Origin of the sequence: Thiocystis violascens DSM 198, assembly GCF_000227745.2 — a bacterium.
Lineage (GTDB): Bacteria > Pseudomonadota > Gammaproteobacteria > Chromatiales > Chromatiaceae > Chromatium > Chromatium violascens.
In genome coordinates this window covers 4497844-4554470 of sequence record NC_018012.1, presented here as the reverse complement: position 1 = coordinate 4554470, position 56627 = coordinate 4497844, and the positions used below count along the sequence as shown (strand labels likewise).

The window sequence follows — 56627 nt, the reverse complement described above, 5'->3', positions numbered from 1 at the left end:
GCGACGACGCCAGCACCGACCGTGCGTCCGCCTTCGCGCACGGCGAAGCGCAAGCCTTCTTCCATGGCGATCGGGGCGATCAGCTTGATGGTCATCTTGACGTTGTCGCCGGGCATGACCATTTCGATCCCCTCGGGCAGTTCGCAGGCACCGGTGACGTCGGTGGTGCGGAAGTAGAACTGCGGGCGGTAGCCGTTGAAGAAGGGGGTGTGACGCCCGCCTTCGTCCTTGCTGAGCACGTAGACTTCGGCCTCGAAGTGGGTGTGCGGGTGAATCGATTTGGGCTTGGCCAGCACCTGGCCACGCTCGACGTCCTCGCGCTTGGTGCCGCGCAGCAACACGCCGACGTTGTCGCCGGCCTGGCCCTGGTCGAGCAGCTTGCGGAACATCTCGACGCCGGTGCAGGTGGTCTTGACGGTGTCCTTGATGCCGACGATTTCGACTTCTTCGCCGACCTTGACGACGCCGCGCTCGATACGTCCGGTCACCACGGTGCCGCGCCCGGAGATGGAGAAGACGTCTTCGATGGGCATCAGGAAGGCGCCGTCGACGGCGCGCTCGGGCTCGGGAATGTAGCTGTCGATGGCGTCCATGAGCCGGTCGATCGACTGGGTGCCGATTTCGCTGTCGACGCCTTCGAGCGCGAGCTTGGCCGAGCCGGTGACGATGGGGGTGTCGTCGCCGGGGAAGTCATACTTGGCCAGCAGTTCGCGCACTTCCATCTCGACGAGTTCGAGCAGCTCGGGGTCGTCGAGCATGTCGGCTTTGTTGAGGTAGACGACGATGTAGGGCACGCCAACCTGACGCGAGAGCAGGATGTGCTCGCGGGTCTGGGGCATCGGGCCGTCGGCCGCCGAGACGACGAGGATGGCGCCGTCCATCTGCGCCGCGCCGGTGATCATGTTCTTGACGTAGTCGGCGTGGCCGGGGCAGTCGACGTGGGCGTAGTGACGCTTGTCCGTCTCGTATTCGACATGGGCGGTGGCGATGGTGATGCCGCGCGCACGCTCCTCGGGGGCGTTGTCGATCTGGTCGTAGGCGCGCGCCTCGCCGCCGAATTTCTTCGACTGGTGCGTGGTGATCGCCGCCGTCAGCGTGGTCTTGCCGTGGTCGACGTGGCCAATGGTGCCGACGTTGACGTGCGGCTTGCTACGTTGGAATTTTTCTTTGGACATGAACGGCTCCCCGCATGGTTCAAATCGACAAGACGCGCCTTTTGGCACGCAAACGGCTTTCGGAATTTGGAGCCCATGATCGGAGTCGAACCGATGACCTCACCCTTACCAAGGGTGTGCTCTACCAACTGAGCTACATGGGCAAATACTTTAGTAACGAACGACGCAATTGACGGGCAACAACGGCGTTTACCATCAAATTTTGGAGCGGGTGATGGGAATCGAACCCACACCATCAGCTTGGAAGGCTGAGGTTCTACCGTTGAACTACACCCGCGAGGCGCGCCAATCGGAATCGATCTTCGCTTTCCGCGCCGACCTCACGGACGAACGCCACAACGCACGAAGCCCGCGTATCCGCTCGCGCAAATTTTAAAGACCCTTATATCCTATATAGATTGGTGGAGGGGGGAGGATTCGAACCTCCGAAGGCTGAGCCGTCAGATTTACAGTCTGATCCCTTTGACCGCTCGGGAACCCCTCCAAATAAGCGGCTTAGTATAGAGAGAAGACCAACCCATCGTCAACTGGAAAATTGCGCGTGACTGAATTCGGAAGCCTCGCGCGCTCCAAACCCCACGTGCGCCATAGCAAGCTGATACCATTTCCGTTCACCACCTATATCCTTAATGGCTCAGCTCGGGAGAACCGTCAAGATGGACGTCACGATTTTTGGCAGCGGCTATGTCGGCCTCGTTACCGGGGCTTGTCTCGCCGAGGTCGGCAACAACGTTTTGTGCATCGATATCGACCCTAAAAAAATCGATCTGCTCAATAGCGGGGGCGTCCCGATCCACGAGCCTGGCCTTGAGGAGTTAATCAAAAACAATCGCGACGCCGGACGGATGCACTTTTCCACCGACGCCGAGGCTGGCGTGAAACATGGCCTGTTTCAGTTTATCGCCGTCGGCACACCACCCGACGAAGACGGATCCGCCGATCTTCAGTATGTCCTCTCCGTCGCTCGCGCGATCGGTCAGCACATGGGTACGTATCGCATCCTGGTCGACAAATCGACGGTGCCGGTCGGGACCGCCGACAAAGTCGCGGCGGCCGTCCGGGAGGTTCAGGCAGCCCGCGGAGTCTCCGTCGAATTCGATGTCGTCTCCAACCCGGAGTTTCTGAAGGAAGGCGCGGCCATCGAGGATTTCATGCGCCCGGACCGCATTATCGTCGGCACCGACAACCCCCGCACCGCGGAGTTGTTGCGGGCGCTCTACGCGCCCTTCAATCGCAACCATGATCGCCTGATGACCATGGATATCCGCTCGGCGGAATTCACCAAATATGCCGCGAACGCCATGCTAGCGACCAAGATCAGCTTCATGAACGAGTTATCCAACATCGCCGAGGCCGTCGGCGCGGATATCGAAAAAGTCCGCACCGGCATTGGTTCCGACCCGCGGATCGGCTATCAGTTTATCTATCCTGGATGCGGCTATGGCGGATCCTGTTTTCCGAAGGATGTGCGCGCCCTGGAACAAACCGCGCGCGGCCTGGGCTACGACCCCCAACTGCTGCATGCGGTCGAGGCGGTGAATTTTCGCCAGAAGGAACTGCTGTTCAAAAAAATCAGCGACTATTTCGGCGGCGACCTGAAAGGCCGCTCGATCGCGCTCTGGGGGCTTGCCTTCAAACCCAATACGGACGATATGCGGGAGGCATCCAGCCGGGTACTGATGGAGTCGCTCTGGGCTGCGGGGGGCAGGGCCCAGGCATTCGACCCGGTCGCCATGGAAGAGACCCGGCGTCTCTATGGCGAGCGCGCCGATCTCCTGCTCGCCCCGGACGCGGTGTCCGCACTGGATGGCGCCGATGCGCTCGCCATCGTGACCGAATGGTCGCAATTTCGCAGCCCCGATTTCGCCCTTATCAAGGACCGCCTGAAATCGCCAGCCATATTCGATGGGCGCAACATCCTCGATGGCCGACTCGCGACCGCCGCGGGTCTGACCTATGTTTCGATCGGACGCACGCCGCTGGTGCCTGACTAAATCCCGCTCGCCGCCAGTTCGGGAACCAGAGTTTTCTGGTTCCGAACAAACCTCTCGACCGCCGGGCGTCAATCCTCGTGTTTTATCGACATCTTGCGAAACGCAAGAGGCGCCACAATAAAGCGGCCACTTGTCCGTCGATTGACAAATATCAACTCAACAAAGCCCGTTAACGTCACCTTTGATGTTAAATTCGCAACGTCGACAATCACAACTACACTCGATCGCGACAGACAAAAAATTCCCTTGAGGAGGGGCAGTACCCATGCGTTGCAACAAATCCGCGATTTCCCTTGGCGTCATCTTCGCTTTAGCCCTGTCGCCGACCGCACAAGCGACCAACGGCTACATGTCGCATGGTTACGGCACCAAAAGCAAAGGTATGGCTGGAGCCGGCTCTGCCCTGCCACAGGATGCCATGATTTCCACCTCGAATGTCGCAGGCATGGTCTGGCTCGAACAACGCATGGATCTTGGTGCCGCGCTCTTTGCGCCCAGCCGCGAATACACGCAAAAAGAAACGAGCAATCTCATGAACTCCGGTCCAGCGATGCCGTTCGGCAGCCGATCGGACTTCACCGGGACCGTCGAGAGCGAGAACGATCTCTTTCTCATCCCGCATTTTGGTTACAACCACCCGCTCGACGACGTTAGCGCGGTCGGCGTCGCCCTCTATGGCAACGGTGGCATGAACACTAGCTACAATCGTCGCGATACCGCCTTCGACATGGGCACCTACGCCGCCGGCACCACGGGCGTGGATCTGTCGCAACTGGCCCTGAACCTCAATTATTCGCGCAAGCTCAACAGCAATTTTTCGGTGGGCGCCGGCCTGATCCTGGCTTATCAGATGTTCGAGGCCGAAGGACTGTCGTCGTTCGGCATGCTGGCGGCCGATGGCAACCCGGACAATCTCTCCAATCGGGGCAGCGATGGCGTGTTCGGATGGGGTCTCCAACTCGGCGCGCTCTGGCGGATCAACGACCAACTTTCGCTGGGCGCCGCGTATCAGAGTCAGGTGGATTTCGATCGGTTTGACCGTTACTCCGACCTCTTCGCCGAGGGCGGCGATCTTGACGCGCCCGCGTTCGCCAACATTGGCCTAGCTTTCAAAGCCACACCCACGCTCACCTTCGCGGCCGATGTACAGCACATCTGGTATGGCGATGTCGACGCGCTCAGCAACAACATGACCAACAGTCTTCAGTTGTGCATGCAAGGCCAAACCGACTACTGCCTGGGCGGTCGCAAAGGCGTCGGCTTCGGCTGGCGCGACATGACCGTCTACAAATTCGGTGCGCAATGGGACATGCAACCGGATTTGACCCTTCGCGCCGGCTACAGCTATGGCAAGCAGCCGATCCCCACGGAAGGCGTCCTCTTCAACGTGATCGCACCCGCCCTGATCGAGCATCATTTCACGCTGGGACTCACCAAGGCGCTGAATCAGCGCAGCGAGATCAGCGTCGCGGCCATGTATGCACCGCAGAAGGATCTCGATTGCGGTTGCTCGCTACCCTTCTCCGGCGGCCCGGAGTCCATCAATATCGCGATGGATCAATGGGAGCTTGAGGTCAGCTTCGGTCTGAAATTCTAAACCGCGCTCCGGCGCGGCCTGCGTTGTTTGTAAAAACGTAGGCCGCGCACGCAGTCTAACCAGACGTATGCAGACGGCTCATCGCTCGCTGAAATCTGGCCTGGATCAAATCATCCAACACCTGATCGACCTCGCCCAGCGCCGCCAGGATGCGCTCGCGATCATCCTGCGAGGGTCGACCCAACACATAACCCGTGACGAGCGTGCGGTCGCCCGGATGCGCGATGCCAATCCGCAGGCGCCAGAAATCGCGCGTCCCCAGCACGGCAATGGTGTCGCGCAGGCCATTATGGCCGGCATGCCCGCCGCCCTGCTTCAGACGCACTGCGCCAACCGGCAGATCGAGTTCATCGTGCGCCACGAGAATCTGTTCGGGGGAAAGATCGAAATAGCGCGCCACCGCGGCGATCGACTGGCCGCTACGATTCATATAGGTCGCGGGCTTGAGCAGGCGCAGGTCGCGCCCACCGAGAGAGATGCGGCAAAGCTCGCCGAAAAATTTTGGCTCGACACGAAAGGATTCGCGACTGGCATTGGCGATGGCATCGACGAACCAGAACCCGACGTTGTGGCGCGTCGCCTCGTATTGCGCCCCGGGGTTTCCCAAACCGACGATCAGACGGATACCCGCATCGCTCATTGAACCGTGTCCGGAGTGGTGTGTCATGTGTGGTGCGGTTTGACTTGATCGACAGGATTAAACCGCCGTCCAGAGCGCAATGCGTAATTTTCTTTTCGTGTCTGGTTTTGATGGGTTTGTTCGGACTTCGTGGAGACGCGGTTTAAAGTTATTTTAAAATTAACCATTTAAACCGCGCCTTTCCGATCATCTGGCGTCGCGCAACGCTTGGGAAGGCCACAAAAGGCCACAAAGCGACGTTTATCGCTCTGGGCGCGGTTTAAGCCGTCGCATCCTCGCCTTCGGCCTCGTCGCCGCCGCCACGGGCGCCATGGATGACCACCACGGGCTCGTCCGGATCAGGCTGATGGGCCAGCACAACGCCGCTTGGCATCTGAAGCTCGGACAGGTGGACGATGTCGCCGATTTCCATCTCCAGCAGATCGATGGCGATAAATTCAGGCAGATCCTTTGGCAGACAGATCACCTCCACCTCGGTGATCTTGTGGGACGCCTGACCGCCGATCTTGACGCCCTTGCTCTTTTCCTCGTTGAGGAAATGGATCGGCACCATCATCCGCAGCTTCTCGTCCTGGGAGACGCGCATGAAATCAACGTGCAGAATAAAGGGCTTCGCGGGATGGCGTTGCATGTCCTTCAGGACGACCTTCGAGGCCACATCCCCGATCTTGAGATCGAGCACATGCGAATAAAATGCCTCGTGCTCCAGATGCTTGAGCAGTTCGTTGTGCGAGACCGAAATCATTTCCGGCTCCAGATGGGCGCCATAGACGATGGCGGGCACCAGCCCCGTGCGACGCAGGCGGCGGCTCGCACCCTTTCCTGACAGTGCGCGAGGTTGCGCGATGACGTCAAAATTCACGCTCATTGGCGTTCTCCAGTTTCGTTGAATGAAAGACGCCGGGATCCCGCGACCAGGATTCCGGCGTTCTACCCGCCAGACGCGGGTATGTGCCGCGGTTTAATCGATGAACAGCGAACTGACCGATTCTTCGTTCGAGACCCGCCGCATCGTTTCGGCCAGCAGTTCGCCGATACTCAGCTGACGGATCTTGCCGCAGGCCTTCGCCTCCGGGCGCAGCGGAATCGTGTTGGTCACCACCAACTCGTCGAGTTGCGAGGCCGCGATATTTTCAATGGCGGGACCTGACAGTACCGGATGGGTGCAATAAGCCGTGACCATGCGCGCGCCGCTGTCCTTGAGCGCCTCGGCGGCCCGGCACAGCGTGCCGGCGGTGTCGACTAGGTCATCGATCAGGACGCAGGAACGCCCGCGCACGTCGCCGATGATATTCATCACCTTGGCCTCGTTGGCGCGCGGACGACGCTTGTCGATGATGGCCAGATCCGCGTCGTCGAGCCGCTTGGCGAGTGCACGGGCACGCACCACGCCGCCCACGTCGGGCGAGACCACCATCAGATCGTCGTATTTCTGACGCCAGGCATCCCCCAGCAGGATCGGCGAGGCGTAAACGTTGTCGACCGGGATATCGAAAAACCCCTGGATTTGATCGGCGTGCAGATCGACGGTCAACACCCGATCGGCGCCGGATTGACCGATCATCTTCGCGACCAGCCGGGCGGTGATGGGGACGCGCGCGGAGCGCGGACGCCGATCCTGCCGGGCATAGCCGAAATAGGGAATCACCGCGGTGATGCGCTTCGCCGAGGCCCAGCGCAGGGCATCGATCATCACCAGGAGTTCCATCAGATTGTCGTTGGTCGGGGCGCAGGTCGGCTGGACCACGAAAACATCGCGGCCACGCACATTTTCCTGGAGTTCCGCCATGACCTCGCCGTCGCTGAACTGGCCGACCACGGCCTTGCCGAGCGGCAGACTCAAATGGCCGGCGATCTCGACCGACAGTTCTGGGTTGGCGTTTCCGGAGAAGACCATCAATTGGCTGGCAGGCACGGGCGTTTTCCTGTCTGCGCGCTCGCGAGGGAGTCGGAAGTTGGCTGGGGCGCCAGGATTCGAACCTGGGGATGCCGGGATCAAAACCCGGTGCCTTACCGCTTGGCTACGCCCCAAAAAGCGACTGTCGTTTCAATGAATGCGATGTCGAACATCAGGTGTCTTTGCGTGAACGAGACTGGACTTTAACCTGATTCTCGATCCGCCCGAACGAACAATGGCGAGCGATTCAGCCCTTGAGCCACGAATCCACTCATCCCGGCGGGGGATTGCCGGCAGGCAGCGACTGCGCGTTCCCGATCGTCAAACGAGGCAAAGACGCAACCCCCAGTGCCTGTCAAACGACTATCGCCCCAAGCCGACAGCCATTCGAGCGCGGCGGCAACGGGCGGGTATTCGCGACGCACGACCGGCAGGCAATCGTTGACGATATTCCCGCTTAGGAAGTCGGCTAGTTTGATTGGATCGGAATTCCGTGTCAATTGCGGATGCGAAAAAACCGACCGGGTCGAGACGAAGCACGCGGGCGCCAGAACCAGAAACCATGTTTGCGGCAACTCGACCGGCACCAGACGCTCGCCCACGCCCTCGGCCCAGGCTGCCCGTCCGCGCACGAACACCGGGACATCGGCACCGAGCGGCAATGCGATCTCGGACAGCGCATCCTCGTCAAGCCCGGTGTTCCAAAGTCGATTCAGCGCCACCAGCGTGGTCGCGGCATCGGAACTGCCGCCGCCAAGCCCGCCTCCCATCGGCAGGTTTTTTTCGCAGCGAATGTCGGCGCCGAGCGTGCAGCCGGTCGCCCGCTGAAGAGCAAGCGCCGCGCGGACGGTCAGATCGTCGTGTTCCGCGACTCCCGCGACGTCATTCAGCCGTCTGATCCGGCCATCCTCGCGGAGATCGAACCAGAGACGGTCGCAGCGGTCGATGAACTGAAAAACCGTTTGCAATTCATGGTAACCGTCCTCGCGCCGACCGACGACGCGCAGCATCAGGTTCAGCTTGGCGGGAGCCAGCCAGGCAGCTCCAGCGTCCCGGTCCGCCGCGGTGATCGGTGTCGCGATTGGGGGTGTCATCGAAGGCGTTGTCATTGCGCGGGATCCTGAGGGTCATGCCTCGCATCGGCCGCGTTGCCATCGATTCCCGTCTCCGAGACACGATGGCGGCCGACCACTTGCCGAAGATATTCATGTTCGGGATGCGCCCGCAGGGCCGCCTCCCAGACCGACCATGCCTCCGCCTGCTGTCCCATCGCCCACAGCACCTCGCCCAGATGGGCGGCGATCTCCCCATCGTCCATGCTGTCGAGGGCACGCCGCAGATAGTCGAGCGCCACCTCGTATTGACCCAGGCGATAGTGGACCCAGCCCATGCTATCGAGGATCGCCGGCTCCTCGGGTTTGAGCGCGTAGGCTTTCTCGATATAGCCAAGCGCCTCCTGATAACGGTCGGTGCGGTCGGCCAGCGTATAACCAAGTGCGTTCAAGGTATCGGCATGCTCGGGATCGGAGGCCAGGATGCGGAGAAAATCCTGTTCGCCCAGTTGCAGCTGCCCGTGCTCAACGGCGTAAAGCCCCCTCGCATAGAGCAGATCCCGATCATCGCGATGAATCTCCAGAGCCGCGCCGAAGACGCTCATCGCCTCGTCGACCCGCCCGACTTCATCGAGGATTTCGGCTTCGACCAGATAGAGCGCGATGGCGTCATCGGGCGAGTCGCCCCGCAAGCGATTGAGGATCTCGCGCGCCTGCGCGACCTCGCCAGCCTTGGCGCGCAGAAACGCCATGCGAACCTGCGCATCGGCGAGATTGGCACCCTTGACCTTGTCGTACCACTCGATCGCGGCTCGCGCGTCTTCCGCACGCTCGGCGGTCTGCCCCAGGTAAAACGCCGCATCGTCCTGGCGCTCTCCCGTCTCGAAAAGCCGTGTGAAATAGATCCGCGCACCGCTCAGGTCATCGAGCTGGAGCGACAGGATACCCACGGCAAACAGCACATCCGGTGCCTTTGGTCGATTGCTCAGAAGTTGCTCGAAGACATCGCGCGCGGTCGCGAACTCATGCTCCTCGACCAGAAACTGACCGAAGAGCATGTGCAGCCCGTGATCGTCGGGGCTGCGCTCGACAAACTCCTCAAGCAGCCGCCGCGCCTCGTCGCGCTTCCCCTGCGACAGCAGAAGCCTCACCAGAAACAGACGCGGCTGATTCCAGTCCGGGCGCAGTTCCAGCGCCCGGCGCGCCGCCCGGTCGGCGACATCGAACCGAGAGACGTTCGCTGCGACCATCGCGAGCGACTGCTGCGCATCCGCGCTCTCGGGAAACCGACCGGCCAGCGCCTCCATGAGGGCCAACCGCGTGTCGGGGCTCGGCGCGCGCGCAATAATGTCCGCGGCCTGCTCGAACACGGATTCGTCCGCCCCTTCCGTCAGCTCGACCAGTCGCACCAGATGGATCAGGGCACCTTCCCGGTCCCCTGCCTTGATGCGCAGAAAGGCCGCCACCTGATGCACCTCGGGCGTCTCGGGCGCAAGCTCCAGCCAGAGACGCACGCCCCGCCCGGCCGCCTCGTCGTCATCGGCGCTGATCGCGGCCCGCACCGCCAGTTCGGCCATGCGCGGGGCTTTCGTGAGTTGAGCGGCCCTCAGATAATACAAAAAAGCCGTCGCCATGTCGCCGCGCCGCCCCGCGATCTCGCCGACCAGAATCGCATAGACTTGTTCGGCGTCGAGACCTGGCATCTCCGCGCGGGGCTCGACAACCTGCGGCGCATTCTCGGTGACGGGAGGGGGCACGGTCGCCGGCTCGGACGCAGGCGGCGCGGGATCGGTCAGCGCCAAGACCGGAGCGGAACAAGACAGTACGGCGACGGCGGCCAAAACCGCGCGCGAAAGACCTGGAAACAAAAATGACATGCGTGTGAACTCGCTCAATAAAGCCGGATCATTTTTTCGTCGACAAAATTTGGTAGCATGACGATGTTGTGCATCCCTGGAATGCGCCATTGACGATGCTGCGATGGATTTTCGTCGGCAACCTGCCCGCGATACCAGGCATTGCGCGGACTAGTACCGTCGCGAATGTCTGTCCGATCAGCCAACCCCGGCCAACACAATCGCTGAATTATTACTAACATGAAGCTGCTTGTTCTCGGACTCAACCACAAGAATGCTCCGATCGACATCCGCGAGCGACTGGCCTTTGGTCCGGACATCATCGCGGGCGCGCTCCGCGACCTGACCGGCTGCCAGGGCGTCTGCGAGGGCGTCGTTTTATCGACCTGCAACCGCACCGAACTCTACTGCGCGGCGCACGACGGCGCCGAGGAAGAGATCCGCCGCTGGCTCAGCGGGTTTCACGGCGTCGAGCACGAGCGCGTCAATCCCTATCTCTATGCCCATACCGACCGCGACGCCGTGGTCCACCTGCTGCGCGTGTCCAGCGGACTCGATTCGCTGGTGCTCGGCGAGCCGCAGATCCTCGGCCAGGTCAAGACCGCCTATCAGACCGCCACGGATTGTACCGCGACCGGCAAACTCCTGGGCCGGCTGTTTCAGCATGCCTTCTCGGTCGCCAAGACGGTGCGCACCGAGACGGCGATCGGCTCAAGCCCAGTCTCGGTCGCCTTCGCGGCGGTCAATCTGGCGCGTCAGATCTTCAGCGACCTGTCGCAACAGACCGCGCTGCTGATCGGCGCCGGGGAGACCATCGAACTGGCGGCGCGCCATCTGCATCACAATGGCGTGGGCCGGATCATCGTCGCCAACCGCACCGTCGAGCGCGCCCATGACCTCGCGGCCCAGTTCGACGGTTTCGCCATCTCGCTGACCGAGATCGCCAACCATCTGCCCGAGGCCGACATCGTCATTGCCTCCACCGCCAGCCCGCTGCCGGTGCTCGGCAAGGGTACCGTGGAGCGGGCGCTGAAGAAGCGCAAACACCGTCCGATCTTCATGGTGGACATCGCGGTGCCACGCGACATCGAGCCCGAGGTGGGCGAACTCGCCGATGTCTATCTCTATACGATCGACGACCTACAGGGCGTCATCGACGAGGGTCTGCGCTCGCGTCAGGCCGCCGCCGAGCAGGCCGAGGAGATCATCGCCTTTCACTCCACCGAGTTCATGGCCTGGCTGCGTTCGCTCGATGCCGCGGGTCTGATCCAGGACTACCGCCACCGGGCCGAGGAACTGCGCGACGAGGTGCTGGCGCGCGCCCAACGCCAGCTCGATGCCGGCAAGTCCCCAACCGAGGTCTTGAGCTTTCTCGCCCATACGCTCACCAACAAACTGCTGCATGCGCCCAGCTCGCGGTTGCGGCAGGCGGCGCGCGAGGGCGAGGCCGACATTCTCGAAGCCGCCAACGAGTTGTTCCAGCTCGATCAGACCCGTCCCCAAACCGCTCCATGAATCCATCCATCCGGGGCAAGCTGGAGCGCATCGCCGAGCGCTACAGTGAAGTGATGGCCTTGCTGGCCGAGGCGGACACGCAGACCGATCAAAATCGCTTTCGGGATCTCGGTCGGGAATATGCGCAGCTCGAACCGCTGATGGGCTGTTATGGCCGCTATCTGGAGGCCGAACGCGACCGCACGGCGGCCGAGGAGATGCTCGCCGATCCCGAAATGGCCGCGCTGGCCAAGGACGAGATCGCCCAGACCGAGACCCGTCTCGCGGCGCTGGAGCCCGAACTCCACCACCTGCTGATCCCGCCCGATCCCAACGACCAGTGCAACAGCTTTCTGGAAATCCGGGCCGGCACCGGCGGCGCCGAGGCGGCCCTGTTTGCCGCCGATCTGCTGCGCATGTATGTGCGTTATGCCGAGACTCTGGGCTGGCGCACCGAGCAGGTCTCCGAAAGCCCCGGCGAACTGGGCGGCTACAAAGAGGTCGTAGTCCGCGTCAGCGGCAACGGCGTCTTCTCGCGCCTGAAGTTCGAGCCGGGCGCGCATCGCGTCCAGCGCGTCCCGGAGACCGAATCGCAGGGGCGTGTCCACACCTCCGCCTGCACGGTGGCGGTGCTTCCCGAGGTCGAGTCGATCGACGCCATCGACATCAACCCCAACGATCTGCGCACCGACACCTATCGCGCCTCCGGGGCTGGCGGTCAGCATATCAACAAGACCGACTCCGCCATTCGCATCACCCATATTCCTTCCGGGATCGTGGTGGAATGTCAGGAGGAACGCTCGCAGCACAAGAACCGGGCGCGCGCCATGTCGCTGCTCCACGCCAAGTTGCTGGCGAGCGCGCGCGAAAGTCAGGCGTCTGAACAATCCGAATCGCGCAAGTTGCAGGTTGGCAGCGGTGATCGCTCCGAGCGCATCCGCACCTACAACTTCCCCCAGAATCGTGTCACCGACCATCGCATCAATCTGACCCTCTACAAGCTGGACGAGATCATGGCCGGTCAGCTCGACCAGGTCATCGGCCCGCTGCTGGAGGAATACCGGACGGAGCAACTGGCTGCGATGATGACCAATTAAACCGCGTCCGCAAGAGTTTGCATCGGTTTGAGTGGGCCGCCAATTCGGCATCCATCCGAGGCGTCGGCGTCGACGCGGTTCAAATGATTGACATGATTCAAAGGTTGAGCATCGGCGAAACACTGCGCGCCGCGGCGGCGGCCCTCTCCGCGCTCCCCGACAGTTCGCCCCGGCTCGAAGCCGAACTGCTGCTGACCCAGGCCGGCGGCTGGTCGCGCAGCCATCTACTGGCCTGGCCCGAGCGCGAACTCGACCCCGCGACCGCCGCCGATTTCCACGCCCTGCTCGCCCGCCGTCTGAACGGCGAACCCATCGCCTATCTGCGTGGCCAGCAATCCTTCTGGACCCTGGAACTCAAGGTCTCGCCCGATACCCTCATCCCCCGTCCCGAAACCGAGCGGTTGGTGGAAACGGCGCTGGAACGGCTCGCGTCGACCGCTCCGCTGCGCATCGCGGATCTCGGCACCGGCAGCGGCGCCATCGCGGCGGCCCTGGCGAGCGAGCGGCCCGACTGGCGGCTGATCGCCACCGACCGCTCCGCGCCGGCCCTGCGGATCGCCCGCGACAACTTTCGCGCGCTCGGTCTCGGCGGCATCGACACCCTGCGAGCGGATTGGCTCTCGGCCTTCGCCGCCGACAGTCTGGATGCCATTCTCGGCAACCCTCCCTATATCCCGGACGCCGATCCGCATCTCGCCCGCGGCGATCTGCGGTTCGAGCCGCCGTCGGCGCTCGCCTCGGGGCGCGACGGACTCGCCGCCATCCGCGCCATCGCCGCGGATGCTCGCCGCTGTCTGCGCCCGGACGGACTGCTGGCCGTCGAACACGGCTTCGATCAGGCGCGGGACGTTCGACGGCTGTTGCGCGCCGGGGGACTGGACCGGATCGAGACCCGCCAGGATCTGGCCGGCCAGGATCGCGTGACTCTGGGTTATCGCCCAGGCGAGGCATAAGACCGTTGGTCGATCAAGAACGAACAGGCTTGACAGGGTTAAGGTCACCGATTAATCTAAATACGAACGGTTCTTATTAAATTAAGATCCAGACCGTACCCGATTCCCAACGCCTGCCCCGAGGACAACGACGATGCCATCCGCCGCCGCGCCAGACCGACATCACGCCGCCCAACTCCCGAGCCGGCTTCCGCTGCCTTCGATCCCCCGCATCGCCAGTCAGGCCCTGCTCGAAGGCGGCAACCTCGTCATGATCGAACACGCCGGCGTCAGCTATTTTCTGCGCATGACGCGCAACAACAAGCTGATTCTGACCAAATAACACACACCATCCGCATTCCGACCGAAACGCGCAGCCCCAACCGTCTCGGGGCCACCCCCGCCAGCACGGACCCGCGTCCGAACCGCCAGCCAGGTGTTTGCCGACAACCCCGTCATCCAGGGAGATACAGGTTATGCAACACCTTCTCGCACAACTGTCCGCCGACGATCTCGCCCACCTCGAACCCCGCGTCCTGGAGAGCCGGCTCGGCGATCTGATCCGGCGTTACGTACACCAGCGTTCCACCGACCTGGCCGACACGGTCATCCGCCATATCGAGGCGCTCTATCTCCATCCCGACCTTTGCAAGGATCCTGATCGGCAGTGCGCGTATCGGCGTTTCGCCTGCCATTGGCGCTGCCTGGCCGCCCAAACTCGCACCGGCGCCCGGCGGGACACGCCCTTCACGGCCTGAGACAACCGGCACTGTCACAACGCCCGCGCCGCGCCGCGCGCGGAACCGACCGACACCGATCAAGCACCAGGAGTATTGAATGACTGCCGTCACCCAACTCATGAGCGCCTCGCACCGCGCCACCTTCGCCCTGTCGAATCCGCTCGCCCCGGAGCATGCGACCCATGCGCTGCGTCTGACTGGACACTGGCCCGAACTGCTCTGGGATCTGGCCTGTCTCGACCGGGTGTGGATCGAGACCGCGACACCCGAAATTTCGCTGGCGCAGATGGCGCCACTCCTTGGGATTCGCGTGCATCAGGACATCGGTCTGGCCACGGGCCGGCGACTCGCGTTGCATCTGTTCCTGGAGCAATGGCATGCACTGCGGATCTTGCCGGAAGACGGCGGCACGGAGCCTCGTCGGCTCTGCTTCGAGAATCGTCAGGGAACCGCCCTGCTAACCCTCTCGCTCGACCCACGGGCCAACGGCTTCGCGCTCCGCACCCTGGCGCGCACCCACCGGGCGGAACGGGAGCGGGCGATTCCGCTGCCCCGACGTCCGGACTTCTGGACATCCCAGGCCCATCCGCTGTTCGTCCAGGCCCTGGCCGAGCGTTGGCCAGACGACGCGGGGACGTCGGCGTTCACCGATATCGCGGAGATCTGTGGCTGGTTGCGACTGATCCCCGCGCGGCTGCGCGATCAGGGCCGGATCACCCTGGTCGATCCCGAGCTGATTCCCTGCTTTCTGGAGACCCTCACCGAGCAGGCCCTTCCCGTGCGGGTGCTGGCGGGCACGGCGGGTGTCGCGCACCGTTTCGACGGAGCCTTCCACATCCATCAGCGATTGGAAGGTAACTGGCTCCAGCTTTTGGGCGATCAGGCGCGGCTGCGTCTCGACCTCGGCGCGATCGACAGCGCCTGGGTCTTCCAGCCCGCGGGCACGGGCGCATCCGCGCCCCGCCGCCAGCTTCGACTGTACGATGAATCCGGACGCGCACTGGCGCTGATCGACGATCTGCCGCGTGTCGGCGGAACCGAAAACCCGATCTGGCGTACCCTGATCAACGCCCTGTTCGATTGAGCCGCTCCCGGCACGGGAGACGCCGCTGCGAGAGGCCAGACCATCGCTGAGCACGATGGCGTAGGGGTCGAAGTGACGCTTGGCGGAGCGCTCGCCCTCACGCTCGCCTAGCGCAAGTCGAAATGCGATGCAAACAAGATACGTTGCTATTTACATTTCGCTTTGCGTCCGCTTAAACTGACTGCATTGCCGACAGTCACGACACGGGAGCGCCTTGTCTCATGCCACGTTTATCCGCACACCTCGCACCCTTTGAGATCTGCCACCGGATTCCGGGACGGATGCGTCTGCGCATTCCGGCCCTGCAGGAGAACGCCGCGCTCGGCGCCAGAATGGCGGGGGCGCTGCGCGCACTGGACGGGGTGCAGGCGATGCGGATCAATCCGGCCTGCGCCAGCCTGGTGCTCTATCATCGGCCAGCGCACCGGCTCACGCCGGACATCCTCGCCCAAGCGTTACAGCCCTTGCTGCCGTCGACCGTCAGCCCGCCGGGGTTGCATCCAGGGTTGCGCCCCGCCAAGCCGCCAACGCGCTCGGCGCAGCGCTCTCTTCAACGTCCCTCCCCCCCGTCGGCACCGCCCGCACCCACGCCGTGCATCCTCTGTCGGATGAAGCTGAACGCCACCCGCTGGATCCTGGCCGATGTCTGGCGCTGCTGGCGGCAGCATTTCACGCAACGCATGCGGGCGGTTCTGGTCACCGCCTTCATGCCGCTGCGTTCTTGAACAGGATCCGATTCCGCGCTTCACTGCATGCTTGGCTGAAGCGAACGCGGATTCGGCCCCCTTTACTTTCGCCAAGACACACGGCACATTTTCGACAAGCATTGTCCGCCGCGCGAGATTTCCAGCATGCACACCGAGACGCTCCAGCACTGGCAGCATAGCCATACCTTCGGCCAGGACGAGCAACGGGCGGGAGAACGCCGAACCCTGATCGTCATCGCCATCACGGCCGTGATGATGGTCGTCGAGATCGCCACCGGGATCATGTTCGGTTCCATGGCCCTGCTCGCCGATGGACTGCACATGGCCTCCCATACGGCGGCCCTCGGCATCAGCGCTTTCGCCTATATCTATGCACGCCGGCATGCGCGGGATGCGAGCTTCAGCTTCGGCACCGGCAAGATCAATGCGCTGGGCGGTTTCACGGGGGCGGTGCTGCTGGCCGTCTTTGCGCTGATCATGGCCTGGGAGAGTCTGGCGCGGATGACCGATCCGGTCGCGATCGCCTTCGATCAGGCCATTGCCGTGGCGGTTCTCGGCTTGCTCGTCAATGGGGCTTCAGTTCTGATTCTGGGCTCGGAGCATGAGGGACATCACCATCGACACGACGTCGACCATGACCATGACCATGACCATGACGCGCATGACCATCGGCACGCGCTCTCGCATGACCATCATGGCGACCACAATCTGCGCGCCGCCTACCTGCATGTGCTGGCCGACGCGCTCACCTCGCTGCTGGCGATTTTCGCGCTGCTGGCGGGCAAATTCCTCGGCCTGATCTGGATGGATCCTTTGATGGGCGTGATCGGCGCGCTACTGGTCGCCCGCTGGTCCTGGGGTCTGCTGCGGACCACCAGCGCGGTTCTGGTCGATCGGCAAGGCCCCGAAACGATCCGACACGCGATCCGTACCAGTATCGAGGACAGCGGCGAGGATCGGGTGTCGGATCTGCATCTCTGGTCGATCGGACCGGATCTCCATGCCGTCGCGATCGCGCTCGTGACCCATGACGCCGCCCTCTCGCCGGACGACGTCAAGCGAAAACTGCCGTCCGGACTGGGGCTGGCCCATGTGACGGTCGAAATCCATCGCTGTCCTCATTAACCGCTTCGCTCCCGAGCAGGAAAAACGCCATCGATTCGGCTTGATTATTTCCAGCGCCCGATTAGCATTAAGGGGCCATGGACATCCCAGACGCCGAACGCATCAAACACCGCGAGATCGCGTTTCAGGAAATCCATCCGAATCCCCACCAGGCGCTGACCGCGGCGCGCTTCCTGGCGGACATGGATGGCATCCTGAGCATCGACCCCGTCTCCCCCACTCTGCTCAGGATTCGCTACGACGTTCTCATCACGACATTGCAGGAAATCGAAGAGACGCTGAGCGAACTTGGCCTGCATCTGGATAGCCGACTGTTCCACAAGCTCATGCGCGCCCTGCATTACTACACCGAAGACACCCTGCGCGCGAACTGCGGCTGTCTCTCGGGCGAACTCAACGGCACCGAGAAGCTGTTCGCCAAGCGCTACGAACTGATCGAGCATGGCTGCCGGGACGCGCGTCCGGAACATTGGCGACGCTATCTCTAAACCGCGCTGTCCATCCGCGCCGGCGGCCGCGCAACCGGATCGCCTCCCCGCCTTACCTTTCGCTCCGGAGGCAATTCCACTCGTGACCGACGAACAGCTTCTGCGCTACAGCCGCCAGATTCTGCTGCCCGCCTTCGGAATCGCGGGACAGGAACGCCTGCGGGCGGCCAGTGTCCTGATTGTCGGACTCGGCGGTCTGGGCTCGCCGGTTGCCATGTATCTCGCCGCCGCAGGCGTCGGTCGGTTGCTGCTGGCGGATTTCGACGCCGTCGATCTCTCCAATCTGCAACGCCAGATCCTTCATACCAGCGAACGTATCGGCCTGCCGAAGGCGGACTCGGCGCGCTTGGCGTTGCATGCCCTCAACCCCGAGGTCGAACTGATTGTCGTCAAGCACAGCCTGACCGAAGAACGTCTCCCCGCCCTGATCGCGGACGTGGATCTGGTGGTGGACTGCTGCGATAACTTCGCGACCCGTTTCGCCGTCAACGCGGCCTGTGTCGCCGCCCGCGTGCCGCTCGTCTCGGGCGCGGCGATCCGTCTGGAAGGTCAGGTAACGGCCTTCTCGGGTCAGCCCGGCGATCCCTGCTATCAATGCCTCTATCCGCGCGACGGCGATCTCGACGAAACCTGTTCGGCCACCGGCGTGCTGGCCCCCGTGGTCGGGATCGTCGGCAGCATCCAGGCCACCGAGGCGATCAAGATCCTGACCGGCCTCGGCGCGCCGCTGTTCGGGCGTCTGTTGCTGCTGGATGCGGCGACGATGGACTGGCGCAGCCTGCGTCTCGGCGTCGATCCGGCCTGCCCGGTCTGTTCCGGACGCGCGTGATCGGTCGATTTGCCGCGCTTGAGAGCCGACAGTTGTCTCGCGACCAGTCGCCCTCGCGACGAGGCCATGGCTAACACGCAGATCCGTTCACATGAAACTCAGCCGACTCTCAGTCGTTTTTTCCGCCACGCTCCTGCTGATGCTGGGGGTCAACGGCGCCTTTACCCTCTTTGTCTGGAATGCGCACGTCCTGCTCGGCGAGGCGCAGGAACACCGTCAGCGGGCGCTGCTTCTGGTGCGCGAACTGCGTCTGGAATCGGAGTTGCTGGCGCGTCTCGTCGGTCTCTATGCGAACGCGGGAGACACGCGCTTCCTGCTCGCCTATTACGACATCCTGGGGATTCGCGAAGGGGAGAAACCGGCGCCCGCGGACTCCAACCCGCACATCTACTGGGAAAAGGTCATCGCCGGCGAGGCAGAACACAATCTACCGACAACGGGTTCTCGCCAATCCATGCGCGAACGGATGCGTTCGGTTGGCTTCGGCGCGGCCGAACTGGACGCCCTGAAGCACGCCTTCGCGGCCACCGAGGCGCTCAAGGAGATCGAGCAGATCGCCTTCGCAGCGACCCAGGGACTCTACGATCCAGCACTTCGCGACTTCGTCTCCGACGGCCAGCCCAACCCGGCGTATGCCCGGCAAGTCATCGCCAGCCGCGACTACAATCAGCGGCGATTGCGTCTCTCGGAGGCGATCGAGGCGCTGCTGGAGCGGGTCGATCAACGCACCAGCGCCGAACTCCTGCGCGCCCGCGCCCGTCTGCAGGACTGGATTCTGGCCTCCATCCTGGGCTTCCTGGTCATGACCGCGCTGATCGCGGTGGAAATCCGCCTCCTCGCCCGTCACGTCCTGCGACCCTTGCAGCAACTGCGCGCCATCGCCGGGCGTCTGGCGGAGGGACACTACGATGCCCGCGTTGGCAAAGTGGGCGGGGTGGAGGAATTGGCCGTCCTCGGCGGCACGCTCGACGACATGGCCTGTGCCATCGCGGCCGACATCCATCAACGCGAGGCGGTCCAGCAGGAACTGGAAACCGCGCGCCGGCGGGCCGAGTCGGCGACCGAGGCCAAGAGCCGCTTTCTCGCCAACATGAGCCACGAGATCCGCACGCCGATGAACGCCGTGATCGGGATGCTCTATCTGGCGCTCGGCACCCCGCTCACCGAACAGCAGCGCGACTATCTCGCCAAGGCTCGGTCGGCGGCGCAATCGCTGCTCGGCATCCTCAACGACATCCTCGATTTTTCCAAGGTGGAAGCAGGTCGGCTCGAACTCGATCCCGCCCCGTTTCAACTCGAACAGGTCATCGGCGAGGCCCTGCTGCTGGTCCAGCAACGCGCCCAGGAGAAGGAAATCGAGCTGCTGTTCGATGCACGTGGACTCTGGGCGATCCGTCAGGGCGGCGAATTGCTCGGCGATGCGCTGCGACTGCGTCAGGTGCTGGCCAACCTGCTCGCGAACGCGGTCAAGTTCACCCCGGCCGGACATGTGCGCCTGATCCTGGAACCGGTGCACGAAACCGCCCGGGAGATCGTCCTGCGGCTGGCCGTCGAGGATAGCGGCATCGGCATGACGCCCGAGCAGATCGGGCGGCTGTTCGAGGAGTTCACCCAGGCGGATAGCTCTACCACCCGTCAATATGGCGGCACCGGACTCGGACTCGCCATCTCCAAGCGTCTGGTGGAGATGATGGGCGGACAGCTTGAGGTCACCAGCCAGCCAGGACAGGGCTCGACCTTCCAGTTCACGATCCGCTGCGCGCGCGTCGCCACGCCGCCCGAAACCGCGGCGTCTGGCGAGACGACGATCCAACCGCGCGTGCTGGTGGTCGACGATTATCCGGAGGCACGCGCGACCCTGCTCAGTCTGCTGAGACACTTGGCGCTCACCCGGCTGGACGACTGCGCCACCGGCGCCGAGGCGATTGAGCGTCTGGACGCCGCCTGGGCGGCGGGCGATCCTTATGATCTGCTGATCCTGGACTGGGTCATGCCGGACCTGGATGGCGCCGCCGTCCTGCGCGCACTCCAGGAACGGAAGATTCCCGCACCCTCGCATATCCTCATCGTCTCTGCCTATGATCCAGGCGACATCCGCGATCAGGCGCAACAATTCGGAGTCTGCGATTTCATCACCAAACCCGTGATGCCACGGGCGCTGCGAGACTATTTGAGCCGCTTCGCCAGCGGCCAGCCAGCCAGCGCGCGCGTGCAAGCCGCTCCCGCGCCCACCTCGCTGCAAGGCTTGCGGGTGCTGCTGGTGGAGGACAATCCGCTCAACCAGCAGATCGCCGCCGAATTGATGCGCGCGCGCGCTGTCGCGGTGGACGTAGCGGAGAATGGCGCCGAGGCGCTGGCCCGACTGGCCGCGCGCGCGCCGGATTACTATGCCGTGGTGCTGATGGACTTGCAGATGCCGGTGCTCGACGGCTATCAGGCGACTCTCCGACTGCGCGCCGACCCGCGCTATGCCAACCTGCCCATTATCGCCATGACGGCCCACGCCCTGGTGGAGGAACGCCAGCGCGGGCTGAACCTGGGCATGCAGGGTTATCTGGCCAAACCCTTCGAGCCCGCCGAACTCTTCGCTATCCTGGCCCGTTATCATCCGCTGGGCGCGGCCGTTCCGGAGCCGCCGCCCGCGTCGCCGGACTCGCTACCCGTCATTCCGGGCTTGGACGCGCGCCGGGGTCTGGCGCGCAGCGGCGGCAATCCAGATTTCTATCGCAAGATGCTCATCGCCTTCCGGGACCAGTTCCAGACGGCGCTTGCGACGCTAAGGGATCACCTGGAGCAGGAAGACTGGGAGTCGGCCATGCGCTATGCGCATACCCTGAAGGGACTGGCGGGCACCCTGGGCATGGACGCCCCGCAGGAGGCCGCCGCCGCGCTGGAGCGGGCGGCGAAGTCGCGGGATGCGGGTGCCCGCGATCTGCTGCAACCGCTCGACGAGGCGCTGAGCCCCATCCTCGACCATTTGGACGCGTTATCCGCGCCAACCGTTCCGGCGGTCGCGGTGGCGGCCAATCCAGAGGAGACAACTCGCCGCCTGGGGCGTCTGCGTCAGTTGCTGACCGAAGGCGATGCGGAAGCCACCGAGCTGTGGCAGCGGCACGCCGACGAGTTTGACGGCATCCTGTCCGACACCAAACGGCGACAGATCCGCCGCGCCCTGGACAGGTTCGAGTTCGACACCGCGCTGGAGTTGCTCGGAACCAGCCCGTCCCAGTCCCGACCTCTTTTGTGAAGGGAAGCTGATCGACCGCAACTGACTTGCCTCAGAACATTGAGAATCCCGTTTTCCGAAGTCGCCGGCATGCACTACCATCGCAACGACCTTCCTCAAGGACATGGATTCGATGATGGCGCCCTTAGAACTGGAGCGACCCACCATCCTGGTGGTGGACGATACCCCAGCCAACCTGAGCCTGCTCGGTCAGATCCTCAAGGACGACTACCGGGTGAAACTGGCCAATCACGGTCAGCGTGCGCTCGATCTGGCCACCGCCGCGCCGCCCGACCTGCTGCTGTGCGATGTCATGATGCCCGGCATGAACGGTTTCGAGGTTTGCCGGCGGCTCAAGGCCAACCCTGAAACCGCGCGCATCCCGGTGATCTTCGTCACCGCCGCCATGGACGTGGAGGACGAGCGGCTCGGCTTCGAGGTCGGCGCGGTGGATTACATCCACAAGCCCGTGACGCCGCCCATCGTGCTAGCGCGGATCAAGACCCATCTCCAGATCAAGCGCTGGCAGGATTTCATGGAAGACCAGAGCGCCTGGCTCCAGCAGGAAGTGGCGCGTCAGGTCAACCAGGTACTGCAACTCCAGTCCTCCGCCATCCATGTTATGGTGTCCATGGCCGAATTCCGCGACGAGGAGACCGGCAACCATATCCGCCGCACCCAGGAATACGTTCGCATGCTCGGCGACTGGATGATGCGCCAGGGGTTGTATCCCGAGGAGTTGACCCCCGCGACGGTGGACCAGATGGCCCAGGCGGCACCGCTGCACGACATCGGCAAGATCGCCATCCCCGATCATATCCTGCTCAAACCCGCGCAACTGAACAGCGATGAATTCGAGATCATGAAGACGCACTCGCTGCGCGGCTTCGAGATCCTGGAGCAGGCGCGTCAGTCCATGGGACACGACCACCCGCAGTTGTTCTACGCCTCCCAGATCACCCGTCACCATCACGAACGCTGGGACGGCAGCGGCTATCCGGACGGACTCAGCGGCGCGGCGATCCCGCTGGCCGCGCGCCTCATGGCGGTCGCCGATGTGTATGACGCGCTGCGTTCGTCCCGTCCCTACAAACGCCCCTTCACGCATGCCGCGACCCTGAACCTCATCGAAGAGGGGCGGGGCCGCCATTTCGACCCGGATGTGGTGGATGCCTTCATGGCCCTGGAGAGCGAGTTTGCGGAAATTGCAGAGACGTTGGCGGATCGATGACCCCAATCATGAACATGACATGAACATGACCGACCTTGCCATCACAACGCGGACCGGGGCCGGAGTCGTCGGCGCAACCGGCGGATGCATGCCAACCATCCCGTGCATGCACAGGAACCGCAACGCGCGCCACTGGCTCGTCAGCCTCGCTACGCTGGTTCTGCTCGCCCCGCTCGTGGCCCATGCCGAGGTGCGGATTTCCGGCTTTGGCACCCTGGGAGCCGCCATCTCCGACCAGGATTTCGTCTACCAGCGTTTCATCGACGACGGAGGCACGCTGAATCGCGATTCGCTGATCGGTCTCCAGTTGGACATCCAACTCGCCGACGCCTGGGGCCTAACGCTCCAGGCCAAGGCCGCTCCATCGACGCATGACGAAAACGCCTGGGAACCGACCCTAAGCTGGGCCTTTCTCTCCTGGCGGCCGGACAACGATCTGTTGCTGCGCGCCGGTCGTCTGCGCCTACCGCTGATGCTGTATTCGGCCAACAGCGACGTGGGTGTCACCTTCGAGTTCGCCCGGTTGCCGACCGAGGTCTATTCGCTCCTGCCGACCACGGATCTTAACGGACTGTCATTTGCCCGAACCTGGCTCGACGACTCGCACGAGTGGACACTGGAAGGATATCTGGGCAAGACGCACACCGAGTGGCGCTATTATCTGCGCGACAACATGGAACCCCTTTTTCCGGCCGGAGTCTCCTTCCTCGGCTACGATTTCCTCATGGGCGGCCTGACGCTGTCGCGACGCGAGCGGGAAAATCTCTGGCGGATCGGTCTGCACCGCACCGATGCCGAGGCCGATCAAGGCCCGGTCCCGCGCAAATTCCCCTTCGTCACCCTGGTTCCCGGAACCGACATCGGTTACTACCAAGTCGCAAACGAAATGCCCGGACCGGGCGTGTCGTTCGTCGACAAGTACATCATCTATTTGCTAACACTGGGCGTTGAGATGACGCTGCCCCAGGATATCCGACTCGTTGGCGAATACGGACAGCGTCGCGTCGACAACGCCAGCATTGCCGGCCCCAACACGCACGCGGCGTATCTGTCGCTACTCAAGCGCATCGGGCGCTGGACCCCCTATGTCTACTGGGCCGGTATCCGTTCGCGCCCGCCGGCACTGGATTTCGGAGATGCGCTCAACCGCAACCGAGTGCCGGACGTTATCCCCGGCGCAGCAGCCATCAATGCCACGCAACGCGCGGGAGCGGACATGCTCGGTCCCTTCGACCAGCAATCCTGGGCCATCGGCGCCTCCTACAGCCTGTCGCCCACCAGCAAACTCAAGGCCGAATGGCTACACACCCGCACCGGAGTTCTGTCCAGCTTTGTGGGTAGTGCCCTTCTCTATATGATTTCACGAATGAGCTTTAACTGAGAGAGTGCTATTATAATGATGGACAAAATGCCAAATAGCTCCAATATGGTTCTCAAGCTTTTTTGAGAAAGAAAGTGCTTTTCGTACGAGCCTGGAAATACGTTGCCTGAGTGTGCAGTTGTATCGTTCGATATGATTTGTCTTTCCCGATTCCTTACCGACAGCGTAATGACGGAATTCTGGAAAAACGGATTGATAAGCTTCCCAAAAATCGGTGTAGAAATCGGCCAATTCTTGATAATCGCGTGGCAATGAATTCCATAATCCTTGCGCACCCTTAATGCCACGAGATCCGATATAAAGTCCGACAACATATCCAGAGTCACGATCTTTCGCGATCCAAACCCATTGTTTTTCATCTTTTTTCAAAACAAATGACCACAGTTCGTCGCACTCGACAACCAGTCGAAAATCAGACAACTTTGGCACGTTTAATTGGCGCGGAACGCCCTCGTATTTTTGATTGACATAGATTTGCAACCAGGATTCAGAGACATTTGCAACACGCGCGATACCAGCAAGCGCAATCCGTTCAAGAAGCAGTCGATCGATCAGCGATTTGGTCTCTTCAGAAATCGCTGAAACTAAGGGGTCAATCACGAATTGACGGCCACATTCCCGACAAAGATGGTTTTGCTTTCCGGTTGCATTAAATCCATTCTTCACGATCTTGGTGGTGTTGCAAGTTGGGCAGTGATTCATGTTTGAATAAATCCAGTCAGATTTTAGATCCTATAGATTGGGGCACTACCGCTTTGTGAACGCCCCCGCCAGCGAAGACAGCGGTAGACGCCAGATCAATGTCTTCTCCCTTTCCTACAGCGTGACGTTCTGAGTGGAATGACATGCGAATCCCACTGGCCTTCCTGCTCTGCTCTGCTCTCCCCGTCCTGGCGGACACCGCCATCATCGGCCACCCCGGCCTGCCACCGCTCGATTCGACCACCCTGCAACGCATCTATACCGGCAAGGTCGTCGAGGTGGACGGCGTGCGGGTCACGCCGGTCAATCTGTCGCCTGGCAGCGAGTTGCGCGCGCGTTTCCTGCGCGACTATCTGGGACAGGACGAGGACAAATATACCGGCTACTGGACCGTGCGGCGCTACGTGGGCAAGGGCACCCCGCCACGTGAATTGAGCAGTTCCGAGGAGGTGAGCCGCTTCATCGCCAAGACCGCCGGGGCGATCGGCTATGTCGACGAGACCGAACTGACGCCCGATGTCCGGATTCTCCTGCGGAAAGCGCCATGATCCCTGTTCTTCAACGCTGGCGCGCCTGCCTGGTCGCGCTGGTCTTCGCCCTGCCGTGCACGCTGCGCGCCGAGGTCCAGTTGTCCGGCTTCGCCACCCTCGGTGCCGCGATCTCCGATCAGGATTTCGTCTATCAGCGTTACATCGACGACCACGGCACCCTGAATCGCGATTCGCTGTTCGGTCTCCAGTTGGACGCCCAACTCGCCGACGCCTGGAGCCTGACGCTCCAGGCCAAGGCCGCGCCCTCGACCCACAGCGATACCGGTTGGGAGCCGACCCTGAGTTGGGCCTTTCTCTCCTGGCGTCCGGATAACGACCTGCTGCTGCGCGCCGGCAAGCTGCGCCTGCCGCTGATGCTCTATTCGGCCAACAGCGACGTGGGCACCACGTTCGAGTTCGCCCGCCTGCCAACCGAGCTTTATTCACTCATCCCGACGACCGATGTCAAGGGTCTGTCGGTCGCCCGAACCTGGCTCGACGGCGAGCGCGAATGGACCCTGGAAGGCTATGCGGGACGTGCGCACAGCGACTGGCGCTACTTTCTGCGCGAGGACATACCACCGGACTTACCCGACGGGCCGCTTTACATCGGCGTGGACATGGATCTGGCCGGACTCGTGCTGTCGCTGCGCGATGGCGAGAACATCTGGCGTGCCGGTCTGCACCGCAGCGATCTCGAATCGGATTACGGACCGCTTCCGGCCACCTATCCCTTCGTGCCCATCGCGCCCGGTATCGGTTATTACAAGCTCGACAGCGCGATGCCCGGACCTCCCGTCCCGACCGTGGACAGGCTGATCATCTATGTGTTGACGCTGGGCGCCGAGATCGCCTTGCCCCACGATGTCCGGCTCGTCGGCGAATATGGCCGACGCCGGATCACCAACGCCACCATGGGGCCGGATACTAGTGCCGGCTACCTGGCCCTGCTCAAGCGCGTCGGGCGCTGGACGCCCTACGTCTATTGGGCGGGCATGCGTACCCAGGCGGATGCGCTGGGTCTCTACACAGCCGTGAACGACAACCGCGTACCGGACTTCATCCCAGGGGCGGCGGCAATCAATGCCTCACAGCGCACGGGGGCCGATCTCCATGGCGCCTTCGACCAGTATTCGGTCGCCATCGGCACTTCCTACAGCCTCTCGCCCACCAGTAAACTCAAGGCCGAATGGCTGCATACGCAAACCGGCGCCGTCTCCAGTTTCCTCGACCCGCCCGCGGACGAAGACAGCGGCGGGCGGCAGGTCAACGTCTTTTCGCTCTCCTACAATGTCACCTTCTGAGATCGTTCAACCCCTATGCGCTTCGATGTCACGCACGACGAGATCAAACGGGCCAACGTGCCCCATGAACTCTTTCTGACCAATCTGATCGGCAACCACATTCTGCTGACCGTGGGTCTTGGCGGCCTCGCCGGGAGCTATCCCTGGATCATGGCGCTGATCCCGGCGATCTCGTTTGGCATCCTCGGCTTCACGCTCTGGCGCGCGCGCCGTGCCCTCCAGCACGATTCCTGGTATGTGATGTGTCACTGGCAGATCTGCGCGCGCCGCAGCCGTCTCTTCATGCTCATGCTCGGCCTCCTGCTGCTGGCGGTCGCCCTGGGCTGGGCCGGTTATACCTATGGCGGGATGATGAAGGAAGCGGTCTGGGCGCTGGTCGCGGGCATCGGCATCCTACCGGTCATGGCGACGATCCTGGTGCTGGTCATGATCGAATCCGACGCGCTCTATCACGCCAATCAGGCCAAATTGCCCCATTGGGTGGTCGAGCGTTTTCCGAATCCGAAGGCATAAGGCGATTTCCGTGAAAGATCCTACCCGTAGGAGCCCGCTTGCGGGCGACGTGACACGCCAAGATACCCTCCGTGCGCCCACCTGTCGCCCGCAAGCGGGCTCCTACGGGGATCAAAGCGTGACGACGTCCTCGTAGATCGTGTCCAGGGACAGTTCGACATCGAGACAGTCGAGCGGGATCGAACCCTCTGTGACGATCTCCCGCCGCCATCCCCGCTCGCGTCGATAGACCTCGACCGCGCGCGCTCTGATCGATCAGCAGATACTCCCGCAGACTGGGGAGAGTTTGATAGGCCAGGAATTTTTCGCGCCGGTCGATGCGCGCGGTGGACTCCGACAGCACCTCGACCAGCAGACAGGGCCGGGTGCAGTAGTAGGTCTCGCGATCGTCCGGGTCGCAGCTTAGGAGCAGATCGGGATAGTAGAAGATCTCCTGACGACAACAGCATAGCCTATCGGGTTACGACCCCTTGCCAAGCTCCTGAGCCAGGAGCGCATCGAGCACCTCGAAGAGATGCGCATGCCCTCCGGCCTGCGTGAGACTGACGCGATATTTGCCGTTGACGATCAGCGTGGGGACATTCTCGACGCCATAGCTCCTCACCATCGTCTCGTCCTGACTGACCTGACTTTGAACTTCGGGTGAGTTGTAGGCCGCCCTGAATTTCGTCGCATCCATACCGAGTTCCGCCGCGAAGGCGACCAGTTCGTCCTCGGTCTGGATCAGCCGCTTCTGCGCGTGGATGGCATCGAAGAGCGCGGGGTGGAAGACGTCGAGCTTGCCCAGCGAACGGGCCGCGTAATGGGCGCGGGCTTGCGGAACCCAGCGCCAGCCGGTCGCGGGCATGCGACGGAATGCGGCACCCTCGGGCAGGGTTTTCAACCATTCAACCAGGGCCGGTTCGAGATTGCGGCAGTGGGGACAGCCGTACATGAAGACCTCCAGCACCTCCACCTTGTCGCCGGTTTGCGTCGGCTGTGCCTGCGCGAGACGAGCATAGTCGAAGCCCTCGTCGAAGGCGTTCGCTTGCGCGGTCAGCAGGAGGCCGAACAGAATCCGAATGATTGATTGGCCGAACATCGCAACGCTCCCAAGTAACAGTGTGGTGAGTAAAGGCGATTTTAGGCTTGGGGATGGATGTTCCCGGACATCGCCTGAAAAAGCGGTTGGGAATCCTCAACTCCAGGCATAGTCCAGCACCAGGCCGATGAAGATCGCCATGCCAACATAATTGTTGTTCAGAAACGCCCGGAAACAGGCCGCGGGCTCGCGCTCGCGGATCAAGACCTGCTGATAGACCGCCAGCGCGGCGGCGGCAACGAGCCCTCCGATAAAAAACATCCCCCGGCCAACCGTCGAACCGATCCAGAGCAGCAAACCGATCAACAGGATCTGCAACAGACCGATCGCCAGCCGGTCCCAGCGACCGAAGAGGATGGCCGTCGACTTGATGCCAATTTTCAGATCGTCCTCGCGATCGACCATCGCGTACTGCGTATCGTAGATCAATGCCCAGATCAGGGTCGCGACGAACAACACCCAGGCGTAACCGGGAACCTGACCCGTGACCGCCGTGAAGGCCATGGGAATCGCCCAGCCGAAGGCCGCGCCAAGAAACAACTGCGGAATATGCGTGACGCGTTTCATGAAGGGATAGATGAAGGTCAGCAGCAGGGCCACCACCGACAGCGCCACGGTCTGCCAGTTCAACTGGAGCACCAGACCGAAGGCCAGCAGACTCAGGAGCAGGAACACTGCCACCGCCTCCGCCGGCGTCACCTCCCCTGTCGCCAGGGGTCGCTGCCGGGTGCGCGCCACCTGCCCATCGACCTTGCGGTCGGCGAAGTCATTGATCGCGCAACCCGCCGAGCGCATCAGCACCACCCCCAGGACGAAGATCAGCACCACGAACCAGGGCGGACGACCCTCGCCCGCCAACCAGAGTGCCCAAAGCGCGGGCCACATCAGCAGAAAGATGCCGATGGGGCGATGCAAACGTACCAGCACGAGATAGCGGTAGAGACGTTCGCGCCAAGCAAGCGGGCGGGTCTGACCGATTTTGACTTCGGGAAAGCTCATATCATGGGTCTTACATAACGATAGCGAATGAACGATCCAAACTGCGTCAGCTCCGACGCTTTTGGATCAGGCCAATTCCATCTTGATTGGCATTTGGACGTCTTTCGCCATGCTGGCATCGCTCCTGGCGGTTCGTTCATGATCGAAGTCTACCTTAAAGATATTCAACAGATACCGATTTGGCATACTGCCCGCGGAGTGCGGCGGGAAGGCTCGCGTCCAAAACGATCTCAAGGAAGGATGCGTTCATGCGGCATCGCGTGCACTCAGAAATTTTTCAGGACGCCACAATGCCTGCCAACTGACCACTGAATCAAACCTGCCCATACGCCTCGCGATTCCCCATCCAGCGCGCGACCAGCGGTTCGACCGCATCCGGATAACGCGCCAGGATGAGATCCGCCGCCCGCTGCGCCGGCGTAACCAATGCCTGGTCGCGCACCGGATCGGCGACCCGGAACTGGACCGTCCCGGTCTGGCGGGTACCCAAGACCTCGCCCGCGCCGCGTAGCGCCAGATCCCGCTCGGCGATCTCGAAACCGCTCGCGGTGGCGCGGATGATGCCGAGACGCTCGCGCGCCACCGCTGACAGCGGCGCATGGTAGAGCAGCAGACAGTGACTCTCGACCGCCCCGCGTCCGACTCGCCCGCGCAACTGGTGGAGTTGCGACAACCCCAGTCGCTCCGGGTTTTCGATGATCATCAGGCTTGCGTTCGCGACATCCACGCCGACCTCGATCACGGTGGTCGCGACCAGCAAATCCAGCTCGCCGCCGGCAAATCCAACCATCACCGCATCGCGGTCCGCCGACTTGAGACGACCGTGCACCAGTCCGATCCGCACCCCCGGCAGACGCTCGCCCAACTGGCGCGCCGTCTCCTCGGCCGCCTGACATTCCAGCGCCTCGGATTCGTCGATCAGGGTGCAGACCCAATAGGTCTGACGCCCCTGGCCGCAGGCCATCCGCACCCGCTCGATGACGTCGTCGCGACGGCTGTCCGGAACCGCGACCGTGACGATGGGCGTGCGACCCGGCGGCAGGGTGTCGATGACCGAAAGGTCCAGATCGGCATAGAGCGTCATCGCCAGCGAACGCGGAATCGGGGTCGCGGTCATGATGAGCTGATGCGGCGCGCCGCCATTCCGGCCACCCTTCTCCCGCAGTTTCATGCGCTGGTGGACACCGAAGCGATGCTGTTCGTCGATGATCACCAGACCCAGATCCCGAAAGGTGACCTCATCCTGAAAGAGCGCGTGCGTGCCGACCACCAACCGCGCCCGCCCGGAGGCGATGGACTCCAGCAATTCCGCCCGCTCGCGCCCCTTGTGCCGACCGGCGAGCCAGAGCGATTCGACGCCCAGCGGCGTCAGCCAGGCGGTCAGGCTGCGGTGATGTTGTTCGGAAAGCAGTTCGGTCGGCGCCATCAGCGCGGCCTGACAACCCGCTTCGATCGATTGCAGGGCCGCGAGCGCCGCCACCACGGTCTTACCCGCGCCCACGTCGCCCTGAAGCAACCGCTGCATCGGCCGATCCTGGAGCAGATCCGCCGCGATCTCGGTCGCCACCCGCTCCTGCGCCTCGGTGAGTTGGAAGGGCAGGGCCGCGCGCAACCGCTGGCGCAGTCCGCCATCGCCGGCGAGCACCGGCGCGGCAATCGTGCCCTGCGACGCGCGCATCCGCCGCAGACTGACCTGATGCGCCACCAGTTCCTCAAAGGCCAGACGCAGGAACGCCGGGTGCCGCCGCTCCAGGATGTCGACCAGACTGGTTCCCAGCGGGGGATGATGCAAATAGCGCAGCGCCTCGACCAGACCGGGCAGCGCCAGAGGATCCAGCGTCTCCTCGGGCAGATATTCGGCTGGCGGCAGGTGTGCAAGCCAGCCCAGCGCCTGTTCGATCAATCCGCGCCAGGCCGACTGCTGCAGCCCCTCGGTGGAGGGATAGATGGGGGTCAGGCGCGATTCGGTCTCCGTCGCGATCTCGTTCTGGAAGCGACACTCGGGATGCACCATCTCCAGCGAGTCATGTCCCTGTCGCACCTCGCCATAACAACGCACCCGGGCGCCCGGCTTGAACGCCGCCACCTGTTGCGGCGAGAAATGGAAGAAGCGCAGCAGGACGCCAGCGGAGGCGCCGTCGGCGAGCCAGACCTTGAGCGAGCGCCGACGCCCGAAGGCGATGTTCGCCTCGCTGACCTCGCCCTCGATCAAGGCGTCTTCCCCGACGATCAATTCGCCGATGGGCAGCAGCCGGGTGCGATCCTGATAGCGCACCGGCAGATGAAACAGCAGATCCTGCACCGTGCGGATGCCAAGCCGGGCGAGCCGCTCGGCGATGCGCGGACCGACCCGTTTCAGATGCGTGACCGGAATCCGCTCCAGCGACTGGAACCCGGACGAACGACCTGGGGCGATAAGTGTCACGTGGATCGTGCCTGGTCTACACTGCGTTCGGACTGAAGTCTCTGGTGTCGAGCGAACCCCGCCCGACAGCGTTCCGAGGACGTTCCCGATGATGATTCAACACAGCTTCTCCATCCGCACCGAGGGACGCGGCACCTACGACATCACGCGCGAGGTTCAGCGGCAGGCGCGCGCCTCCGGCCTCCAGTTCGGTCTCTGTCATCTCTTCGTGCATCACACCAGTGCCTCGCTCGTGCTGTGCGAGAATGCCGATCCCAGCGTCCGCCGGGATCTCGAAGCCTTCCTGGCGCGGCTGGTTCCGGACGGCGACCGGCTGTTCGATCATACGGACGAAGGACCGGACGACATGCCGGCCCATCTGCGCGCGATTCTGACCAACATGGACCTGACCGTTCCGATCCGCGACGGCGCCTGCGACCTCGGCACCTGGCAAGGGATCTATCTGTACGAACACCGTACCCGCGGCCATCAGCGCCGCCTCACGCTCACCCTCAGCGGCGAGTAACCCAGCGCGCCTTGTCCCTTGCCCCTTAACTTCAGTTCGCCGACAACCGCACCCCGCCCGCCCCGACCTTGCGCTCCCGGATCGCCTGGGCCAACTGATGCACGGCCATGGCGTAATAGGTGCTGTGGTTGTAACGGGTGATGACATAAAAATTCGGCAGCCCCAGCCAGTATTCGTAACCGCCCTTGGCATCCAGTTGGAGCAGACTGACCTGACCGGCACCGCCCAGCGATCCGGCAGGAACAATGCCGCGTCCGGCCAGATCCTTGACGCCATAGCGGGTATCGAAACCCGTCTTCATCAGACCGGCATTGGCCCCGGATACGACCCGCGCCCGCGCCGCGACCGGTTCGCCCGCGCGCCAGCCGTGTCCCTTAAAATAATTGGCCACGCTGCCGACGGCATCCTCGGGATGCCAGAGATCGCGATGGCCGTCGCCGGTGAAATCCACCGCGTAACGATGGAAACTCGATGGCATGAACTGACCCAATCCCATCGCCCCGGCAAAGGAGCCGCGCGGCTGGAAGGGACTGATCCCCTCGTCGCGGGTCATGATCAAAAAGGACTCCAACTCGCCGGCAAAATAATCGGCGCGACGGGGATAGGCGAAGGCGAGCGTCGCCAGCGCGTCGATGATGCGGGTCTTACCGACAAAGCCGCCGAAACGGGTTTCGATCCCAATGATGGCGACCACGTATTCGGGCGGTACGCCATAGCGGGACTCGGCCCGGGCAAGCGCCGATTCATGACGCCGCCAGAACGCGGCACCGTTGGCGATCGAATCCTCGGTCAGAAACTTCGCTCGGTAGCGGCTCCAGGCCCCATTCGGCCCCGTGCTTTTGCTCGGCGCCTGGCGATTCATCAGATCGATGATCGACTGCTGACGTTGCGCGCCGGAGATGATCCTGGCCGTCTCGGCCGGACTGAAGCCATGCTGCTCCATCCGTCGGATAAAGCGATCCACGCCGGAGACGCTCGCGAAATCGCCGCTCACGGCCGCGGCGCGTTGCAGCGTCGGCGAACCGTAACCGGTGGGAGCGGGATCCCTTGGCGCTTTGGAGCCACAGCCCGCGAGCAGGATCAAGGCGAGGACGGCGAATGCGAGAAACGGGAAGCGCATGACATATTTTCGGAAAAATTGGTGGGTTGGACAACCATAGTAAAGCAGATTTTGAGGATCGCAAATCAACCCGATCTTTTATCAGCAATTCTCAGTATGGCTTGACATTCGCCGCCTCCCGAAGCCGTTCGTGGTGCCCCCGAAGCCGTTCGTGGTGTCCCTGAAGCCGTTCGTGGTGAGGCCCTCGAACCACGAAAGGCTTCAGGGACACCGCGGCTCATTTCGGTATCCTTCAATCGCCCAGCACCATCACGGCGTCCATCTCGACCTCCGCGCCCTTGGGCAAGGCCGCGACCCCGATCGCCGCGCGGGCGGGATAAGGTTCCTCGAAATACTCGGCCATCACCTGATTGACCAACGGGAAATGGCCCAGGTCGGTCAGAAAGACATTGAGCTTCACGACATCCGCCAGACGCCCGTTCGCGGCATGGGCCACCGCGCGCAGATTGTCGAAGACCCGTCGAATCTGCGTCTCCATGTCGCCCTCGACCAGTTCCATGGTCTCCGGCACCAAGGGAATCTGGCCGGACAGATAGACCGTCTCCCCGACCCGCACCGCCTGAGAATAGGTTCCGATGGCCCGTGGCGCCTGATCGGTATGGATGATGTGTCGGGTCATGGCTTGGCTCCTGGGGGGGGGGTGGCAGTGGTCGGTGGTCGGTGGTCGGTGGTCGGTGGTCGGTGGTCGGTGGTCGGTGGTCGGTGGTCGGTGAATTTGGTAAAACCAGGAACATCGACGCAAGCGGCAATCAGCCAAACAGTCGGCGCCACCAGCGCTGACGGTTTTTCGGCAATGTCCGGCTCGCCGGCAGATCGCACGGCGGCAGCAAACTCATCACCCAGCCGGGCAGGGGCGGGGCGTTGCTGTAACCGCAGGACACGCCCAGATCGTGCGGATCGTAGATCTTCACGAAGCTGGGGCAGTGGAGATCGTCGGCATAGACGATGCCGCAGTGCGCCTCCCGATGCTCGGCGCGCAGTAGCCTTTCCATCCCGGCGAGAAAGGTTATGACCTGTTCGCCATTCGCTGTTTGCGTCGGCGGCGGTTCGCCCACGGCATAGAGATACCAGCCAGCGTCGGCCCGCTCCCGCAACCGTTCCCACAGCGCGTCGAGCTGGTGCCAGCGCAGCGCCGAGGTGAAGCTTCCGCGGAAGGCGGCAAGGAAGGGATCGGACGCATCCGCGGTCATCGCAGCAGGCTCCTGGCAATCCCGAGCCACCCTGTTGCGCACTCTGTTTTGCATCGACTTAACCTCATCCGAATCCATGCGCGCCAGCGTCGACGCAGCTTGATTTGACATTTAAACCGCGTCGACTTCGACGCCACAGATGAGTGCCAACCGAATTGACCGCTCGAAACGACGCAGACCGTCATGGACGCGGTTTAAGCCGATATAATCTCAGCCTTGTCGATCCGGAATCAACCATCATGCCCGCACTCTACCAATCCAATCTGTCCAGTCTGCCGCTGATCGCGCGCGGGAAAGTCCGCGATCTCTATCAGGTCGGCGTCGATCATCTGCTGGTCGTCGCCAGCGACCGTCTGTCCGCCTTCGACGTGGTACTGCCGCAGCCGATCCCCGGCAAGGGCGAAGTCCTCACTCGCGTCTCGAATTTCTGGTTCGCGCGCACCGCCCATCTGATCCCGAACCACCTCGCGCACGTCCCGGTCGCGGCCGTCGTCACCGATCCCGCCGAACTCGCCCAACTCGGCGAGCGCGCCATGGTGGTTCGCCGTCTCACGCCCCTGCCGGTGGAGGCCATCGTGCGCGGCTATCTGATCGGCTCCGGCTGGAAGGACTACCAGCGCACCGGCACGGTCTGCGGCATCGCGCTCCCGCGCGGGCTGCGTCTGGCGGATCGGCTCCCCGAGGCCATCTACACCCCCTCGACCAAGGCCGAATTGGGCGCCCATGACGAGAACGTGGATTTCGACCATACCGTCAAGCTGCTGGGACTCGAACTGGCCGAGCAGGTGCGTGCCGTCAGTCTGGCCATCTACACCGACTGCGCCGCCTATGCGCGCGCGCGCGGTATCATCATCGCCGACACCAAATTCGAGTTCGGTCTCGACGAACAGGGTCGGTTACAGTTGATCGACGAACTGCTGACGCCCGATTCGTCGCGCTTCTGGCCGGCGGATCAATACAGTCCGGGAACCAGCCCGCCCAGTTTCGACAAACAATTCGTACGCGATCATCTGGAGACGCTGGATTGGGACAAAAGCCCGCCCGGACCGGAACTGCCCCAGGCCATCATCGACCGCACCGCGGCCAAATATCGGGAGGCCGAACAACGGTTGACTCAGGAGCGCGGAGTCATGCAACCTTGAGCAACTCGCGGGCAGCCACCAATCAGTTTCCGAGGACGGAGCACACAACATGCGCTTGGATCAGGTCAAGGCTGGAATGCTGCTTGCCAAGGATATTCATGACCCCAACGGCGCGATCTTGATCCGCGCTGGCGTCGCCCTCACGGAACGTCACCTCAAGGCGCTCAAATCCTGGGGAATCCAGCACATCCCCATTCAGTTCCTCGAACCTGGTCCACCTTCGCTCGCGACACTGGACCCATCCTTCATCGCGGAAGCGCGCGCGCAGCTCGATCTGCAATTCAGCTTGAGCAATCCCGACCATCCGGCGATCCACGCGCTTTACGAGATCTGTCTGGAACGCACACTCTGTCATCGATAATGGGAATGCCGGCGCATACGACAGGTATCCTCGAACGCCTCGGCGAGTTGCCGAGCCTGCCGGCCGTCTATCGGCGGGTTCGTGACGCCCTGGACGATCCCGACGGATCCCTGGAGTCTGTGGCCCGCCTCATCGAGGCCGATCCGTCGATGACGGCGCGGGTTCTGCGCATCGCCAATAGCTCACTTTATGCCCTGCCCGGAAAGGTGGACACGGTCCTGCGTGCCTTGACCATTATCGGCGCCACCGAAACGCGTCAGTTGGTTCTCGCGACCGCTGTCATCTCGGTCTTTCGCGATCTCCCGCTCGGTGCCGTGTCGATGCGGTCCTTTTGGGAACACAGTATCGCCTGCGGAATCGCCGCCCGCGCGATGGCCCGCAACCAGCGCCTGGATGACCCCGAACGCTACTATCTGGCCGGATTGCTCCACGATATCGGCCGCCTTCCCCTGTTCATCCTCGAACCGCACGCCATGAGTCGCGCTCTGCAGGCGCATCGGGAACGTCAGGGCCATCTGTGGGAATTCGAACGGCAATTATTCGGTCTGACACATGCCGAACTCGGCGCTGAATTACTGAAACGCTGGGAGATCCCAATCATCTACCGGAATGCCGCCGCGCTGCACCACGGCCTAGCTACCGAAGAATCCTGGCCCCTTGAAGCCGCAGTCGTTCATAGCGCGGATCTGATCGTGAACAGCCTCCGTATTGGGACCAGCGGCACGCGCTGGGTGCCGATTATGGACGATGCCGCCTGGCGGCAAACCGGGCTCGGTATCCAGGATCTGCCCGACATCGTTGACGTGACCGCCAGCACCGCCAGGGATGTGACCTCCGCTTTTCTGGAGATTTAAATGGATTCTATCCCAACTCCACCAGCGTTCCCGCTCTCCGAGCCTCAGGGCGACACTCACGACAACTCCGCCAACCTGTATCCGCTGGCTATCGATGTCATCCGCGCGGCCATCTCCCGCTATCCGGCCTGCCGCACCCTGTACGAACTGTTCGGCAAACTACACCAATCCATCGGCTTTCTGCAGCCGTTCGCACAAATGGCGATTCTGCTGCGCCAGCCCGATGCCTGTTTCGAGCTGTTCTATTGCTCGAACGCCGCGGCACGGGAATCGATGACGGCCCTCTCGGACCGGCTGATCGAGACAGGCCACTTCGCGCAAGCCCTGCAACAGCGCGGTTGTCTTGCCGTCGAGTTCGCCGATCACACCGGTTTCATGCATGCGCTTGCGACACCGAATCGGGTCAGCGGCATGGTGCTGCTAGATCGGACGATTCCGGCCAGTCTTCATCAACCGTTTGCGGCGCTCGTCGATCTGGCCGCCGTGAATCTCGACAATCTACACAATGGCGCGGCGACCTTCCTGGCACCCCATTACCGCCTCCAGTACCGGGACACCGACGCCAGGGTCTACGACGATCGCGTCATCCCGGCGGATCAACTGACCGGGCTGGCACAGCGCGCCCAGTTCATTCGCTTCCTGCAACGGGCATTTCTCGAACAGGCGTCGCGGTCGGGCATTGGCATCCTCCTGCTCGACATCGATCGCTTTCATCACATCAACCGCGAATTCGGCTCCGAAACAGGCGACCGCGTTCTGCGGGATGTCGCGTTACGGCTGGATAGCGCGCTTCGATCGCGGCATGTCTGCGCCGTGCTCGGCATTGCCGAACGTGACCTCTGTTTCGCCCGCACCGGCGCCGACGAATTCGGACTGGCACTCTCGCACATGCGCTACCCAGGCCGCCTGGCGGAGATTGCCACCTATCTGCACAGCCATCTTGCGGAAGGCTTCCGTCAGGAAGGATTCCGGCTCTATCCCTCGGTCAGCATCGGCGTCGCCTCTTCGCACTCTCAAGCCGAACCAATCTCGGCACAAGCCATGCTGCGCAGCGCGGATACGGCCCTCAAGCGCGCCAAGACCGTGGGGCGCAATCGGCATGTGGTCTATGAATCGGCCTGGGACACAGCGGGATCTCCCAGCCTGCGCACCGAGTCCCTGCTGCAGGAGGCGTTGCGCGAAGATCGGTTTCAACTGCACTTTCAGCCTTTGTTCCGCCTCGACGACCAGGCGCTGGTTGGCGCCGAGGTGCTATTGCGACTCCAGAAGGAGGATGGAATCCCGGTGTCGCCCGCGGAATTCATCCCGATCGCCGAAAACACCGGCCAAATCGTCGAGATCGGCGAATGGGTGTGGCGTCGGGTCTGCCGCCAAATCCAGGTCTGGGACGCGGCGGGATTTCCGAGGATTCCGCTCTCCATCAATGTCTCCGCCATCGAGTTAAGCAGCGGCGATCTGGCGGCTAAGCTCGCCCTCATCCTCCGGCAAGAGGGCATCCGGCCGGAACGTCTGCACATCGAAATCACGGAAACCGCCGTCGCATGCAATGAAGAGCAGGCGCTCGCCAGCCTGCGAGCGCTCCGCTCGGCCGGTTTCGAGATCTGGATCGACGATTTCGGCATTGGCTATTCATCGCTGCGATCGGTCAAAAATTATCCGATCTCCGGCCTGAAGCTCGACCGGGAATTCGTCAAGGATCTGGCACTGGATCCCGCAGCCGAGGTGATCGCCGGCACCATCTTGACAATGGCACGGCAATTAAACCATTCAGTCATTGCGGAAGGCATTGAAAACGAAGCGCAGTTTCAACTTTTGAAACAGCATGGCTGCACCTCCGGACAGGGCTATCATCTGGGCCACCCGGTGTTGGCCGAGACGTTTCAGGCGCGTTACTTTGTGCCGGAGGACGGCCGCTCGCGCCCTTGAATCTGAATCCGGCACATGGTGACGTTGGAGCCGTTCGTGGTGAGCGACGTTGAAGCCGTTCGTGGTGAGTGACGTTAAAGCCGTTCGTGGTGAGTGACGTTAAAGCCGTTCGTGGTGAGCTTGTCGAACCATGAACGGCTTCAGCGTCAGCCACCGCCTAAGGCCGCAGCGATCCCAGACTGCCGATCGATAACGGCCCTGGTTCCAGGATCTCCTCCATTTCCGCAATCCCGATCAGCGCCTTGGGGTCGAGTACGGTCACCTGAGTTCCCTGCATCCGGATCGCACCCTGCGCGCCGAGCGCTTTGACGACCCGCGAAAAGGTCTCCGGCTGCACCGACAGACGCGAGGCGAGCACGCCCTTACGGACATCGAGTTCCAGGGTTTGCTGGCCAGGAGGCATCTTCGCGACCAGATAGCGGGCGACGCGGCTGGTCGCCGTATGCAGGGTGAGATCGTCGATCTCGCCGATCAGTCCGCGCAGCCGCTGGCTCAAGACCCCAAGCAACTGAAAACAGGTCTCCACGGACTCGCGCAGCATGCTGGCGAAGTCAAGCGCATCGATCGCGATCAACTCCGACGGACACAGCGCGGAGGCGCAGACCGGATAGCGCGGGGCATTGAGAAACATCAGCGCCTCGGCAAAGGTCTGGCCGGGACTCACGATCTCGATGACCTTCTCGGCACCCTCGGGCGAGAGCCGGAACAACTGCATCTGTCCTTTCAGGAGCAGATAAAAACGATTGGCGGGGTCGCCCTGACTGAACAGCAGTTGATCGGCGTCCAGGGTCACGCGGGCGGCGTGACGGCTAACCCGGTCGAGTTGTTCGGTTTCCAGTCGGGAGAGCAGCGGCCCCCGACGCAGTTCATCGATCACGTTCAATTGCGTCCAGAGCGACCGGCGTTGTATTGAGCGACCTCAGCATTATCGTGACCCACGGTGATTGGAAAGACGCAATTGAACTATTTGTTTTTTATCATTTAAACCGCGCAAGCTCCGATCCTGCCGGTGTATTTCAACCTGGCCGATCACTCGAAAACGGCGCATGTCACGCCGAACGCCGTTGATTAAAACAAAATGGCACCCGCAGTCGAGAGGGTGCCAATCGCCTCAATCCTGCTTGTGATACCCCAAAATCCGCTCGACCTCGTTCTTCGAGCCGAGGATGACCGGCACGCGCTGATGTAGCGACTCGGGTTGCAGATCCAGGATCCGCTCGGTGCCCGTGATGGAACCGCCGCCGGCCTGCTCGACGATGAAGGACATGGGATTGGCCTCATACAGCAGACGCAGCTTCCCGCTCAGACCCTTCTCCTTCATCTTGGCATCCATCGGATACATAAAGATCCCGCCACGGGTCAGGATGCGATGCACCTCGGCCACCATGGAGGCAATCCAGCGCATGTTGAAATCGTCGCCGCGCGGACCGTCCTTGCCATCCAGACACTCCTGGACATAGCGCGCCACCGGCGGCTCCCAGAAACGCATGTTCGAGGCATTGATGGCGAACTCGCGGGTGTCGGCCGGAATCGTCATGTTCGGATGGGTGAGGATGAACTCGCCGATGTTCTGATCCAGCGTGAAGCCGTTCACCCCGTTGCCGGTGGTCAGCACCATCATGGTCGAAGGGCCGTAAAGCGCATAGCCCGCGGCGACCTGCTGCGTCCCCGCCTGCAGGAAATCGCGCTCGGTCGGGGCCGCACCGCCGCCCGCGCAACGCAGGATGGAAAAGATGGTGCCGACCGAGACGTTGACATCCATGTTCGACGAGCCGTCCAACGGATCGAAGGTCAGGAGATATTTGCCGCGCGGATACTTGTCCGGAATGGGATAGATGTCGTCCATCTCCTCGGAGGCCATCGCCGCCAGATGGCCGGCCCACTCGTTGGATTTCAGAAAGACATCGTTGGAGAGGATGTCCATCTTCTTCTGGGTCTCGCCCTGGACATTCTCGCTCCCGGCACTCCCGAGCACCCCAACGAGGGCGCCATGGTTGACCATGTTACTGATGACCTTGCAGGCCGTGACCACGTCATTGAGCAGCGACGTGAAATCGCCCGTCGCGCCGGCCACGTGGCGCTGTTCCTCGATGATGAACTGGGTAATGCTGATGCTACCGTTATGCATGCTGGTCCTCGTCTCGAAGCACGTTTGCGTTCTTAGTATTAGAGTTCGGCAGTATAGGGGTTCGCGAGTCGAACAGAAACCCGCCCGCCGCGCGCGAGGCGCGATGTTGGCTGCCGGACGCATGGGCAACGCCGCCGGGACATCGCCGCGACCGGGCAGCCGCGCCGGGCGCGTCGGCCTGAAGCGGGCGCGTGAAACCAGCATGATCGAACGGCTGTCAGGAAATTCCTGACGGAGATTCCCCTATTGCCGGGCATCGGCGCCTCTTTATATGATCGGAGCCAGACAGACAGCCTGAAACCTAAAGCCCCCTGGAAGCGAACCCTGATGAAGACACCGGCTATCTCCCTCCTCGCCTGCCTCCTGGCCGCCGCGCCCTTGCTCGCCGACGGCACGCCTCGCGCCAGCGCCGCCGCGCCTGCCGGCGACTTCGCCGACGGACTCGCCGGCGGACCGGATTTCTGGGAGGTCACCGGCGTGGCCAGCGGCGACACGCTGCATCTGCGCGCCGGTCCCTCCGCTCGGGAGCGCGTGGTCGGAGACTTGCCCAATGGCTCGATCATTCGCAACCTCGGCTGCACCATGACGGGCGATCAGCGTTGGTGCCAGGTCGCACGGCCCGAGGATAGCCGCTCCCAGGGTTGGGTCGCGGGGCGTTATCTACGCGAATCGTCCTACCAGCCCTAGCCGGGGCCGGCGCACTTGCGGTCCACTTCAAGCATTCAAGTCTTCTCGATCCATCAAACCATCCGGAGCCAATCCATGCATCATTCCTCTCTCCTCCGCGCGCCCATGGGCGTTCTGCTGACCTTTGCCCTCGCGACCCCAGGCATTGTCCTCGCCTATGGTGAGGAAGACGCGATCCGCGATTGCGAGAACCGCATCCGGAGCGAATACAACCTCACCGACCTGCGCGATGCCCATGCGATGCAACTCGACGGCGAGAAGCACTTCAAGGTCGAGGGCAAGGCCAAGGTCGACGGCGACAAGCATCCCTGGACCTGCGAGGTCAAAAATCGCCATGTGACCACCGCCGACTACAGCGGCCCCAAACCCAAGGGCATGGGGACCGCCGAGAAGCTGGCGATCGGAACGGCGGCAGCCGTGGCCATCGGGGTTGCGGCCAGTCAAGCCAATAAGCATCAGGACGACGGCGAGATGGAGCAGCCGCAACGGCACAGCGGGCACGGCGGAGCCGCCGCGCTTCAGGATCTGGTGGGTGCCAAGGCGAGCAGCGGCGAGATGGAGATGGAGGACCGCGGTTACGAGTACGCATCGGGCAGTAAGGGCGGCGGCAGCTCCTATACGAACTGGGTCAAGGGCTCGCATTGCGTCACCATTCGTACCGAGAACGGGCGCTATCGGTCCATCGTCGATGTCACCATGCTGGATTGCGAATAGGCGCGAACTGCGAGAATCCGGCGTGCCGTGCGTTTTGTTACGACCAGCACACACGGCGCGCCTTCGCCCTTCCGACCAGGAGTCTTTCCCCGCATGCGCCGCCTTTCCCCGTCTCTGTCACTTCTTGCCGCTCTGCTCCTCGGCTCCGGCTTCCCCCTCGCCAGTGCCTCCGATGCCCTGGTCCCCGAAACCGATTTCCACGCCACCGGCTCCATCCCCTGCGCCACGGCGACCGGTCAGCCGATGACATCGTGCCCGTTCGGCGTGCGCCGCGAAGGCTCGGGCGCGGCGCGGGTAACGGTCTTCTTGCCCGGCGGCGCCTCGCGCGTGATCCGCTTCGAGCGGGGCCGGGCGACCGGCATCGAGGGATCGACCAGCGGCACCGCCTTCTCCACCGATCGAGAGGGCGACCTGACGCGCATTCGCACCGGCGACGAACGCTTCGAGATCCCCGACGCGGTGGTGTCTGGCGGTTGATACGCCTCGGCCATCGCGCCTCACATTCCTTAACCTAAACCGCGCCAGCGCCGACGATTGTTGCGTCTGCCGATGCCGATCCAATCCGGAAACATCGCCTACAGCCCGAGGCGCGGTTTAACAACGACTGACAGGATTCCCTGACGATGCAGCCGATCGATCGCCGTACCGCACTCCTTCGACTCGCCGCCCTGGGGGCGGCGCCCTTCATCCTCGCGCATCGGGGCTCCCGCGCCGAGGTTGTCAAGGAGATCCACGACCTCCAGCCCGGCGAGTTCACCTGGCATCCGGAGCGCTCGCCAAAAGGCGCCGTGGCCGTGGTGGTCTCGCTGCCCGAACAGATGACGCACGTCTATCGTAACGGGGTGCGGATCGCCGTCTCCACCTGCTCCACCGGCAAATCGGGCCACGAGACGCCGAATGGGGTCTTCGTCGTGCTGGAGAAGGACAAGAACCACCATTCCTCCACTTATAACAACGCGCCCATGCCGAACATGAATCGGCTGACCTGGGACGGCATCGCGCTGCATGCCGGCAAGCTGCCCGGCTATCCGGCCTCGCATGGCTGCGTGCGCCTGCCGATGGCCTTCTCCGAAAAGCTCTGGACGGTCACCCATGTCGGCACCCCCGTGATCATCGCCGGCGCGCACGCGGATCCCTGGGAGCTGACCCATCCGGGTCTCGTCCTCGCCGGCTACGCCGAGCACGAGTTCGAGCGGGCGGTCGCGGGACTGGAAGGCAAGCGCCACCCGTCCGACTGGGACGCCGAGGCCGAGTACCCGGTGACCACGATCATCGCCTCATCGGCCGATCGCAAACTGGAGCTGATCGAAAACGGCGAGGTCGCCGCCGAAGGACGGCTCGCCGGTGCGGGCGGCAAGCTCGGTTCGCACGTCTTCGTCCTGAACGGGAGTCACGCCGGGACCAAGGGGCTCGCCTGGCACGCCATCAGTCACCACGAGACGGCGGGGGCGGATCTCGGGACGGGGTGGGGATCGCCGGACGCGCTGCTCACCCGGCTCACCGCCGACAACGCCTTCCAACGCGCCGTCGAGCGCAGCCTGCATCCGGGTCTGGTGCTGGTCGTCACGGACAACCCGCTGCACCCCGACCGTCGCTCCGGGAAAGACTTCGTCATCATGAGCAGCGCCTGATATCCACTTGCCCCATGCGCTTGGCCTTCCAGCGAAGACCGAGGATACCGACTCGAACCCTGTCCAGCCGCCACCGGAGCCGACCATGAACCGACGCCATTTCCTCGCCACCGGCACCGCCGGTCTGGCGAGTCTGACCCTGCCGGCCTTTCTCCGCGCCCAGCCGCAGGCGACAGACCTGACCGCACCCGCGCCAGCCAATCCCTTCCTCGACTGGTTCGGCATTGACGAGGCCGTGATCCGCCGCGTCATGACCGAACTGACCGCCAACGGCGCGGATTTCGCCGAACTCTATTTCCAGCACAAGCGCACCAACCTCATCCGGTTGCAGGATGGGCTGGCCAGCCAGGCCACGAGCGACATCGCCCAGGGAGTCGGGCTGCGGGTCGTCGTCGGGGATCAGACCGGCTTCGCCTTCACCGAGGATCTGACGCCCGAGTCCATGCTCCAGGCCGCCCGCACCGCCGCGACCATCGCGAGCGGTGGGCGCGCGACCCTGCCGGCGCATTTCGACCCCAGGCGGCAGGGCGATCTCTATCCAGTCAAGCGGCCCTGGTCCGAGGTCGGGCTGGACGAGAAACTGCCGCTGATCCAGAAGGTCGAGGCGATGCTGCGCGCCGCCGATCCCGCCATCGACAAGGTGACGGTGCAGTTGACCGACACCGACGAGCGGGTGCTGATCGCGACCCTGGACGGCCGTCTGCTGACCGACCGCCGCCCGAGCGCGCTGCTCGGCCTGATGGTGACCGCCAAGCGCGGCGATCAGACCCAGAGCAACATGGTCTCGCTGGGCGCGCGCGACGGACTCGACTTCTTCACCGATGCCCGCCTCAAGGAACAGGTTGACGAGGTCGTCGCCCGCACCCTCGTGCTGTTCGACGCCCGCCGCCCGCCGGCCGGCGAGATGCCGGTGGTGCTCGCCGCCGGGGCCAGCAGCGTGCTGCTGCACGAGGCCATCGGCCACGGCATGGAGGCCGACTTCAACCGCAACGGCACCAGCATCTATTCAGACATGATCGGCAAGCCGGTGGCCGCGCCCTTCGTCACCGTGGTCGATCAGGGCAACCTGCCGCACGAGCTGGGCACGCTGAACATGGACGACGAAGGCAACGCCACTGGGCGCGCCGTCCTGGTCGACAAAGGTATTCTCAAATCCTATCTGCACGACAGCATCTCCGCCCGCCACTATGGGCTCCAAGAGCATGTCGGCTCCGGGCGGCGCGAGTCTTACCGCTATCCGATCATGGCGCGCATGACGACCACCTTCATGGAGAACGGACCCCATACCCGTGACGAGATCGTCGCCTCCATCCAGCACGGCATCATCGCCGAGACCTTCACCGGCGGTCAGGTCGCCATCGGCCCCGGCGACTTCACCTTCTATGTCAAGAACGGCTGGCTGGTGGAGAACGGCAAGATCACCGCGCCGATCAAGGACGTGAATCTCATCGGCAACGGCCCGGAGGTGCTCAAACGCATCACCATGGTGGCGGACGACTTCAAGCTCGACCCCGGCGGCTGGGTCTGCGGCAAGAACGGACAAAGCGTACCGGTCTCGATCGGCATGCCCTCGGCCCTGGTCTCGCGCATGACGGTAGGAGGTGAAAATGTCTAATCACGACACGACAGCAACCGACACCCTGCTGAAGCTCGCCCAGCAGGCGGTCGAGATGGCCCGCGCGGCAGGGGCCAATGACGCCTGGGCGACGGCCGTCCAGGACCGCGGCCTGAGCTATGCCTTTCGCGACGGCAAACCGGAGACCGTCTCGGACTCCACCAAACGGGGGCTGGAACTGAAGCTCTATGTCGATGGCCGTTATGGCGTTTATTCGACCACCGACCTGCGCGAGGCGCGTCTGCGCGACTTCATCCGCGAGGCGGTGCCGCTCACCCGGCAGTTGCAAGCCGATCCTCAACGGCGCATCACCTCGCCGGAGCTGTTTCCGACCGCCCCGGCCGATGGGCTGCAACTGGTCGATCCGCGCGTCGCGGAGCTGACCCGCGAGCAGCGTCTCGCCTGGTGCCGCGAGCTGGAGGCGGTCGTCCGTGGCGAACCGACGCTGATCTCCACCATCTGCTCGGTCGAGGACGGCCGGAAGCTCGTCGCCGACGCCAGCTCCAACGGCTTCAGCGGTGCCTATGGCAAGACCAGCGTCGGCTTCTTCCAGCAGGTCTCCTTGCGGGACACCGGGCCAGGTGAACGTGAGGGCGGCAGCGAACGCCGCGCCGAGGGCGAAGACGGGGCCGCCTGTCTGCATCTGGACGATCTGCCGAGCACGGCACGCATCGGCGAGCAAACCCTGGCGCGGGCACGGGCGCGTCTGGGCAGCCGCCAGGGACCGACCATGAAGGGCACCCTGGTGGTCGAGCCGCGCGCCGCGATGCGTCTGGTCAGCGACCTGCTCGCCCCGGCCACGGCGAGCAACATCTCGCAGGGCCAGTCCTTCTGGCCCAAGCTGATGGAGATCCAGGCCTTCAGCGACAAGCTCACCATCATCGACGACCCATTGCGCCCGCGCGGCCTGGAGTCCCACCCCTATGATCGCGAGGGCATCGCCGATCGCCGCTTGACCCTGATCGAGCGCGGCGTCCCCAAGGCCGTCTACGCCGACACCTACTATGCGGCCAAGACCGGGCTGCCGGTCACGACCGGCGACCCCTCGAACCAGATCGTCCAGCCCGGCGAGCGCGCGCTCGCGGAGATCGTCCGCGCGGTCGGCGACGGCGTGCTGGTCACCGCCTGGGCTGGCGGCAACGCCGACCCGACCACCGGCGCCTTCTCCCAGGGGCTCAACGGTCATATCATCCGTGGCGGCGAAATCGCCGAGCCCGTCGTCGGCATGATCGTCACCGGCAACCTCAAGACCCTCTTCGCCAGCCTGGTGGAAGTGGGCAACGACCCCTTCCCCTATACCGCGCTGCGCACACCGACGCTGGTGTTCGAAGCCGTGCAGTTCAGCGGGGCCTGAAGGGGCCTCAAGCGTCATCCCCGTCACTTGGAGAAAACCCATGAAACCGATTCTTGCCATCGCCCTGCTCGCCGCCCTGCCGCTCGCCGCCCAGGCCCAGATCGACAAAGCCTCTCCCGCCGCCAAGCTGTGCGTGAAGAAAATGGCGCAGGAGACAGGCGTGCCAAAATCCGAGGTAGCGATCTACGACATGATGAGCAGCGAAGCCGCCACCGTCGTGTTCATGACCGTCGGCAGCGAATCCGGGGCCTGGAAGTGCTTCGTGACACCGCAAGGCCAGTTCGACGCCTTGGAGCGAGTGGAAGACGAGTCGACCGCACCCGTGCGCGGCGGTGGCAAGGCGGCCAGCGGCGTCCCATTTTTTAACGGCACCTGTCCGGGCGACATCGAGGTGCACGCCGACGCGGGCGGACCCGTGTTTTTGAATGGCAAACAAGCGAAGCTCAAGAAGGTCAACAAGGACTATTACGAAGCCACGGGCGCGGGCATCACGCTCTCCATCGCCATCGACCCGGACGACTCGGTCACCCTCAGCTACACCGGCAAGCATGGCGCCAATGGGATCTGTCAGGTCGACGACTAACGCGATGGCCCGCCCGGCGCGGTCGCTCGGCGGTTTTCGCCGAGCGAGTCGCCGTCTTGATTCGCAGATTTACACAGGTTTCGGCTCCGCTTAGAGGGTGTAGACAAAAATAATTGAGCTGCTATTTGTATACCAGTCTACAACTGAGCTGGTGTGCGCTGATGTCGAAAGCTGGTCGTCCCCCCAAGATTCACGAGGCGGAGCAAGCGGTATTGCGTCAAATTGTCACGGATCGCCCGACCTCCACGCTGTCAGAGATTGCCCGGGAACTCGCGGCACGGACGGGAATCGAGGCTCATGAAGCAACGATTCGCAAGTCCTTGCGGGAGGCGGGCGTCACGCGCCTCCGGGGCGAGAGTGGTCTCGAGGCGCAAGCGCGCGCAACGCCGCGTCGGTATGGGTATACGGATGCGCATCGTCGCCACGACCCCGACCAAAGCTACCCAAGTTGTCTGACCGATGCGGAGTGGGACTTGGTCGCCGCTCTCTTTGAGATGCCGGGCGGGCGGGGTCAACCGCCCCGCGTGTCGCGCCGGAGCATCCTGGAGGCGTGTTGCTACGTGGTGCGCACGGGGTGCGCGTGGCGGATGCTGCCGCACGATTTCGCGCCTTGGCAGAATGTCTACAAGACGTTTCGCCGTTGGAGTGCGGCTGGGAAGTTTGAGCAGATGCATGATCGACTGCGGGGGCAATGGCGCGAACGCGAGGGGCGTGAGATCGCGCCGACGGCGGCGGTGCTGGATGCGCAATCGACCCGCGGCTCGCCGCAGGGTGGACCGAGCGGCTTTGATGCGGGCAAGCAGGTCAAGGGGCGCAAGCGCAGCCTGGTGGTCGATACCTTGGGGTTCGTGTTGGCGGTGAGCGTGGTCGCGGCCAATCTTCAGGACCGCGATGCCGCCTCGGGCGCCGTCGCTGACGCGGCCGCCAAGTACCCCCAGATCAACACGCTGTTTGTCGATAGCGCCTACGCCGGTCAATTTGCCCAAACCACCGAGCAGACCCACGCGATCCGCGTGGAAGTCGTGCGCCATCCAGCCAACAAAAGCGTTGGCTCCTGGCACGTGGACGGGGCGCCTGACCGAGTGGTGATCGCCAACGCCGACGGCTTCGTTCCGCTGCCGAAGCGCTGGGTTGTCGAGCGCACCCATGCGTGGAATGAGCGTGCCCGTCGATTGATCATGCATCATGACCGTCTGCCAGCGGTCTCCGAAACCTGGGTTTGGCTGGCGGAGGCGCGCATCCTGCTGCGGCGGTTGACCACAACGGTTTGATTTTGTCTACACCCTCTTAGACTCTTGTTGAAATCATCAACATTGCCGCGCGCGCAAGAGCAGCGTCCATGGCCACCGTCAATTTCAGCGTCCCAGAAGCGATCAAGCAGTCCTTCAACGAAACATTCAGGGACCAGAACAAGAGCGCCATCATCGCCGATCTGATGCGCGAGGCGGTCGAGCGCGCCCAGCGTCACCAACGGCATGTCGCGGCGATCGATCGGATTCTGGAGCGCCGTCAGCACGCGCCCTGTTTGACCGAGGATGAATTCCGCTCCATCCGCGAGGATGGCCGTCCCTGATGCGCTACGTGGTGGATGCCAGCGTCGCCATCAAATGGTTTTTCCAGTCGGTGCCGGACGAAGCGGATGTCCCAATCTAGCTCTCCAGCGCTACTGCCATTAAGGCGATTTCCGGAAAAGATCATACCCAGGTGTCATCCGTTCGTGGTGACATTAAATCCGTTCGTGGTGAGCCCTTCGGCTTCGCTCAGGAGAGCCCTGTCGAACCATGAACGGATTCAATGTCGGCCTCGGAGCGCGATTTTCCGTTCACCCTTCGACCCTTCGGCAAGCCTGTCCTGAGCGAAGCCGAAGGGCTCAGGGCTCAGGGCGAACGGAAAATCGGTACAGACTTTCCCGGAAATCGCCTAAGCCGTTCGTGGTGAGCCCTGAGCCCGTCGAAGGGTCGAAACATGATCGGCTTAATTGATGGCAGTGACACGGAACCTGGGAACAAGAAACGGCGCGGTCAGTATTGCCCCAGATATTCCAATCGAAAAATCCGCTCTTCCTCCGCTTTATCCCGCTGTTGCGAATATTCGATCACCCAGAAATTCCCGTCGTCCTTGCGCTTGAGCATGATCGGACGACCGTAGACCTGGTGCTCGGCCTGGAGTTTCTCCAGCGTCTCGTCGCTGTCCAGAATGTGACCGCCCTTGGTTTCCAGCAAACGGACCCGCTCGCCGCCAGTTCGCTCGCTCACGCCGACGATGAAATCGGGAAAGAAACGATAACCGCTGGGCATGACCAGACCTACCGACCAAGGCTTGCGCGGCGGGTTGCGATGCCACCAGCGCACCGTGCCGGACGTGTCGGCGTCCAGCAACTCAACGAAGGCGCGCTCAGGCGTATTGAGATCCGACGGCAGGACGCCGTACAGGTTCAGACGCGAGTGCGGAGTGGCGGGCGGAGTCTCGATACAAAGCGGCAGCGGGTGCGCCTCGACCGCTTCTTTGTGCCGGGCGGCGCAGGCGCGCAGCGCCTGGGTGAGCAGCTTCGGATAGGCCGCCAAAATCACATAAAAGGCGCGTTCGATCTCCGATTCGGCCAGATCCAACCCCTGATGCTCGTTGTATTCGCGGCGCAGTCGTTTCATCAAGGCGTCGCGCACATCGCGCGGATCGAGCGCCTCTTGCGCGTCGAGCAGAACTCTTTGCCCACGGCGCGCCAGTTCGTCATCGGAGAGTCGGCCCTGGATCTGGTCGATGTGCTCATCATTGGCGGCGAAAATCTCGATCGTCCGCCGCGTGATCTTGACACGCTTGCGCAGCCCCGCGCTCAACACCTCGGGGCTCAGATCGAGCAGGGCACCCACGCAGTCGATCAAGGCATCCGTGCTCAACGGCAGTTGCTCGGTCATGAAACCGCTCGGCATTCCCTCGCGCAATGAATGGGCGGCATCGTCAGGAAACGTGGGGATGACGGGCCGGAAGCTCTGGCCGTTCGGATCGTCCGCAATGGCAGGAGGCATCTGATCGGTACGTCCAAGCCCCAGCAACTCCGTTTGCGTCCAGGCCGACAGCGACGCCAGCGGCGATTCCGGCTCCAGTGCGTCCAGTTCGCGCCAAGCGGGCGGATCGAGCGGCCGGGGCAACAGCGACAGTTGCCCATTGCGGATCACCTGCACTTCTGGCGTGCCCGCCACACGCACCAGTGCCGTATAGGGGCAGACATTGGCCAGTTCGGTCTTGATGGCGTTGATCTTTTCGGCGGCGCTCAACAGACCGGTCTGACTCTCGGCATCGGCGAGAAAGGCATAGCCGAAACGTAGCGCTTCGGGCAGCGTGCCAGCCAGCGCAAAGGCTTGCAGACGGCGATGCACCCGCAAAATTCGCCCGACCACTTGCAACCCGAAACCGACATCTTTGGCCCCGCGCAGCGAGACCAGCGTGGAGGCGCGCGGCGCGTCGAAGCCCAGGGCGACCGCCACCTTGAACAGCAACACCTCCTTGCGCTCATCCACGGCCGCCGCCTGGAGATCGTCATTGGGATCGTCGGCGGTATACCAGGCGATCGCCTCCTCGGGCACGCCCAGACGCAGGAGCGTCGTCTTGGCCTCCTCGATGGCGTTGGTTCCGGCCTTGCCGCTGTTACCGACCTGCACCAACATCAGCGGCGTCAGAGGCACGCCCAATTCGGTCAATTGCCGCTTGATGGCCTGGTGTGTCTGCCAGCCTTCGGCCAGGGCCGTCGCGGGCAGATCGGCGAGGGTCTTCTGATCCTCCGGGGCGAGATAGGCGATCGAGCGAATCCCCTGCTTGATGAGACCGGCCTCCACCGCCTCATGGCGCGCCACCAGATTCCGACTCAGATACTCGATCCCGACCTCCCGGCAGAACTTTTTCACATCGGCATCGTCGGGGGTCGCGGTAATCAGCAGGGTGAAGTCGGGTTGCAGCACCTCCCGATAAAAGCGCAGGGCTTCGGTCGGCGCCTTCGCGAACAGGGTATGGTGCGCCTCGTCGATCACCGCGCCGATGCGCAGGCCAGCCTCGCGCAGCAGGGGGATGAAGACATCGAGCGACAACGACAGATCCCCGCTTTGGCGCAGCTTGCGTGTCTCGGCATTCCTGGCCGCGACCGCCGACCAGGTCGCGATGAAGACATCGCCGCTGGCACAGTCATGAGCAATCCGGTCGCGGGTCAGATCGCGCAGACGCAGGCCGGAGAAGTCGCGTTTCAGCGCGCCCCTGGTCTGCTCCACAAGATTCGCGAAGGGGGTGAACCAGAACCAGACGACGCGCGCGTGACGCGGATGATCGGCGCGCGCGAACCCCTCGGCGATGGCGCCGGCCATCAGGGTCTTGCCGGCGCCGGTCGGGGCCTCCAGCAGCAGACAACCGTGATGGGCGATGATGGCGCGCCGGCTGTCGGCATCGGGCGCGTCTTGCAACAGGGATTCGGCATGACGAAAGATGTCCAGCGCATGCTCGACCGCCTCCCGCTGATAGCCTTTCAGAACCGCCGCGCTCATGCCGTGCCCGCCAGACCGAACCGAGTGGCCAGACACTGCGGGATCTGCTCGAAGGTCGCCCGCTCGTCCGCGATGCGCTGGCGCAGCAGGGCGGCCTGCCAGGAATAGACCGTCGCCAGACGCGGCGCCGCCTCCAGACACTGGCGCAGGGCGGCGATGGCCGTCTCCGAGACCTTCGGCAGATACAGCAGCAGGCCCGCGTCGCCCTCGGCGACTTGCAGCGGCTCATCCGGCCGATAGGGCGTCAGGTGTCCGAGATGCAGCAATTGCAGCGCGTTCCAGACCGGCGCATGGTCGATCGTCAGCAGGGCGCTGGCGGCGAGGCGCCGGGTACGCAGATAGCCGAAGGCGCCGCCCAGAGCGGGCACCTCCTCGTCCTTGCGGTTGCGATAGCCGCGCATCACCCGCCGCACCCGCTCGGCGCAGACATCGCGGCACAGATTCTTGTCCGGCGCGTCCGCCGTGGCCTCGGTGCTGGACACCAGGATGAAGCGCCGGTCGCCGTTATCCTCGGCGTTGAGCTTGAGCACGGCTTGGGCCGTCGTCCCCGATCCCGCGAAGAAATCCAGCACCAAATCGCCGGGATTGGTAGCGATGCGTAGGATGCGCTCGATCAGGCGGAGGGGTTTGGGCGTCGAGAAGACCGAGGCGGAATCCTCGAATTGCAACACGTCCAGCAGTTCCTTCTTGGCGTCCTGTGTGTGACCGACCTCCTCATATTTCCATAGGGTCTGTGGCACGACACCCTGCTTCACATCGGAGAGGAATCGTTTGATCGCGGGGACATTATTGCCATCCTTGCCCCACCAGATGCGGTTGTCGGCGTCCAATTCCTTGAGTTTTCGTTCGGAAACGCGCCAATAATTACCCGAAGGCGGGCCGTCGATCACTCGCCCCGACGGGCAGGTGATGGGGTAGATGCCGAGACTATAGGGATTGCGCGCCGAGAGGTCAGAAGATTTCCAGAGACCACGTGGGTCGTTATCGAGATTCTTGTAAGCCTTGTCCTGTGCGGCGGTGCGTGGCATCGGATTCGGACGCCAGAGATCCCGATTGGCCGCATAGACCAGCAGATATTCGTGATCGTCCGAGAAATGCAAGGCGCTGTTTTTGGGGGCATAGGCTTTCTGCCAGATACAGACCGCCACCCGATTGCTTTCGCCAAAGAGCTGGTCCATCAGCATGCCCAAATGCAGCATTTCGTTATCGTCGATCGAGACGAAAATCACCCCATCCTCGGCCAAGAGTTCCCGCGCCAGCCGCAGCCGCCGATACATGAACTCCAGCCATTTGGAATGCCGATAGCTGTCCTCGCGGTCGACGAAGCGATCGTTGTATATGAAATCGCGGTTGCCGGTGTTATAGGGTGGATCGATATAGATGCACTTGACCTTACCGGCGTGGGTCATGCGCAGCAGGCGCAGGGCGTCGAAGTTGTCGCCCTCGATGACGAGATCGCGGAAGGGTGCCATGCCATGCGACAGTTCGGCGTCCAAGTCGAGCGCCACGAAATCGTCGTTGATCGCGCGCTCGTGCTCGATCTCGTTGCGTTCCCACAGCAGACCGAATCTCGGCTTGCGGTCGCGCTCGCGCAGCAGACGAATCAACTCGTCCTTGGTGTACTCGTCGTAGGGGTCGGCCATGCGTTCCTCGGGGTCGCCATGCGCGCTCGATCCCCGTCGGGTCGGGCGTCGCGCAAGGCATTCAGGCTGGATGACGGCACTATAGCGCATGCCGCTTGATCTTGGCTCCCAGGCTCCAGAGACTGGGCAAGTCTTCCTCGTCGGCTGGGGGGATAACGGTCTGGTGCGGGTAAACTCATCTTACAAGGGACGAAGCCCAGCATCCGCCGCTCCCTAAGCCGCTTAGGCGATTTCCGGAAAAGCGCATACCCACTTTCGTGGTGACATTGCATCCGTTCGTGGTGAGTCCTGAGCCCGTCGAAGGGTCGAACCATGAACGGATGCAATGTCTGCCTCGGAGCGCGATTTCCGCCCGCCCTTCGACAAGCTCAGGACGAACGGAAACCGGTAAAGTCATTCCCGTAAACCACCTTAAATGCTGGGTTCGCAAGCGCACCCCAGTGATCGAACACGGATGGGAAATTAGGGCGAAGACTTGCACAGTCTCTCCAGTGTGAGAGCAGGGACCGAGGCTCCAGCGTCACGTCTGGGACCGGGCCGCCGGAGTTGGGTCTTGAACCTGAAAGCTGTCCCAATTCGGATAGACCAGCCCTGGGATGCGCGGGGCGCGCACGGGGAATCCGCAGTGGCGGGTGTAGGCTTCGAGCACGGTGATCCGCTGTGCCAGTCCCTCGGGCATCCCGACATCGCACCAGCGTGAGCGCTCGGCCCAAGTCTCGGGACCGCGGATCAGGGGCCAACCGGCGACCGCCAGCCAGAGCGCCAGGGTCGCGGAGGGGTGGAGCAGATCGACGTCTGGCTGCGGATGGGTTTGCCATTCCAGCCAATCGCCACCATGGCGGGCCAGGATGATGGGAGCCGCGTCCCCCTCTCGACGATACTCCGCGCGGTCCGCCGCGAAACGCACCTCGTAGCCAGGCTCCGCGCACCGGCGTTCGAGCCGCAGGTCGCGCTTCCAATGGCGCACGGAGAAGCCGTTGCGCAGATAGCAGCGCACCGCGGGCTGCCAGACCCAATCGACGTCTAATTGCAGACCGAGCAGGCCCAGATCCCGTGCGATCCGGTCGAGATTGGCGAAGAGGCGGGTCGCGTGGCCCTGGCGCCGCTCGCCCGGCAGGAGGTAAAGGCTGGCGATCCCCAGCGCCGTCCGATCCCAATCCGACGCCTGGAGCGCAAGCGCCAGGATGCCGATGCGGCGCCCGCTCGCCTGGAGCCAATAGGGGCGATACCATGGCATATCGGCGGGATCGCCCAGCGACTCGTCGGCGGCGAGTCCGCGACGACTCCAGTCGAGGATGTCGGCGTCGGACAGGTCGCGCGGGTCGGGCGGGGTCTCGCTGCGATAGTCCAGGTAGATGCAGAGTTCACAAGCCCGCCACAGACGGCAGTCGTCGGCGTTCTCCGCCGCGACGGGTTGCAGGCGGATCGTCGCGGGCGGGAGGGCCTGCAATGCCTGGTCGAGGCGGGCCTGAAGCGCGTGATCGGGTTGGTCGCGCATGGATCCTCAGTTCCCTGAATGCTCATGAGGTCCGTGGATGGTAGGCTATCGAGCGGACGAAATGAACAAGTGCCTGTTCCTCACACCTGGAGACATCAAGATCATGCAAAGGCATCACCCATCTTCGCGCCTCGGGCGTCGCCAGAGATCCGTCACGATTCTGGGCCTGCTCCTGTCGGCGGCATTCTTCTCGGCCGCTCTGATGGCCGAGGCCGATGGGCCGGATCACTTCCGGGTGGTCAAGGTAGCCGAGGGTGACGTCCTGAACCTCCGCGCCGAACCGACCGCGACGGGCCGGAAGGTCGGCGAGATCCCGCCGAATGCCAGTTGCCTGCGCAATCTCGGCTGTCGTGGTGGTCTGACCTTCAAGGAATTCTCGACGCTCAACCCGGAGCAACGCGCCGAGCGCGAGCGCCAGAACCCACGTTGGTGCAAGGTGGAGTATCGGGGCGTGACCGGCTGGGTGGCCGGCCAGTTTCTCGCCGAGGGGGGCTGTCCATGAGCCTAATTTCGGCAATTGGAACCGCAAAGGCGCAAAGGGTCGGTCGAGCGTGAGCGCACCGAGGGCAATCCCTGGAATCCGCTGCTGGAGATCATCGTCTACTACGGGGATTACGTGCGGCCGCTCAAGACCGACGACATCGGCGATCAGGCGGCTTCGCTAAGTCGACGCGCCCGGTTCTGCTTGATGTCGTTCAGCATGAATTCGGCAAACCGCAGGGCTTCCGCCGCGTCTTCTCGATCCGGATAGCGCGCGACCTCCTTGATCATCCGGTCTCGGAATACCTCCCAATCTGACACCGATAGGCTCGACGGCTCTTCGTAAACGTATGTCATCGACAATTGCCCTATTTGAGGATCGCCCTTCCAAGATTTTTGATTGACTCGCTATTGAGAGCATAGCGAATCACACCTTCACTTTCCAAAATGAGCGCCATCACGACTTGCCACAAGCCTGCTTTCGTGGCGTCCGCTGGAATCTTTCCGCGTCGTTGCGCCTCATCTGTCAACCGATTCGCGCGGGAGGCGACATCATAGATTGTGGTCAGTG

Annotated in this window: 53 protein-coding genes, 4 tRNA genes and 1 pseudogene (2 of these 58 only partly in view); 33 read left to right on the top strand and 25 right to left on the bottom strand. The window is 63.1% G+C overall.

The genetic code is table 11. From position 1 onward, the window contains the following. The 4 genes from tuf to THIVI_RS20210 all read right to left on the bottom strand — a co-directional run. Positions 1-1175, bottom strand: partial view of an elongation factor Tu gene (gene tuf / locus THIVI_RS20225; RefSeq protein ID WP_014780383.1) — the 5' portion only. 16 nt of this gene lie to the left of the window's left edge; 1175 of the gene's 1191 nt are visible here — the first part of the coding sequence; it begins with the start codon at positions 1173-1175; its stop codon lies beyond the left edge, outside the window. Positions 1176-1242: 67 nt separating this feature from the next. Further along, a tRNA-Thr gene (locus THIVI_RS20220) sits at positions 1243-1318 on the bottom strand. Between the two features lie 60 nt (positions 1319-1378). Then, a tRNA-Gly gene (locus THIVI_RS20215) sits at positions 1379-1452 on the bottom strand. Between the two features lie 122 nt (positions 1453-1574). Then, positions 1575-1659: transfer RNA gene (locus THIVI_RS20210), tRNA-Tyr, on the bottom strand. A 172-nt stretch (positions 1660-1831) separates the two neighbouring features. On the opposite strand from THIVI_RS20210, the gene THIVI_RS20205 reads away from it, so the two are divergent. Both THIVI_RS20205 and THIVI_RS20200 read left to right on the top strand, forming a co-directional pair. Next, positions 1832-3169, top strand: a complete 1338-nt coding sequence (locus tag THIVI_RS20205) for a UDP-glucose dehydrogenase family protein (protein WP_014780382.1) — start codon at positions 1832-1834, stop codon at positions 3167-3169. A 265-nt stretch (positions 3170-3434) separates the two neighbouring features. After that, positions 3435-4766, top strand: coding sequence for an OmpP1/FadL family transporter (locus THIVI_RS20200; protein ID WP_014780381.1), 1332 nt, complete (start codon positions 3435-3437; stop codon positions 4764-4766). Positions 4767-4821: 55 nt separating this feature from the next. On the opposite strand, the gene pth is transcribed toward THIVI_RS20200, so the two are convergent. The 6 genes from pth to THIVI_RS20170 form a co-directional block, all read right to left on the bottom strand. Continuing rightward, a complete protein-coding gene (pth, locus tag THIVI_RS20195; protein WP_014780380.1) occupies positions 4822-5406 on the bottom strand; it encodes an aminoacyl-tRNA hydrolase in 585 nt (194 codons plus the stop codon). Positions 5407-5665: 259 nt separating this feature from the next. Continuing rightward, entirely contained in the window at positions 5666-6274 is a 609-nt protein-coding gene (locus THIVI_RS20190) for a 50S ribosomal protein L25/general stress protein Ctc (protein WP_014780379.1), read from the bottom strand. A gap of 93 nt (positions 6275-6367) precedes the next feature. Then, positions 6368-7321, bottom strand: a complete 954-nt coding sequence (locus tag THIVI_RS20185) for a ribose-phosphate diphosphokinase (protein ID WP_014780378.1) — start codon at positions 7319-7321, stop codon at positions 6368-6370. A 41-nt stretch (positions 7322-7362) separates the two neighbouring features. Then, positions 7363-7437: transfer RNA gene (locus tag THIVI_RS20180), tRNA-Gln, on the bottom strand. A 69-nt stretch (positions 7438-7506) separates the two neighbouring features. Continuing rightward, positions 7507-8397, bottom strand: a complete 891-nt coding sequence (ispE, locus tag THIVI_RS20175) for a 4-(cytidine 5'-diphospho)-2-C-methyl-D-erythritol kinase (RefSeq protein WP_052315077.1) — start codon at positions 8395-8397, stop codon at positions 7507-7509. Between the two features lie 11 nt (positions 8398-8408). Then, a complete protein-coding gene (locus THIVI_RS20170; RefSeq protein WP_014780376.1) occupies positions 8409-10232 on the bottom strand; it encodes a tetratricopeptide repeat protein in 1824 nt (607 codons plus the stop codon). A gap of 219 nt (positions 10233-10451) precedes the next feature. Between THIVI_RS20170 and hemA the strand changes: the two genes are divergently transcribed. The 13 genes from hemA to THIVI_RS20105 all read left to right on the top strand — a co-directional run bounded on the left by hemA (position 10452) and on the right by THIVI_RS20105 (position 24545). Then, positions 10452-11726, top strand: coding sequence for a glutamyl-tRNA reductase (hemA, locus tag THIVI_RS20165; RefSeq protein WP_014780375.1), 1275 nt, complete (start codon positions 10452-10454; stop codon positions 11724-11726). Beyond that, positions 11723-12802, top strand: coding sequence for a peptide chain release factor 1 (gene prfA / locus THIVI_RS20160; RefSeq protein ID WP_014780374.1), 1080 nt, complete (start codon positions 11723-11725; stop codon positions 12800-12802). The genes hemA and prfA overlap by 4 nt, the downstream gene beginning before the upstream one ends. An 83-nt stretch (positions 12803-12885) precedes the next feature. Then, positions 12886-13755, top strand: a complete 870-nt coding sequence (gene prmC, locus THIVI_RS20155) for a peptide chain release factor N(5)-glutamine methyltransferase (protein WP_014780373.1) — start codon at positions 12886-12888, stop codon at positions 13753-13755. A gap of 133 nt (positions 13756-13888) precedes the next feature. After that, positions 13889-14077 carry a hemin uptake protein HemP gene (locus THIVI_RS20150; protein ID WP_014780372.1) on the top strand — a complete coding sequence of 63 codons (189 nt, stop codon included), beginning with the start codon at positions 13889-13891 and terminating at the stop codon, positions 14075-14077. 133 nt (positions 14078-14210) lie between these two features. Further along, positions 14211-14492, top strand: a complete 282-nt coding sequence (locus THIVI_RS20145; protein ID WP_014780371.1) for a hypothetical protein — start codon at positions 14211-14213, stop codon at positions 14490-14492. Between the two features lie 79 nt (positions 14493-14571). Beyond that, positions 14572-15558: a ChuX/HutX family heme-like substrate-binding protein gene (locus tag THIVI_RS20140; RefSeq protein WP_014780370.1), complete on the top strand. Its 987-nt coding sequence runs from the start codon at positions 14572-14574 to the stop codon at positions 15556-15558. 221 nt (positions 15559-15779) lie between these two features. Continuing rightward, positions 15780-16283, top strand: coding sequence for an HMA2 domain-containing protein (locus tag THIVI_RS20135; protein WP_014780369.1), 504 nt, complete (start codon positions 15780-15782; stop codon positions 16281-16283). Positions 16284-16409: 126 nt separating this feature from the next. Next, positions 16410-17390 carry a CDF family Co(II)/Ni(II) efflux transporter DmeF gene (gene dmeF / locus THIVI_RS20130; RefSeq protein WP_014780368.1) on the top strand — a complete coding sequence of 327 codons (981 nt, stop codon included), beginning with the start codon at positions 16410-16412 and terminating at the stop codon, positions 17388-17390. Between the two features lie 77 nt (positions 17391-17467). Beyond that, positions 17468-17878 (top strand): hypothetical protein, encoded by a 411-nt coding sequence (locus tag THIVI_RS20125; RefSeq protein ID WP_014780367.1) that lies wholly within the window; start codon positions 17468-17470, stop codon positions 17876-17878. Positions 17879-17960: 82 nt separating this feature from the next. Beyond that, positions 17961-18707 (top strand): HesA/MoeB/ThiF family protein, encoded by a 747-nt coding sequence (locus THIVI_RS20120; protein ID WP_014780366.1) that lies wholly within the window; start codon positions 17961-17963, stop codon positions 18705-18707. 91 nt (positions 18708-18798) lie between these two features. Next, positions 18799-21954 carry a response regulator gene (locus THIVI_RS20115; protein ID WP_014780365.1) on the top strand — a complete coding sequence of 1052 codons (3156 nt, stop codon included), beginning with the start codon at positions 18799-18801 and terminating at the stop codon, positions 21952-21954. A gap of 112 nt (positions 21955-22066) precedes the next feature. After that, positions 22067-23164, top strand: a complete 1098-nt coding sequence (locus THIVI_RS20110; RefSeq protein WP_014780364.1) for a response regulator — start codon at positions 22067-22069, stop codon at positions 23162-23164. Positions 23165-23183: 19 nt separating this feature from the next. Then, entirely contained in the window at positions 23184-24545 is a 1362-nt protein-coding gene (locus THIVI_RS20105; RefSeq protein ID WP_052315076.1) for a hypothetical protein, read from the top strand. Here the strand turns inward: THIVI_RS20105 and THIVI_RS24100 are convergent. Next, positions 24525-25247: an IS1 family transposase gene (locus THIVI_RS24100; RefSeq protein ID WP_014776653.1), complete on the bottom strand. Its 723-nt coding sequence runs from the start codon at positions 25245-25247 to the stop codon at positions 24525-24527. The two genes, THIVI_RS20105 and THIVI_RS24100, sit on opposite strands and share 21 nt — an antisense overlap. A 143-nt stretch (positions 25248-25390) precedes the next feature. On the opposite strand from THIVI_RS24100, the gene THIVI_RS20100 reads away from it, so the two are divergent. Genes THIVI_RS20100 through THIVI_RS20090 form a run of 3 tightly spaced genes read left to right on the top strand, consistent with a single transcriptional unit; the run spans position 25391 to position 27594 of the window. Beyond that, entirely contained in the window at positions 25391-25795 is a 405-nt protein-coding gene (locus tag THIVI_RS20100; RefSeq protein ID WP_014780362.1) for a hypothetical protein, read from the top strand. Continuing rightward, positions 25792-27081, top strand: a complete 1290-nt coding sequence (locus THIVI_RS20095; RefSeq protein WP_014780361.1) for a hypothetical protein — start codon at positions 25792-25794, stop codon at positions 27079-27081. Before THIVI_RS20100 ends, THIVI_RS20095 begins: the two co-directional genes overlap by 4 nt. 15 nt (positions 27082-27096) lie before the next feature. Continuing rightward, entirely contained in the window at positions 27097-27594 is a 498-nt protein-coding gene (locus THIVI_RS20090) for a hypothetical protein (protein ID WP_014780360.1), read from the top strand. Positions 27595-27705: 111 nt separating this feature from the next. Here THIVI_RS20090 and THIVI_RS26370 read toward each other — a convergent pair. From THIVI_RS26370 to recG, 4 genes and pseudogenes are all read right to left on the bottom strand, one after another. After that, a pseudogene (locus THIVI_RS26370) lies at positions 27706-28027 on the bottom strand (Uma2 family endonuclease); the annotation flags it as partial. A gap of 27 nt (positions 28028-28054) precedes the next feature. After that, positions 28055-28675 carry a thiol:disulfide interchange protein DsbA/DsbL gene (locus THIVI_RS20085; RefSeq protein ID WP_014780359.1) on the bottom strand — a complete coding sequence of 207 codons (621 nt, stop codon included), beginning with the start codon at positions 28673-28675 and terminating at the stop codon, positions 28055-28057. Between the two features lie 96 nt (positions 28676-28771). After that, a complete protein-coding gene (gene ubiA, locus THIVI_RS20080; protein ID WP_014780358.1) occupies positions 28772-29674 on the bottom strand; it encodes a 4-hydroxybenzoate octaprenyltransferase in 903 nt (300 codons plus the stop codon). A gap of 313 nt (positions 29675-29987) precedes the next feature. Continuing rightward, positions 29988-32099, bottom strand: coding sequence for an ATP-dependent DNA helicase RecG (gene recG / locus THIVI_RS20075; protein WP_014780357.1), 2112 nt, complete (start codon positions 32097-32099; stop codon positions 29988-29990). 88 nt (positions 32100-32187) lie between these two features. Here recG and THIVI_RS20070 point away from each other — a divergent pair, with 88 nt between their 5' ends. Further along, positions 32188-32604 carry a secondary thiamine-phosphate synthase enzyme YjbQ gene (locus tag THIVI_RS20070; RefSeq protein WP_014780356.1) on the top strand — a complete coding sequence of 139 codons (417 nt, stop codon included), beginning with the start codon at positions 32188-32190 and terminating at the stop codon, positions 32602-32604. 31 nt (positions 32605-32635) lie between these two features. Here THIVI_RS20070 and mltB read toward each other — a convergent pair whose 3' ends face one another. From mltB to THIVI_RS20055, 3 genes are all read right to left on the bottom strand, one after another. Further along, complete coding sequence (mltB, locus tag THIVI_RS20065) at positions 32636-33724, bottom strand: lytic murein transglycosylase B (RefSeq protein ID WP_014780355.1); 1089 nt, start codon at positions 33722-33724, stop codon at positions 32636-32638. A 232-nt stretch (positions 33725-33956) separates the two neighbouring features. After that, positions 33957-34343: a RidA family protein gene (locus tag THIVI_RS20060; RefSeq protein ID WP_014780354.1), complete on the bottom strand. Its 387-nt coding sequence runs from the start codon at positions 34341-34343 to the stop codon at positions 33957-33959. A gap of 130 nt (positions 34344-34473) precedes the next feature. Then, positions 34474-34914 (bottom strand): hypothetical protein, encoded by a 441-nt coding sequence (locus THIVI_RS20055; protein WP_014780353.1) that lies wholly within the window; start codon positions 34912-34914, stop codon positions 34474-34476. Positions 34915-35153: 239 nt separating this feature from the next. Between THIVI_RS20055 and THIVI_RS20050 the strand changes: the two genes are divergently transcribed. The 4 genes from THIVI_RS20050 to THIVI_RS20035 are packed head-to-tail and all read left to right on the top strand — an operon-like array spanning position 35154 to position 39197. Then, on the top strand, positions 35154-36056 hold the full coding sequence (locus THIVI_RS20050) for a phosphoribosylaminoimidazolesuccinocarboxamide synthase (protein WP_014780352.1): 903 nt from the start codon (positions 35154-35156) through the stop codon (positions 36054-36056). 49 nt (positions 36057-36105) lie between these two features. After that, positions 36106-36417, top strand: coding sequence for a hypothetical protein (locus tag THIVI_RS20045; protein ID WP_014780351.1), 312 nt, complete (start codon positions 36106-36108; stop codon positions 36415-36417). A 5-nt stretch (positions 36418-36422) separates the two neighbouring features. Next, positions 36423-37271, top strand: coding sequence for an HDOD domain-containing protein (locus THIVI_RS20040; protein ID WP_245537320.1), 849 nt, complete (start codon positions 36423-36425; stop codon positions 37269-37271). Further along, complete coding sequence (locus tag THIVI_RS20035; protein ID WP_014780349.1) at positions 37272-39197, top strand: putative bifunctional diguanylate cyclase/phosphodiesterase; 1926 nt, start codon at positions 37272-37274, stop codon at positions 39195-39197. A gap of 157 nt (positions 39198-39354) precedes the next feature. Here the strand turns inward: THIVI_RS20035 and THIVI_RS20030 are convergent, their stop codons facing one another. After that, on the bottom strand, positions 39355-40074 hold the full coding sequence (locus THIVI_RS20030; RefSeq protein ID WP_041447793.1) for a Crp/Fnr family transcriptional regulator: 720 nt from the start codon (positions 40072-40074) through the stop codon (positions 39355-39357). A 234-nt stretch (positions 40075-40308) separates the two neighbouring features. Further along, positions 40309-41325 (bottom strand): class 1 fructose-bisphosphatase, encoded by a 1017-nt coding sequence (locus THIVI_RS20025; RefSeq protein WP_014780347.1) that lies wholly within the window; start codon positions 41323-41325, stop codon positions 40309-40311. Positions 41326-41652: 327 nt separating this feature from the next. Here THIVI_RS20025 and THIVI_RS20020 point away from each other — a divergent pair, with 327 nt between their 5' ends. The 9 genes from THIVI_RS20020 (at position 41653) to THIVI_RS19980 (ending at position 49482) form a co-directional block, all read left to right on the top strand. After that, complete coding sequence (locus THIVI_RS20020) at positions 41653-42012, top strand: SH3 domain-containing protein (protein ID WP_052315075.1); 360 nt, start codon at positions 41653-41655, stop codon at positions 42010-42012. Between the two features lie 75 nt (positions 42013-42087). Then, positions 42088-42726 (top strand): hypothetical protein, encoded by a 639-nt coding sequence (locus THIVI_RS20015; protein ID WP_014780345.1) that lies wholly within the window; start codon positions 42088-42090, stop codon positions 42724-42726. Between the two features lie 93 nt (positions 42727-42819). Beyond that, positions 42820-43203, top strand: coding sequence for a hypothetical protein (locus tag THIVI_RS20010; RefSeq protein ID WP_052315074.1), 384 nt, complete (start codon positions 42820-42822; stop codon positions 43201-43203). Positions 43204-43349: 146 nt separating this feature from the next. Further along, a complete protein-coding gene (locus THIVI_RS20005; protein ID WP_014780344.1) occupies positions 43350-44357 on the top strand; it encodes a L,D-transpeptidase in 1008 nt (335 codons plus the stop codon). An 85-nt stretch (positions 44358-44442) separates the two neighbouring features. Then, positions 44443-45972 (top strand): TldD/PmbA family protein, encoded by a 1530-nt coding sequence (locus tag THIVI_RS20000; RefSeq protein ID WP_014780343.1) that lies wholly within the window; start codon positions 44443-44445, stop codon positions 45970-45972. Further along, a complete protein-coding gene (locus THIVI_RS19995; RefSeq protein ID WP_014780342.1) occupies positions 45965-47326 on the top strand; it encodes a TldD/PmbA family protein in 1362 nt (453 codons plus the stop codon). Before THIVI_RS20000 ends, THIVI_RS19995 begins: the two co-directional genes overlap by 8 nt. Positions 47327-47366: 40 nt before the next feature. Further along, positions 47367-47909 (top strand): hypothetical protein, encoded by a 543-nt coding sequence (locus THIVI_RS25410; RefSeq protein WP_014780341.1) that lies wholly within the window; start codon positions 47367-47369, stop codon positions 47907-47909. A gap of 161 nt (positions 47910-48070) precedes the next feature. Further along, positions 48071-49180 carry an IS5 family transposase gene (locus tag THIVI_RS19985; RefSeq protein WP_041447215.1) on the top strand — a complete coding sequence of 370 codons (1110 nt, stop codon included), beginning with the start codon at positions 48071-48073 and terminating at the stop codon, positions 49178-49180. Between the two features lie 68 nt (positions 49181-49248). Beyond that, the gene (locus THIVI_RS19980) at positions 49249-49482 is read left to right on the top strand and encodes a hypothetical protein (protein ID WP_014780340.1); all 234 of its coding nucleotides are present in this window, start codon (positions 49249-49251) and stop codon (positions 49480-49482) included. A gap of 448 nt (positions 49483-49930) precedes the next feature. Here the strand turns inward: THIVI_RS19980 and THIVI_RS19975 are convergent, their stop codons facing one another. The 3 genes from THIVI_RS19975 to THIVI_RS19965 form a co-directional block, all read right to left on the bottom strand. After that, complete coding sequence (locus THIVI_RS19975; protein WP_014780339.1) at positions 49931-52435, bottom strand: DEAD/DEAH box helicase; 2505 nt, start codon at positions 52433-52435, stop codon at positions 49931-49933. After that, positions 52432-54168: a site-specific DNA-methyltransferase gene (locus THIVI_RS19970; RefSeq protein WP_217160919.1), complete on the bottom strand. Its 1737-nt coding sequence runs from the start codon at positions 54166-54168 to the stop codon at positions 52432-52434. The genes THIVI_RS19975 and THIVI_RS19970 overlap by 4 nt, the downstream gene beginning before the upstream one ends. Before the next feature lie 430 nt (positions 54169-54598). Then, on the bottom strand, positions 54599-55576 hold the full coding sequence (locus tag THIVI_RS19965) for a GNAT family N-acetyltransferase (RefSeq protein ID WP_014780337.1): 978 nt from the start codon (positions 55574-55576) through the stop codon (positions 54599-54601). Between the two features lie 103 nt (positions 55577-55679). Here THIVI_RS19965 and THIVI_RS19960 point away from each other — a divergent pair, with 103 nt between their 5' ends. Continuing rightward, entirely contained in the window at positions 55680-56078 is a 399-nt protein-coding gene (locus THIVI_RS19960) for an SH3 domain-containing protein (protein WP_041447789.1), read from the top strand. A 146-nt stretch (positions 56079-56224) separates the two neighbouring features. On the opposite strand, the gene THIVI_RS26115 is transcribed toward THIVI_RS19960, so the two are convergent. Both THIVI_RS26115 and THIVI_RS19955 read right to left on the bottom strand, forming a co-directional pair. Continuing rightward, the gene (locus THIVI_RS26115) at positions 56225-56347 is read right to left on the bottom strand and encodes a hypothetical protein (RefSeq protein WP_281054900.1); all 123 of its coding nucleotides are present in this window, start codon (positions 56345-56347) and stop codon (positions 56225-56227) included. Between the two features lie 77 nt (positions 56348-56424). Next, on the bottom strand, positions 56425-56627 hold the end of the coding sequence (locus THIVI_RS19955; RefSeq protein ID WP_014780334.1) for a hypothetical protein. The gene runs 376 nt beyond the window's last position; the window shows 203 of its 579 coding nt (coding positions 377-579); its start codon lies off the right edge, out of view; it ends in the stop codon at positions 56425-56427.

Bases quoted from the DNA above. Each gene is read 5' to 3' on its own strand.
- ubiA (WP_014780358.1), bottom strand. From the start codon at position 29,674: ATGAGCTTTCCCGAAGTCAAAATCGGTCAGACCCGCCCGCTTGCTTGG.
- THIVI_RS20110 (WP_014780364.1), top strand. From the start codon at position 22,067: ATGATGGCGCCCTTAGAACTGGAGCGACCCACCATCCTGGTGGTGGAC.
- THIVI_RS20190 (WP_014780379.1), bottom strand. From the start codon at position 6,274: ATGAGCGTGAATTTTGACGTCATCGCGCAACCTCGCGCACTGTCAGGA.
- THIVI_RS26115 (WP_281054900.1), bottom strand. From the start codon at position 56,347: ATGATCAAGGAGGTCGCGCGCTATCCGGATCGAGAAGACGCGGCGGAA.
- THIVI_RS20015 (WP_014780345.1), top strand. From the start codon at position 42,088: ATGCATCATTCCTCTCTCCTCCGCGCGCCCATGGGCGTTCTGCTGACC.
- THIVI_RS20085 (WP_014780359.1), bottom strand. From the start codon at position 28,675: ATGTTCGGCCAATCAATCATTCGGATTCTGTTCGGCCTCCTGCTGACC.
- THIVI_RS19995 (WP_014780342.1), top strand. From the start codon at position 45,965: ATGTCTAATCACGACACGACAGCAACCGACACCCTGCTGAAGCTCGCC.
- mltB (WP_014780355.1), bottom strand. From the start codon at position 33,724: ATGCGCTTCCCGTTTCTCGCATTCGCCGTCCTCGCCTTGATCCTGCTC.
- THIVI_RS20020 (WP_052315075.1), top strand. From the start codon at position 41,653: ATGAAGACACCGGCTATCTCCCTCCTCGCCTGCCTCCTGGCCGCCGCG.
- THIVI_RS20000 (WP_014780343.1), top strand. From the start codon at position 44,443: ATGAACCGACGCCATTTCCTCGCCACCGGCACCGCCGGTCTGGCGAGT.
- dmeF (WP_014780368.1), top strand. From the start codon at position 16,410: ATGCACACCGAGACGCTCCAGCACTGGCAGCATAGCCATACCTTCGGC.
- THIVI_RS19980 (WP_014780340.1), top strand. From the start codon at position 49,249: ATGGCCACCGTCAATTTCAGCGTCCCAGAAGCGATCAAGCAGTCCTTC.
- THIVI_RS20115 (WP_014780365.1), top strand. From the start codon at position 18,799: ATGAAACTCAGCCGACTCTCAGTCGTTTTTTCCGCCACGCTCCTGCTG.
- THIVI_RS20205 (WP_014780382.1), top strand. From the start codon at position 1,832: ATGGACGTCACGATTTTTGGCAGCGGCTATGTCGGCCTCGTTACCGGG.
- THIVI_RS20045 (WP_014780351.1), top strand. From the start codon at position 36,106: ATGCGCTTGGATCAGGTCAAGGCTGGAATGCTGCTTGCCAAGGATATT.
- ispE (WP_052315077.1), bottom strand. From the start codon at position 8,397: ATGACACCCCCAATCGCGACACCGATCACCGCGGCGGACCGGGACGCT.
- THIVI_RS20055 (WP_014780353.1), bottom strand. From the start codon at position 34,914: ATGACCGCGGATGCGTCCGATCCCTTCCTTGCCGCCTTCCGCGGAAGC.
- THIVI_RS20060 (WP_014780354.1), bottom strand. From the start codon at position 34,343: ATGACCCGACACATCATCCATACCGATCAGGCGCCACGGGCCATCGGA.
- THIVI_RS20200 (WP_014780381.1), top strand. From the start codon at position 3,435: ATGCGTTGCAACAAATCCGCGATTTCCCTTGGCGTCATCTTCGCTTTA.
- THIVI_RS20090 (WP_014780360.1), top strand. From the start codon at position 27,097: ATGCGCTTCGATGTCACGCACGACGAGATCAAACGGGCCAACGTGCCC.
- THIVI_RS20070 (WP_014780356.1), top strand. From the start codon at position 32,188: ATGATGATTCAACACAGCTTCTCCATCCGCACCGAGGGACGCGGCACC.
- THIVI_RS19965 (WP_014780337.1), bottom strand. From the start codon at position 55,576: ATGCGCGACCAACCCGATCACGCGCTTCAGGCCCGCCTCGACCAGGCA.
- THIVI_RS20040 (WP_245537320.1), top strand. From the start codon at position 36,423: ATGCCGGCGCATACGACAGGTATCCTCGAACGCCTCGGCGAGTTGCCG.
- THIVI_RS24100 (WP_014776653.1), bottom strand. From the start codon at position 25,247: ATGAATCACTGCCCAACTTGCAACACCACCAAGATCGTGAAGAATGGA.
- THIVI_RS19985 (WP_041447215.1), top strand. From the start codon at position 48,071: ATGTCGAAAGCTGGTCGTCCCCCCAAGATTCACGAGGCGGAGCAAGCG.
- THIVI_RS20010 (WP_052315074.1), top strand. From the start codon at position 42,820: ATGCGCCGCCTTTCCCCGTCTCTGTCACTTCTTGCCGCTCTGCTCCTC.
- THIVI_RS20100 (WP_014780362.1), top strand. From the start codon at position 25,391: ATGCGAATCCCACTGGCCTTCCTGCTCTGCTCTGCTCTCCCCGTCCTG.
- THIVI_RS20150 (WP_014780372.1), top strand. From the start codon at position 13,889: ATGCCATCCGCCGCCGCGCCAGACCGACATCACGCCGCCCAACTCCCG.
- THIVI_RS20005 (WP_014780344.1), top strand. From the start codon at position 43,350: ATGCAGCCGATCGATCGCCGTACCGCACTCCTTCGACTCGCCGCCCTG.
- THIVI_RS20135 (WP_014780369.1), top strand. From the start codon at position 15,780: ATGCCACGTTTATCCGCACACCTCGCACCCTTTGAGATCTGCCACCGG.
- THIVI_RS20105 (WP_052315076.1), top strand. From the start codon at position 23,184: ATGAACATGACCGACCTTGCCATCACAACGCGGACCGGGGCCGGAGTC.
- THIVI_RS20035 (WP_014780349.1), top strand. From the start codon at position 37,272: ATGGATTCTATCCCAACTCCACCAGCGTTCCCGCTCTCCGAGCCTCAG.
- THIVI_RS20140 (WP_014780370.1), top strand. From the start codon at position 14,572: ATGACTGCCGTCACCCAACTCATGAGCGCCTCGCACCGCGCCACCTTC.
- pth (WP_014780380.1), bottom strand. From the start codon at position 5,406: ATGAGCGATGCGGGTATCCGTCTGATCGTCGGTTTGGGAAACCCCGGG.
- THIVI_RS20125 (WP_014780367.1), top strand. From the start codon at position 17,468: ATGGACATCCCAGACGCCGAACGCATCAAACACCGCGAGATCGCGTTT.
- THIVI_RS19970 (WP_217160919.1), bottom strand. From the start codon at position 54,168: ATGCGCTATAGTGCCGTCATCCAGCCTGAATGCCTTGCGCGACGCCCG.
- THIVI_RS20095 (WP_014780361.1), top strand. From the start codon at position 25,792: ATGATCCCTGTTCTTCAACGCTGGCGCGCCTGCCTGGTCGCGCTGGTC.
- hemA (WP_014780375.1), top strand. From the start codon at position 10,452: ATGAAGCTGCTTGTTCTCGGACTCAACCACAAGAATGCTCCGATCGAC.
- THIVI_RS20025 (WP_014780347.1), bottom strand. From the start codon at position 41,325: ATGCATAACGGTAGCATCAGCATTACCCAGTTCATCATCGAGGAACAG.
- THIVI_RS20050 (WP_014780352.1), top strand. From the start codon at position 35,154: ATGCCCGCACTCTACCAATCCAATCTGTCCAGTCTGCCGCTGATCGCG.
- THIVI_RS25410 (WP_014780341.1), top strand. From the start codon at position 47,367: ATGAAACCGATTCTTGCCATCGCCCTGCTCGCCGCCCTGCCGCTCGCC.
- THIVI_RS19975 (WP_014780339.1), bottom strand. From the start codon at position 52,435: ATGAGCGCGGCGGTTCTGAAAGGCTATCAGCGGGAGGCGGTCGAGCAT.
- prfA (WP_014780374.1), top strand. From the start codon at position 11,723: ATGAATCCATCCATCCGGGGCAAGCTGGAGCGCATCGCCGAGCGCTAC.
- THIVI_RS20170 (WP_014780376.1), bottom strand. From the start codon at position 10,232: ATGTCATTTTTGTTTCCAGGTCTTTCGCGCGCGGTTTTGGCCGCCGTC.
- THIVI_RS20145 (WP_014780371.1), top strand. From the start codon at position 14,211: ATGCAACACCTTCTCGCACAACTGTCCGCCGACGATCTCGCCCACCTC.
- prmC (WP_014780373.1), top strand. From the start codon at position 12,886: ATGATTGACATGATTCAAAGGTTGAGCATCGGCGAAACACTGCGCGCC.
- THIVI_RS19960 (WP_041447789.1), top strand. From the start codon at position 55,680: ATGCAAAGGCATCACCCATCTTCGCGCCTCGGGCGTCGCCAGAGATCC.